This is a genomic window from Pseudomonas sp. lyk4-R2A-10 (assembly GCF_030209075.1).
Classification (GTDB): domain Bacteria; phylum Pseudomonadota; class Gammaproteobacteria; order Pseudomonadales; family Pseudomonadaceae; genus Aquipseudomonas; species Aquipseudomonas glycinae.
Map to the genome: position 1 here is coordinate 1 of NZ_JARVSR010000021.1, position 52585 is coordinate 52585.

Genomic DNA, 52585 nt, shown 5'->3' on the forward strand with positions numbered 1-52585 from the left:
GAGCGACGGCACCAGTCCCAACGCCCCGGCGCTGACCCAAAGCGGCACCTTCACCGTCACTGCCCTCGACGGTCTGCAAACCCTGACCGTGGGCGGCATCGCCGTGATCACCAACGGTGTCGCGGCAGGCTTCCCGCAATCGGCGGTCACGCCGCTGGGCAGCACGTTGACCATCACCGGATACGACCCGGCCACGGGCGTGGTCAGCTACAGCTATACCCTGGTCGATAACGAAACCCATCCGACCGCCAACGGTGCCAACAGCCTTACCGAGAACTTCAACGTGGTGGCGACCGACACCGACGGCAGCACCGCCACCGGGCAGATCAACGTCAACATCATCGACGACCTGCCGACCGCCAAACCCGACGCGACGTCGGTGCAGGAGGGCGGCACCGTCAGCGGCAACGTGCTGGACAACGACATCGGCGGCGCCGACGGCCCGGCAGCCAGTGGCGCAGTAGTGGGCGTGCGCGCCGGTTCCGACACCTCGACCTCGGCCATCGGCGGCCTCAACAGCAACATCAACGGCACCTACGGCTACCTGACCCTCGACGCCAACGGCAACGCGGTCTATCACAGCAACCCGAATGCCGTGAGCGGCCCGGGTGCGGTGGACGTGTTCACCTACACCGTGCGCGATTCCGACGGTGACGAAAGCACCACCACCATTACCATCGACGTCTACAACAGCAAACTGTGCGCGGTCAGCGACACCGACGTCACCGTCTACGAAAAAGCCCTCGATCTGACCAAGGACGGCCAGGATCTGGCTCCTGGCACGGTCACCGGCAGCGATCCGACCAGCACCGGGGAAACAGCGTCTGGCACGCTGGTCGGCTCGGTCACCGGCGCGGTCGGTGCGATCAGCTACGCGCTGGTCGGCAGCGCCACCGGCAACTACGGGCAGATCGTGCTCAACCCCGACGGTACGTACACCTACACCCTGACCTCACCGGCCAGCACCACCCCGCACGCTGATGACGGCGCCAACAGCCTGACCGAAACCTTCACCTATCAGGCCACCGATTCGCTGGGCAACGTCGTCACCAGCACCATCGTGGTCAACATCGTCGATGACGTGCCGAAGGCGATCAACGACAGCAACGCCGGCACCGCGTCGGAAACCCAGTTGACCCTCAACGGCAACGTGCTGACCAACGACGTGCAAGGCGCCGACGTGGTGGCGATCGGCCCGAATGCCGGCCCGATCACCCCCGGCACCTTCACCGGGACTTACGGTACGCTGGTGCTGAACGCCAACGGCACGTACACCTACACGCTCAACACCAACGACGCAGACTTCAAAAACCTGCACGGCGGTGGCAACGGCACCGAGACCTTCACCTACACCCTGACCGATGCCGACGGCGACACCAGCACCGCCAACCTGGTGCTGAACATCCACAACAACGACGATCCGGTGGTCCTCAACGGCCTCGACGTGTATGGCGGCGAGCTGACCGTTTACGAGAAAAACCTCAGCGACGGCACCAGTCCCGACACCCCGGCGCTGACCCAGAGCGGCACCTTCACCGTCACCGCCCTCGACGGTCTGCAAACCCTGACCGTGGGCGGCATCGCCGTGATGACCAACGGCGTTGCGGCCGGCTTCCCGCAATCGACCGTCACCCCGCTGGGCAGCACGCTGACCATCACCGGTTACAACCCGACTACCGGCGTGGTCAGTTACAGCTACACCCTGGTCGATAACGAATCCCATCCGAACGCCAACGGCGCCAACAGCATCACCGAGAACTTCAACGTGGTGGCGACCGACACCGACGGCAGCACTGCGACCGGGCAGATCAACGTCAACATCATCGACGACCTGCCGACCGCCAAGGCCGACACCGGCTCGGTGGCGGAGGGCGGCACGGTCAACATAAGCGTGCTGGGCAACGACATCAGCGGCGCAGATGGCGCGGCGATCGTGGTCGGCGTGCGCGCCGGCGGCAACACCGCGACTTCGGCCATCGGCGGCCTCAACAGCAACATCAACGGCAACTACGGTTACCTGACCCTCGATGCGGCCGGCAACGCGGTCTATCACAGCAACCCGAACTCGGTGAGCCCGCCGGGCGCCACCGACACTTTCACCTACACCATCCGCGACAGTGACGGCGACGAAAGCACCACCACCATCACCGTCAACGTCGCCGACAGCAAGCTTGTGGCCTCGACCGATCAGGACGTGACCGTCTACGAGAAAGCCCTCGACCTGACCCAGGACGGACAAGACCTGGCCCCCGGCACGGTCACCGGCAGCGACCCGGGCAACACCGGCGAAACCGCGACCGGCACGCTGGTCGGTTCGGTCAGCGGCGGCAGCGGGGCGATCACCTACACCCTGGTCGGCAGCGCCACCGGGACTTACGGGCAGATCCAGCTCAACGCCGACGGCACGTACACCTATACCCTGACCTCGGCGCCGAAAACCACGCCGAACGCCAACGACGGGCCGAACACCCTGAGCGAAAGCTTCACCTACAAAGCCACCGATGCGCTGGGCAACAGCACCACCAGCACCATCGTGGTCAACATCGTCGACGACGTGCCAAAAGCGGTAGCCTCGGAGCGTTCGGTGGCGGCGGTGGAGATCGACTCCAACATCCTTATCGTCCTCGACATCTCCGGCAGCATGGCTGACGCCTCCGGCGTACCGGGTCTGTCGCGGCTGGAACTGGCGAAGCAGGCGATCAGCGCCTTGCTCGACAAGTACGACGATCTGGGCGATGTGAAAGTGCAGCTCGTCACCTTCAGCAGCAACGCCACCGACCGCACTTCGGTGTGGGTCGATGTCGCGACGGCCAAGACCCTTCTGGCCGGCCTCAGCGCGGGCGGCGGCACCAACTACGACGCTGCCGTGGCAACCATGTACAACGCGTTCAACACCTCGGGCAAACTCACCGGGGCACAGAACGTCGGCTACTTCTTCTCCGACGGCAAACCCAACGAGGGTGACATCGGCACCGCCGACGAAGCGACGCTCAAGGCGTTCCTCGATGCCAACAACATCAAGAACTACGCGATCGGCCTGGGCAGCGGCGTGAGCAACGCCAATCTCGATCCGCTGGCGTACGACGGCATCACGCACACCAACACCAACGCAGTGGTGGTCACCGACCTTAATCAACTCAATTCGGTGCTGTCCGGCACTGTTGAGGGCGCGCCGGTCACCGGTTCGTTGATCGGCGAGGGCGGCACGTTCGGCGCCGATGGCGGGTTCATCAAGTCCATCGTGGTCGACGGCACCACCTACACCTATGACCCGAAAGCCAACGGCGGGCAGGGTTCACTGGTCGCCAGCGGCGGCGCCAACCACGGCACGTTCAACACGGTGAACAACACCCTGAGCATCGCCACCAACAACAGCGGCACCCTGGTGGTCAACCTCGATACCGGCGACTACAGCTACACCTCGCAGAAAACCACCGCCGTGGTGATCACCGAGAACATCGGCTTCACCCTCAGCGACAACGATGGCGACCTCGCCAGCTCGACGCTGACCGTGAAAGTGATCCCCAACGCGCCTCCGGTGGCGGCGGACGACCACGTCATCACCAACGTGCTGTCGGGCAACATCGTGGTGCCGGGCGAGCTGTTGCTGGCCAACGACACCGACCCGAACGGCGACACCCTCAACGCCACGCCAACCTCGTTCAACACCGGCTGGATCTCCAAATCCGCGGACTTCACCGGCAGCGGCGCGATCAGCTTCACCGGCACCAATGCCAACACCGCCGCCAACCAGAACCTGGCCAACGTGCGCAATGCGTTCAGCGCCAACGCCGCGACCATGACCGCCGTGCTGGTGGTCAGCGGCTACCTCGGCGCGGTCACCAACACCAACGCCAACGATGAAGACCGCATCACCGTCAACCTGCGCCAGGGTGAAACCCTCAACCTGGACCACAACCTGGCGGCCGGTCACATCACCATGGAGTACTCGATCAACGGTGGCGCCTACATCGCCCTCGCCGACGGCCAGACCCTGACCGCGACGTCCGATGGGGTCTACCAGATCCACATCACCAACATCACCAACACCACGGGCAGCAACGCCAACGCGGCGGAAAACTACCAGCTGACCATGACCCTCAACTACGCCGGGGCCCACGACATCACCCCGGACTACCACGGCACCTACACCGCCAACGACAACCACGGCGGCAGTGACACGGCGAACGTGACCATCAGCTATCAGGACGGCCACACCCTCACCGGTACCTCGGGCGATGACGTGCTGGTGGCTGGCACCGGCGACAACATCATCAACGCCGGCGACGGCAACGATGTACTGACCGCAGGTTCCGGCAACAACGAACTGCATGGCGGGGCCGGCAACGACTTGCTCTACAGCGGCCCGGGCAACGACCTGCTCGACGGTGGCAGCGGCATCGACACCGCCAGCTACGCCCATGCCACCGCCGGGGTGACGGTCAACCTCGGTCTGCTCGGTGCGCAAAACACCATTGGTGCCGGGACAGACACCCTGACCGGTATCGAAAACCTGGTCGGCTCGAACTTCAACGACACCCTCACCGGCGACAACAATAACAACGTGATCAACGGCGGTCTGGGCAACGACATCCTCAACGGCGGCGGGGGCGATGACCTGCTGATCGGCGGGATGGGCAACAACACCCTGACCGGCGGGCCGGGCGCCGACACCTTCCAGTGGCTCAAGGGCAACAGCGGTCATGACCTCGTCACCGACTTCACTCCAGGCACCGACAAGCTCGACCTGTCGCAACTGCTGCAAGGTGAAAACGGCACCTCGGCGTCACTGGATGACTACCTGCACTTCACCGTCACCGGCAGCGGCGCCTCGGTCATGACCAGCATCGATGTCAGCGCCATGGCCGGCGCCACGCCTAACCAGACCATCGACCTGGCCGGCGTCAACCTCGCCAGTCATTACGGCGTGACGCCGGGGGCCGGTGGGTTGATCGCCAGCGGGCACGATACGGCGACGATCATCAACGGCATGCTGAATGATCATTCGTTGAAGGTGGATACGGTGTAAGCCGGAGCTGAAACGACAAAACCCGCTATCCCGGTTGAACGGGAGAGCGGGTTTTCAGAGCCGGGACTGGAAAACAAATACGTCCCCATTTCCTTTGCACCAGGTAGCACGAGAACAGAATGCTCGCCCAAATCAGCCTGATCGCGTAGCCCTTGCTTTTGAGCAGAATGCCGTTGCCATCAAGATAATCACGGATCCATGGCCCGAGCCGGGGATGCTCGACCAGCCATTGGTAGAAAAGGGCCGGTGAATAAATGCGTCCCCTTTTCACCCGCCGTTTCTCCCAACCGGTCAACGCAACGTACACTTTCTCTATTTCAGGACTGGATAATCTCTTATTTGTTAACTCTTTTCGCCTAGGTCGGGTTAGTGCTAACTCCATTTAATTATTTTGATTTCGAAGGTGCCGCGAATTTCGAAGCTAGATATTTCCTTGTTGTCCGTCGCTGTGTACTGGTATCTATCTTTGCCAAAAGAGTAATCAGAATATATAAAATTGTTCGAGTGATAAATAAGTATGTCGAGTGAGTGGCCCGCGTGATTGAATTCTATTGTTTTTGCAGTCGATGGTAGTGTGAATCTTGAATTGATCCCGCCTGCCACTAACAGTTTGATGTTATTTGCCGAGATAATACGTGCTGGGTAGAATCCCTGATTTTGGGGGGTAAAGGTTAATTCGCTCGGGAATATAAAAGATGCATTAGTTGGAAGGATCTGGTCAGGTGTACTCCTAAAGTCTTCTATTGTTTCATTCGTGCCCACGGTCAATGCCCATTGGTCAGTGGGCACCGAACTTGAGTTTGCTCGCAAGCCAAAGGTGTGCACCCCGTCCAGCATATTCAGCACTCGATGGAGGTATCGACCGCTCTGGTTGTACACGCTGCCGGCTGGGGTCAAAACCTTAAGTGTGCCGTTATGGGTATCGGTTATTTCCAGCGGATTTCCGGGCGGCCCGTCAGCACCCATTTCGATGCCTTTGGATTGCGTGGTGTCGGGGTTATTCAGCGGAGTTCCACCGGGATACGTGGTGAAGAAAGAGAAAAACGGATTCTGGGTGCTCATGAGAAACGCTCCTTCGTGGACTCAGCCGTTTCTGCCGGATCAGATGCGGGCCTGTAACATGAAGCACCATCAGAGGAATGTTGCGCACCTGTCAACTCCGACAGTCACGACAAGCGGTCAAGGCTTGCGCAAGGTCTTCTGCCGCAGGATATAAACCGTCACCAGCACCGCACTGGTGAGCATGAACCCCCGCGCCCACGGCAGCGGTACCAGATAGCACGATAACAGAATGCTCGCCCACATCAGCCCGATCGCGTAGACCTTGCCCTTGAGCGGAATGCCGTTGCCATCGAGGTAATCGCGTATCCATGGCCCGAGCCGGGGATGCTCGACCAGCCATTGGTAGAAACGCGGAGAGCTGCGGGCGAAGCAGGCGGCTGCCAGCAGCAGGAAGGGGGTAGTGGGGAGAACAGGCAGGAAAATCCCGATCACCCCCAATGCCACGCTGAGCCAGCCGATGGCCAGCAGGATGTAGCGCAACATCAGGGGGCGGTTGCCTATGGGGTTGTCCATAGGCCGGATCTTAGTGGTGACGTGGCTTGAGGATCGCCGGTTTTTCGTCGGGCGCCTGGCACAACAGGTACAGCGCGGTCAGGGCTTCCGGGATCTGGACGATCATGTCATCCATCAGGTTGGCGTCCTTGGCGATGTCTTCGAACTCAGGCTGCTCGTCGAACAGGCCCGAACCGACCATGATCGGCAGGAGCATTTCGCTGACTTCTTCTTCGGCGGTTTCGAACCAGGCCGCTTCGCGCAGGAACACGCCTTCCATGAAGCCGATGCACCAGCCGCGCAGTTCGGAGTCGTCCGGGTCGTCGCCCAGGTCCAGTTCGCAGGGCAGCTCGAATTCTTCATCCGACGCCAGTTGGCGGGCGATGTGGGCCTTGAGGCCGATCAGCGTGGCTTCGATTTCTTCACGCTGGGCTTCGCTGCTGTAATGCGGCTCTTCGGCGAACAGGGCGTCGATCCACTCACGATCCGGCACCACATCGGCGCAGATCGACAGCGCGGTCAGGTAACCGTGAGCGGCCACGTAGTCCAGCGCCTCTTCATGCAGCTCGTCGGCGTCGAGGAAGACTTGCAGGCGGGTTAGTTGCTCGGCGAAGGACATTAAAGGGCTACCTTGGGGGAATAAACAATGCGGGAATTCTAGGCCTTCTTGAGCCCTCAAGCCAGCCGCACGGCAGATTTGCCCGTACAAGCTTCTTATCGGCGGTGCCCTTTGCCGGGAAGGGCTCGGGTATACTGCCGCGCTTTGCGATCCCTGCCGGTGTCGCGGCTGATTGTGTAGGGCGCGATGCAATGCGCGCTTACGTTTTGTTTAAAGCAGCCTCGGCTGTCTTGAACCAGCCTGTGCAGGGATGTTTCGGTGGATTTTTGGAGTTTTTATGCTCGAGCAGGCTCAACGCGTCCTCAAGGACATCTTCGGCTACGACAGTTTCCGTGGCCGTCAGGGTGCAATCATTGAGCGCGTGGCCAGTGGCGGTGATGCCCTTGTCCTGATGCCGACCGGCGGCGGTAAATCCCTGTGTTTCCAGGTGCCGGCGCTGCTGCGCGACGGCCTGGCGGTGGTGGTGTCGCCGCTGATCGCGCTGATGGACGATCAGGTCGCCACCCTCGAAGAGCTGGGCGTGGCCGCCGCCGCGTTGAACTCCACACTGAGCGCCGAACAGCAGCGCGACCTCGCCAACCGGATCAAGCGCGGCGAAGTGAAAATGTTGTATCTGGCGCCGGAGCGTCTGGTGCAGCCGCGCATGCTGTCGTTCCTGCAAGGCTTGAACATCGCGCTGTTCGCCATCGACGAAGCGCACTGCGTATCGCAATGGGGTCACGACTTCCGTCCGGAATACCTGCAACTGGGGCAACTGGCGGAAATGTTCCCCGACGTGCCGCGCATTGCCCTGACCGCCACCGCCGACAAGCGCACCCGCGAAGAAATCGTCACCCGCCTGCATTTGCAGAACGCCGAGCGTTTCCTGTCGAGCTTCGACCGGCCGAACATCTTCTACCGCATCGTGCCCAAGGAGCAGCCGCGCAAGCAGTTGCTGGCGTTCCTGGCCGAACGGCGCAGCGATGCCGGCATCGTCTACTGCCTGTCGCGCAAGAAGGTGGAGGAGGTGGCCGCGTTTCTCACCGAGCAGGGCTTCCCGGCGCTGCCGTACCACGCCGGTCTGCCCAACGATCTGCGTGCGTATCACCAGAAGCGTTTCCTCAACGAGGAAGGCCTGATCATGGTCGCCACCGTGGCGTTCGGCATGGGCATCGACAAACCCAACGTACGCTTCGTCGCTCACCTCGATCTGCCGAAATCCCTTGAGGCGTATTACCAGGAAACCGGGCGCGGCGGCCGTGACGGCCTACCGGCGGACGCGTGGATGGCCTATGGTCTGCAAGACGTGGTGATGCTCAAGCAGATGCTGCAGAACTCCGAGGGCGACGAACGCCACAAGCGTCTGGAGCAGCACAAGCTCGACGCCATGCTCTCGCTCTGCGAAGAAACCCGCTGCCGTCGTCAGGCGCTGCTGGCGTACTTCGACGAAGACATGCCGGAGCCATGCGGCCACTGCGACAACTGCACCGACGGCGTGCAGACCTGGGACGCCACCGAGCCTGCGCGTCAGGCGCTGTCGGCGATCTATCGCACCGGCCAGCGTTATGGCGTCGGCCATCTGGTGGACGTGCTGCTGGGCAAGGACAACGAAAAGGTCCGCAGCTTCGGCCATCAGCACCTGTCGGTGTACGGCGTCGGCAAGGCGTTGAGCGAGAGCGAATGGCGCTCGCTGTTCCGTCAGCTGGTTGCCCGCGGTCTGGCCGATGTCGATCACGAAGGTTATGGCGGGCTGCGCCTGAGCGACACCTGCCGGCCGCTGCTCAAGGGGGAAGTGAGCCTGGAGCTGCGCCGCGACCTCAAGCCGCAAGTCAGCGCCAAGAGCGGCAGCAAGAGCCCGGCCAGCCAACTCGTGCGCGGCGAAGAGCGCGAACAGTGGGAAGCGTTGCGTGCCCTGCGGCGCAAACTGGCGGAAGAACATGGCGTGCCGCCGTATGTCATCTTCCCCGACTCGACCCTGCTGGAAATGCTCCGCAGCCAGCCGACCTCGCTGGCGGACATGGCCCGGGTCAGCGGCGTCGGTGCGCGCAAGCTGGAGCGGTACGGCGAGGCCTTTCTCGAAGTGCTCGGCGGCGAGGCCGAGGCGCCGAAAGTGGTGGCCGACGTGCGCCACGAACTGATCACCCTGGCCCGTGCCGGCATGACGCCGTTGCAGATCTCCGGTCAGCTGCAGTGCTCGGAAAAGAACGTCTACACCATGCTCGCCGAAGCCATCGGCAAGCAGCAGCTGTCGCTGGAACAGGCGCTGGATCTGCCGGAAGACCTGATGGGCGAAGTCCAGGATGCGTTCCTCGACGGCGAAGGCGAGTTGCCGTCGGTCGCCGAAGTGGCCGAGCTGTTTGCCGGTCGTGTACCGGAAGGCGTGCTTTACTGCGTGCGGGCTGCGCTGCAATCCGAGTTTGAAATGTAAGAGGGTGTTTGTGCCAACCGTTATACGGTTGTAACGATTCAGTACAGGACGCCTCTTGCCTATAGGCAAATGTCATGCTTAGCTGACTAATAATTAGTTTTTCTCTATTTGTTCAGTCTACTCATGAGTGTTTTATGCCGTTAACCGATCAACACCGTTTTGGCATGCAATTGGCCCAGATGTCCCGTGGCTGGCGTGCCGAACTGGATCGCCGGCTGGCTGGCCTGGGCCTGTCCCAGGCACGCTGGCTGGTGCTGCTGCATCTGGCGCGTTTCGAAGAGGCGCCGACCCAGCGGGAGCTGGCGCAGAGCGTCGGCGTCGAAGGGCCGACCCTGGCTCGTCTGCTCGACAGTCTGGAAAGCCAGGGCCTGGTGCAACGCCAGTCCGTGATGGAAGACCGCCGGGCGAAAAAAATCGTGCTGTGCTCACCGGCGCTGCCGCTGATCGAACAGATCGAAACCATTGCCACGCAACTGCGCAAGGAATTGTTCGAAGGCGTCGACGAGGCGGATCTGAAGGTCTGTATGCGGGTTCACGGGCACATTCTGGCCAATCTGGAAAAGTCTTGAGGCACAACCGCGTGCCGTTTTTTTGAGAGATCGCGCTGGGCAGACTATAAGAACTACTGGGCAATATCGTGTTCGTACCGGATGTGCGAACGCATAGAAGTCGGTTTTGCTTATTTAAGGGATGCTCATGCTCGGAAGTCGGCACGTGGTACTGCGTTGCGCCAACTCGCTGCTGGTGGCCGGTGTTCTCACCTGGTCCACCGCGTCAATGGCGCTGGGGCTCGGTGACATCACCGTGCATTCAGCCCTCAATCAGCCGCTCAAGGCTGACATCGCCCTGGTGGATGTCGGGGGCGTCAGCGAAAGCGAACTGGCGGTCCGTCTGGCCTCGGCGGAGGAGTTTGGCCGCGCCGGCGTCGAGCGCGTGTTCTTTCTCAACAACCTCAAGTTCACCCCGATCCTGCGTGGCAATCGCAACATGATCCGGGTGACTTCCAGCAAACCGGTCAACGAACCCTTTCTGAATTTCCTGGTGCAGCTCGATCAGCCCAACGGCCACCTGCTGCGCGAATACACCGTACTGATCGACCCGCCGGGTTCGCCGGGAATTGTCCCGGCCACCGATGAGCCAACTGCGCGTGCGCAGTCGTCGGAATTCCCGACCCCCGAGGCTCCGTCCGCAACCACGCCGGCCAAACCTGCTGCGCCTGTTCAGCCACCGGCTCCGGTCGTTGACGCGCAGGCTGAGCAACTGGCAGCGAGCCTTGTGCAGAACCAGCAACTGCAAAAAACCATCGATGAATTGAACGTGAAGCTTCAGGCCCAGGAAGTGCTGATCGCTGACGGCAAGAAACAGCTCGGTGACGTACAGGCCCGCCTGATTGAGGTGCAACAGGCGCGGCCGGCACCGGTAGCCCCTGTGGTCCCTGCGCCTGCGCCGGTCATTGCCCCGGTCGAGTCTCAAGAGGATTCACTCAACTGGCCGTTGCTCGGCGGACTGCTGCTGGTACTGGGTTTGTTGGTGGCAGGGCTATACGTGCGCCGGCAACGACAGCAGGCGCAAGGGACTGCTGCGCCGTTGCCGTTCCTGCCGGCTCGAAACGAACCCCCGGACGCCGATGCCGAACCGATGCAGCCGAGCGCCGTTCACAGTGCTGTCGAACATCGCGAAGAACACGCCAACGGCGATGTGCTGGAAGCGGTCGGCATTTATCTGGCCTACGGTCGTTTGGGTGAGGCTGCCGGCCTGTTGCGCGATGCGTTGCAGCGAGAGCCGGAGCGCATCGACCTCGGCGTGCAGTTACTTGAAGTGCTGGGGCGGCAGGGCGACACGCCGGCCTATGACGAGCAGGAAAATCGTCTGCGCCAGCTCGGGGTCGAGGATCAACGCTTGCAGGAGATTCGCGCCCGCTATCCGAAACTGATCAGTGTTGCACCTTTGGTGGCGTCGGCCCCAGTGATTGCCGCGCTGCCGATCGAACCCAGCACGCCTGAGGAGCCGTTAGCCGAAGACAATTTTGAACTGAACCTGGATCAGCTCTCGATGGCCTCCAGTTGGGATCTTGAGGAAACGCGCCCGGCCACAGCTTCACCTGAACAGTCACCCTCAACGCTCGGCTCCGATCTGCAGGTATTGCCACAGGATTTCGAACTGCCGGAAAGCCTGCCCGACGAAGCGGAAACCGCCGAGCTCGAATGGATCGTCGAGCCGGAAGCGCAACCGCTGGACGAGGACTTTCTCAACGAGTTTGGCGATCCCGGCCCGACGCTGTCGCTGGAACCACTGGAGTTGCATGCTCCGGAACTGGACTCCGAACCCTCGGACGCCGCCAACGCCGGCAAGCTCGAACAGGCCCAGACCTGTATCGATGACGGCGATATCGACAGCGCCATTGCCTTGCTCAACGAACTGCTCAAGGAAGCCGACGAACCCCTCCGGCAAACGGCGCGCACGCTGTTGGCGGGGATTCGCTGAGCGCTGTCAGAAGGTCTGCCCGAGGTTCAGGTACACCGCCTGTTCATCTGCATCGTTCAGGCCATAGCTGAAATTCAGCGGCCCCAGCGGCGTATCGAAGCCGATGAACACGCTGGCGGCGTTGATGTAGCCGCTGTCGAACTCGTTGTCGTTGTTCCATGCCCGGCCACGTTCCAGCGAGGCGCCGGCGTACAACGGGAAGTCCAGCGGCAGGTAGGAGCGTGGAGTGAGGCGGCGGTAATACACCGCCCGCATCAGACTGACGTTCTGCCCGGAGATCGCGTCTTCGCGGAAACCGGACAATTGCCGGGCGCCGCCGAGCAGGAAACTGGAGGTCACCACGTTGGCATCGTCCAGCGTGCGGCCGTAACGACCACCCAGAATCAGCGTGTCAGGTCCACTGCTCATGGCCTTGTCCAGTTTGAACTCCCACTGCCGGTAGCGTGTGTCGGAACCCAGGCTCGGTTCGAACTGAACCAGGGTCAGGCCGATGTCTTCGCCCTCGTGGGGGAAGTAGACGTTGTCCAGCGAGTCGAAGGAATACTTCAACGCGTAGAACCCTTCGTTGAAACTTTCGCTCGGCAGATCCTGGTCGCCGATCCGCACATCCGCCTTGCCCCAGGCCTCGCCGACCCCGAAGCGCACTTCACCGCTGTTGCCGATCTGCCGACCAACATTGAGGCCGAAGCCGTAGCGCTCGACGCGATACTGGGCAATCGGATCGTTGTCCAGCACCGAGTCGACGTTCTGTGCGGCAAACGACGCATAAGGCGCCAAAAAGTAGCGAGAGCCCACGTCCAGCGGCTGATAGAACTCGCTGTACAACTCTTGTTTATCGCCGATCTGCGCCCGGGTCAGCCATTCCGCGCCGAGCCGGTTGATGCCGTTCACGCGGTAACTGGCACCGAGGTTGAAGGCGCTGTCGCCGCGCATGTCATCCGACAGGTTGAGGCCGACTCGCAGGTAATCCGTGCCAGTACGTTTACCCCGCGCGCTGATCACCAGCGTGTGATCCGATCCCTTGTGCACCACGCGGTATTGCACCTGCTCGAAGTAATCGAGGCCGTACAGGGTGCCCATGTCGGTTTGCAGGCGACCCAGGTCCAGCGGTTCACCGATGTGCTGGCGGATGTAATAGCGGATCACGTCATCGCCGACTTTCGAGTCGTTCTCGACCTTGATCGCGGTGATGATCGGTGTGCGCTGGCCTGGCGCGCGGGCAGCGTTGAGCTCGGCGTCCTGCGATTGCGCGGGTTTGAGGCGGGCGAGGCGCACGTCCAGAGCCTGGGTCGCGCGGTAGCCGGCGTCGATCATCTCCTGGCCGCGACCGAAGTCGGTGGCGCCGAAACTGGCCAGCGGCGGCTGGATCAGCACGTCATCGGGATGCAGGGTCGCCAGTTGCTCTTCGGAGTTGCGCCGGGTCATCAGGGTGATTGACTGGTTCAGCACATCGACCACGGTCACCAGTTGCTTGCGGTTGCGCAGCGGGGTGCCGATGTCGACCACGATGGCCACGTCGACGCCCATTTCACGGGCCACATCGAGAGGAATGTTGTCGGTCATGCCGCCATCCACCAGCAATCGGCCGTCGAGTTCGACCGGGGCGAACACCGCCGGGATCGACATGCTGGCGCGGATCACCTGCGGCAGGTGGCCCTTGCGGAACACCACTTTTTCGCCGTTGGCGATATCGGTGGTCACGGCGCGAAACGGGATCGGCAGCTTGTCGAAATCCCGGGTGTCGCTGGTGTGGGCCAGCAGGCTTTCCAGCAGCAGCGCGAGGTTCTGGCCTTGAATCACGCCCAATGGCAGGCCGAGGCTGCCATCGTCACGAAAGCTCAGTTTCTGTTTCACCAGAAAGTCGCGGTCGTCCTGCTTGCGCCGGAACGGTACGTCTTCACGGGGCGGGGCGTCGGACAGCGCCTGCTGCCAGTCGATGGTCAGGGCGAGTTTTTCCAGCTCGTCGATCTTGTAGCCCGAGGCATACAGCCCGCCGACCACCGCGCCCATGCTGGTGCCGGCAATCGCATCGATCTTGATGCCTTGCTCTTCCAAGGCCTTGAGCACACCGATGTGCGCCAGTCCACGGGCCGCGCCGCCGGACAGCACCAGGCCGACTTTCGGGCGTGTGGCCTCACTGGCATGGACGCTGACACCAGCGAACAGGGGAAGGAAACCAAGCAACAGGCAGATCAGCAGACGACGCATCGTGAGTCTCGGGGCGAGCGATAAAGCCGGCTATTATAGCGGCGCCCTCTGGCTCAGGAGTTTCAGCAATCATGACCGTCACAAAACCGGAAATCGTCATCACTTATTGCACGCAATGCCAGTGGCTGTTGCGTGCCGCGTGGCTGGCACAAGAGCTGCTCAGCACCTTCGGCGATGACCTCGGCAAAGTGTCACTGGTGCCGGGCACCGGCGGGATATTTCACATTACCTGCAACGACGTACAGATCTGGGAACGCAAGGCCGACGGCGGCTTCCCCGAAGCCAAGGTGCTCAAGCAGCGGGTGCGCGACCAGATCGACCCGGACCGCGACCTCGGCCACAACGACCGTACTCAGTGAGAAGCCGCTTCGGCCGCGACGGTTTTCTTGTCGTTGCTGCCTGACATCCGGCTCGACACCACGATCGCGACGATGATCAGCGCGCCGCCGATCAGCATGCGCAAGGTCGGATCTTCATCGAACAGCAGCCAGGCCACGGTAATCCCGTACACCGGCTCCATGGCGAACACTACCGCAGCGGTGCGCGCCTTGATTACCGCGAGGCTGGCAACGAACAAACTGTGGGCGACGCCGGTGCAGAACACCCCGAGCAGACCGATCCACAACCAGTCGATGGCGCGCACTTCGCTCAGTTGCGGCGCCGCCACCGGCAGCAGACACAACGCCACCACCACGTTCTGACACAGCGCCGCCTGCACCGCCGGGATGCGTCCGGAACTGGCGCGGTTGGTCAGGGACAACAGGGAAAACAGCAGGCCGGACAGAATCGCCCAGAGCAGGCCGGTGGTCGCGCCGCTGGCCAGATCGAACGCCGGGGTCACCAGCACCAGCCCGACACTCACCAGCACCACCAGCACGATTTCATTGATGCGGATGCGTTCGCGGAAAATCAGCCCTTCGAGGATCACCGTGAAGGCCGGGAAACTGGCGAAACCCAGGGTCGCGATGGCAACGCCCGCGACCTTGACCGCAATGAAGAAACTCACCCAGTGGCCGGCCAGCAGCACACCGCTCAGGGCCAGTCGCCGCCAGTCGACGGCCTGTAGTTTCTGCCAGCCGCCCTGTTGGGCGAAGCGGGCGAAAAACGCCAGGGCCAGCACGGCAAACGCGGCGCGCCCGAACACGATGACGGCGGGCGTTGCGGCCGCGAGTTTGCCGAAGACGCCGGTCAGGCCGAACATCAGTGCGCCGATATGCAGGGCGCCGAGGGCGGTACGGGGAGTCATTGCAGTCCTTTTTCCAAACACCATTACAGACACACATTGAAGCGTGTCACGACGCAAAAGTCTGTCGGCAGGCTATCGACTTTTGTCGTCAGCCTCGCGTCGCAATTGTGTAGGAGAGGTGCCGAACTCACGCAGGACGGCGGCCGAAAATGCGCTTTGCGAGTTGTAGCCGACACGGCTGGCCACTTCACCGATGGGCAGCGTGGTGTTGCGCAACAGCGCCACGGCTTTATGCAGCCGGCGACTGCGAATGTAGTCCATCGGTGTCTGCCCGCATTCGGCGACGAACCGCGCATGCAGCCGGGCGCTGGACAATCCGGCGACACGCGCCAGATCCGCCACTTGCAGCGGATAGGCCGCGTACTGCTCGATGTGCGCGTCGAGTGCCGCGTAGGGCAGGCGGCGCGCGACGATCTCGGCGGGTGGCACGTGGTTCAGGCTCGCCAGCAGCAACACCGCGCCCTGTTGCGCAATCAACGGATCGTCCACCGGACTGTTCGCCAGCCAGTTGACCAATTGACCTTGCCCTGCATCCAGCGACAACCGCGCGGCGTTATCCAGCAGACGACTGCTGGCATCGGCGTGATCGCCCAGCGAGCGCGTCAGCCATTGCTCGTCGGGCACATCCAGCACCAGACAGCGGCTGCCCTTGGGACTGCCGCACGCATGATGCGCGCCGGCGGGGATCACCACGAAGCTCTGCTGCAATACCTGGCTGCCACGCCCTTCGACTTCGAAATCCAGCGCGCCGGACAGGCCGAACACCAGTTGCGCGTGGTCGTGGCTGTGGGCGATCAGGTCGTGGCTGTAATGGCGCAGGGTCAGGATCGGTTGCATGGCGGTCTCCGGGCGAGCCACCAGTCTACACCGGCGCAGGGGCGAGGCGTTTGTCACACGACTGACGCATACCTGTCATGGTCGATTAACCGGGCGCGCGCAGAGTGGCGAAAACATCGCAGAGGGTTGCCCATGACCAGCGCCGAGCTCGCCAGACCCAGCCGTAAACAACGGGTTCGCACCCTGTGGATCTCCGACGTGCACCTGGGCACGCGGGATTGCCAGGCCGAGCATCTGTCGCAATTTCTCAAGGGCTATCACGCCGACAAGATCTACCTGGTCGGCGACATCATCGACGGCTGGAAACTGCGCGGCGGCATGTACTGGCCCCAGGCGCACACCAACGTGATCCGCCGCTTGCTGACCATGAGCAAGCGCGGCACCGAGGTGATCTACGTCACCGGCAACCACGACGAATTCCTGCGCCGCTATTCAAAACTGATTCTGGGCAACATCCAGCTGGTCGACGAAGCGGTGCACGTCACCGCCGATGGCCGGCATCTGCTGGTGATTCACGGCGATCAGTTCGACGTGATCACCCGCTATCACCGCTGGCTCGCGTTCCTTGGCGATTCGGCCTACGAATTCACCCTGACCCTCAACCGCTGGCTCAATCACTGGCGGGCGAAATACGGTTACGGCTACTGGTCGTTGTCGGCCTATCTCAAGCACAAGGTGAAGACCGCGGTCAGCTTTATCAGCGACTTCGAGGAAGCCATCGCCCACGAATGCGTGAAGCGCGAGTTGCACGGGGTGGTCTGCGGACACATTCACCACGCCGAGATCCGCAAGGTCGGCGAGGTGGATTACCTCAATTGTGGCGACTGGGTGGAGTCGTGCACGGCGCTGATCGAGCACTGGGATGGCACGATCGAGCTGTATCGCCTGGCCGATGCGCAGGCGCGGGAAGCCGAACTGAAAGCGGCGAAGGTTGCCGAACTGGCCTGAGTTTTCAAATCAACTCAGGCCGGGCTGTGCTCTTCCATCGCCGCTTTGTAGATCGAGTTTTTCGGTTGGGCGAACAGCCTTTCCATCATCGGCTCGAAGAAGCTCAGCGGCAGGGTGTCGTACTCGGGGTCGAACGCCGCTGCGTCGTATTTGGCGCAGAACTCCGCGGTCGCCAGAAACTGCGGGTGGTCGCTGAATTGTTCGCGCAGGTGCCGATCCATGCCCAAGTGATGGAAGAAGTAGTAGCCCTGGAAGATCCCGTGCTTTTCCACCATCCACAGGTTTTCGACGCTGACGAATGGCTTGAGGATGGCGGCGGCAATGTCCGGGTGATTGTAGGAACCGAGGGTGTCGCCGATGTCGTGGAGCAAGGCGCAGACCACGTATTCCTCGTCGCGTCCGTCGCGAAAGGCGCGGGTGGCGGTTTGCAACGAGTGGGTCAGACGATCCACCGGGAAACCGCCGAAATCGCCTTCGAGCAGTTTCAGGTGGGCGATGATCCGGCCCGGCAACTGACGGGCGTAGGCGCTGAAATCCGCCGCAATGATCGCCCAGTCGTCCTGTGTGCCGTCCTTCATGTGGGTGAAACGGGCAGTGGCATTCATCGGCAGTCCTCTTGGTCAGAATTTCTAGAACGGCACGCGGCCCAGGATCATGTCGCGGTACATGACGAAGTCGCCAAGCAGGCTGTAGAAAGGGTGCTGGAAGGTGGCCGGGCGGTTTTTCTCGAAAAAGAAATGGCCGACCCAGGCAAAGCTGTAGCCGGCCAGCGGCAAGGCAAGCAACAGGAGCCAGGCGCCCTTGGCGATGGTCAGGGCGAGAATGAAGATCACCAGCGTCGTGCCGATGAAATGCAGGCGACGGCAGGTGCTGTTGCTGTGCTCGCTGAGGTAATACGGATAGAACTCGGCGAAGCTGTTGAAAGGCTTGAGGGTTTCCACGACTGCGATCTCTGTGGTTATTGTTCTGATTGCAAGTTGTTCGGCGGGTAGCTTATTTGAGTCTAGAGTGATCATTGGCATCGGCCAGTGACAATCGGCGCCACTTTACTATCCTTGGGAAATCGGCCGTAGTATGCGGCTCACCATGTCATCCAAGAAAAAACGCCATGAGCGAACGAACGACTTCTGCAAGCTGGGCGATGGGGATTGTCAAAGCACTGGAAATGGACGGCCTGGATTGCCGGGTTTTGTTCAGACAGCTGGGGCTCGACTACGCGGCGCTGGAGGATCCGGACGCACGCTTCCCACAGGATTCCATGACCCGACTGTGGCAACGGGCGGTCGAGCTGTCCGGTAATCCCGCCATCGGCCTGAACATGGGCAAGGTGGTGCGGCCGGCTTCGTTCCATGTCGCGGGCTACGCGCTGATGTCCAGCAATACGCTGGCGGAAGGTTTTCAGCGATTGGTGCGTTATCAGCGGATCATCGCCGAAAGTGCCGACCTGAGCTTTCGCCTGCTCGACGAAGGTTATGCGCTGATCCTGACGGTGCATGGCGATCACCTGCCGCCGACCCGGCAAAGTGCCGAAGCGTCGCTGGCCTGCGCTCTCGCGCTGTGCGGCTGGCTGACCGGGCGCACGCTGCACCCGCGCAAAGTGCTGGTGCAGGGCGATGAGCCGGATGACCTTGAACCCTACAAACAAGCCTTCCATGCACCGCTGGTGTTCAACGCGCCGTATGACGCGCTGATCTTCGAACGCGCAGACATGGAAGCGCCACTGCCCACCGCCAACGAGGCGATGGCGCTGCTGCACGACCGGTTTGCCGGGGAATACCTGGCGCGGTTTTCCGAAAGCCGCGTGACCCACAAGGCACGTCAGGTGCTGTGCCGCCTGCTGCCGCAGGGTGAACCCAAGCGCGACACGGTGGCGCAGACCTTGCATCTGTCGCAGCGCACCTTGCAACGTCGTTTGCAGGAGGAGGGCACCAGTTTTCAGCAGTTGCTCGACGACACGCGCCGCGAACTCGCCGAGCAATACCTGGCGCAGCCGAGCATGACCTTGCTGGAGATTGCCTATCTGCTGGGCTTTGCCGACCCGAGCAATTTCTTCCGCGCCTTCCGCCGCTGGTTCGACACCACGCCCGGCGATTATCGGGCGCGGTTGCTGGAAGCGCCGAAGGCGATCAGTGACGCCAGAACGCCGGAATACACAGTACAAACACCGTAATGATCTCCAGTCGGCCGAGCAGCATGCCGAACGACAGAATCCATTTGGCCGCATCCGGCAGGCTGGCGAAGTTGCCGGCCGGGCCGATGGTCTCGCCCAGGCCCGGACCTACGCCGGAGACGGTGCTGGCGGCGCCGGTCAACGCCGTCATCCAGTCCACGCCCAACAGCGACAGCAACAGGGCGATCACGCAGATGGTGATGGCGAAGAAGAACGAAAAGGTCAGAATCGAACGGACGATCTCTTCGTCGAGGCGGTGACCGTTGTACTTCTGTTTGATCACCGCACGCGGGTGAATCAACTGGTTAAGGTTGGCCTTGAGCAGGATGTAGGCGACCTGGAAACGGAAGATCTTGATCCCGCCCGCCGTCGACCCGGAGCAGCCGCCGACGAAGCCCAGATAGAAGAACAGCATCAGCGAGAAGTTGCCCCACAGGCTGTAGTCCCCCAGCGCAAATCCGGTGGTAGTGACCACCGACGTCACGTTCAGCGCCACATGCCGCAGCGCGTCCAGCCAATGCAGATTGGTAGTCCACCAGTACCAGGTGCCGAGCACCAGCCAGGTCGCCAGCAACATCCCGAGCAAACCCTGCACCTGTTGATCCTTGATCAGCGCCCGACGGTTGCCGCGCAGCGTCGCCACGTACAGGGTGAACGGCAGACTGCCGAGAATCATCACCACCACGGCCACCCAGTGCACCGCCGGTTGCGTCCACTTGGCCAGGGACTGGTCGGAGGTCGAGAACCCGCCTGTGGAAATCGCTGACATCGCGTGGTTGATCGCATCGAACGGGCTCATCCCGGCCCACCAGAACGCCAGGCTGCCGAGAATCGTGATGCCGACGTAGGCCGCCACGATCAGCCGCGCCACCATGTGCGAGCGGGGCATGACCTTTTCCGAGCGGTCCGAGGATTCGGTCTGGAACAGGCGCATGCCACCGATGCGCAGCAGCGGCAGGATCGCCACCGCCATGCCGATGAAGCCGATGCCGCCGATCCAGTGCAGCAGCGAGCGCCACATCAGGATGCCGGGGGACATGTCGTCCAGGTGGTTGAGCACGGTCGACCCGGTGGCCGTGATGCCGGACATGCTTTCGAAGAACGAGTCGGTGTAGCTGATGTGCTGGGTCAGCAAAAACGGCAGCGCGGCAAAGATGCACACTACCAGCCAGCTGCTGACGGTCAGCAGGTACATGTCCCGGGGGCGCAGGTGGATGTGTTCCGGACGCCCCGGAATCACCAGCGCGAGGCCGGCGACGAAGGTGATCATGCTCGCCCAGAGGAACGACGGCAGATCGCCGGTGCGCTCGAAAATCACCAGGGTGGCCATGGGCACGACCATGGCGATGGCCAGGGTGATCAGGAAGATGCCGATGATGAAACCAATGATCCGTAAGGTCGGCAACGCCATGAAGTCCGCTCGGGCTGATGTGGGAAGGGCGCCATTCTACCTGCGGTGCAAGGCATGTAAACCGACGCGTCTGGATCACTTGCAGCTAGAATAGCCGGACATTTTTTTCAGGAGGTGGCCGATGCAGGCTCTCGACGCTTTGCTCAACCGTGTTTCCGTTCCACGACTGATCGATCCGGCCCCCACCGCCGAACAGCGCGAAGTGCTGTTCGCCGCCGCGACCCGCGCACCGGATCACGGCCATTTGCAGCCGTATCGCTTCCTGACCGTCGAAGGCGCGGCGCGTGAGCAGATGGGCGAGTTGCTGGCCGAAGCTGCAAAAATGCAGGAAGGCGAAGTCACCGAAGCGATGATCGACAAGGCCCGCAACGGCCCGCTGCGGGCGCCGCTGGTGGTCGTGGTCATCGCCAAGTTGCAGGATCACGTCAAATACCCGAAGGCCGAGCAGTTGCTGGCCGCAGGCTGTGCGGCTCACGGGATTCTGCTGGCGGCTTACGCGCAGGGGATTGGTGCGGTGTGGCGTACGGGTGATCTGGCGTACTCGAAACATGTCGCCAAGGGTTTGGGCCTGACGGATGACGAAGAGGTGATTGCCTTCCTGTACCTCGGCACACCGCAGAAAGAACCGCGGGTGGCCGAGAAGGTTGATCTGGCGGAGTTTGTCAGCGCGTGGCCAGCAAAGGCCTGACACATTGGTTTTATGGTTGGACAACTGCCCCCGGTACGAGAGGCAATTCAAGACTCGCCACAAACCCGCCCTGCGGATGATTGGCCAGCACCAGCGTCCCGCCATGCCGTTCCGCCGCCCGCCGGGCAATCGCCAGTCCCAGGCCATGGCCGGCAGCGGTCTGCCCCGGCGCCCGATAAAACGGTTCGCCCAACTGGCTCAGATGTTCGGCCTGCACCCCTGGCCCATGGTCACGCACGCTGACCACGATCCGCTCGCCCTGACGTGACGCCTGCATTTCAATCGACTGCCCCACCGGGTTGAAGCGCTGGGCATTGCGCAGCAGGTTGTCCACGGCGCGTTCGATCATGGTCGGCCAGCCTGTCAGATTGAGTGCCGGTTCGGCCTCCAGACGCACGGTCTGCTCCGGCGAGCCCAGCTGCGCATCCTTTTGCAGGGTGGCGAGCAAGGCATTCAGATCCACGTCTTCGGCGCTGGCGTTGTCGGCATCGACCCGTGCCAGCACCAGAATTTCACTGATCAACGCTTCCAGCCGATCACACTCGCGGGTCAGGCGCGGCCAGAGTTTTTCCCGTTCTTCCGGGCTTGCACGCTCGGCCAGAGCTAGGGCAATGCGCAGCCGTGCCAGCGGTGAACGCAGTTCGTGGGACACATCGCGCAGCAACTGGCGCTGACTGCCGATCAGGCTTTGCAGACGGGCGCCCATTCGGTTGAAGTCGTTGGCCAGCACGCCGAATTCATCGCGGCGGTTGGCCAGTTGCGCCAGGCTGTTCTGCTGATACGTGGTCTGGCCGAGGTCATGCACCGCGCCGCGCAGGCGACTGAGGGGCCGGGTGATGGAAAACGTCACCAGCAGGCTGAACAGAGTCAGCACCACCAGCGCGATGCCCAGTGCACTCAACGGCCAGAGCAGGCTTTCGCGGTGCCAGGCGTCGAGTTCCGGGTGCGGGATGCGATAGATGAAGAGGTAGGTGTCGCCGCTTTTGTCGCTGGTGAATTCGTCGGTCAGACGGCGCCATGGCAGGCGTCGGTCATCGTTGTTCTGCCGCGCCTCGAAGGCGGCCGCGCGCCGGGGGAAGGTGCCGCGCACCACCGGGTCGCCGCTTTCGTTCAGCACTTGCACGTCGATGTGGTACTGGCGCTTGCGCTGTTCGAGGATGTCCTGGGCGGCGTTTTCGCCCTGGGCTTCGTAAGTCTGCGTCCATTCCGCGGCCAGAGTGTTGAGGCCCGGATGGCGGCTGAGGATCCACGCGTCCTGGTTGAGCATGTGCCCTAGCAGAATGGAAAGCCCTGCAACCAGAGCGATGGCCAGCCAGAAGCTGGCGAGGATACGCCAGAACAATGAACGCACAGAAAATCCTCAAACAAAGAAAACCCAACGGCGGTGAGCCGTTGGGTCGGGGCGTGACGCTAGAACATTATTGCGCCTTTTGCGGCTGCTGCGCTTTCCAGGCTTTGAACTCGGCCCATTCGGCGCGACGCTCGGCCTGTTTCTTCTGGATCTCGTCGAATTTCTTCTGTTGATCCGGTTTCAACACGGCGCGGACATCGGACTCGGCTTTCTTGTGGTTGGCCGCCATCTCGTCCTTCATGGCTTTCTGGTCGGCTGGCGAGAGTTTTTCCAGGTATTTTTCGACCGTCTGCTTACGCTCGTGCATCTGCTCGCCCATGATCTTGCGGATCTGCTCGCGCTGTTCGCGGGACAGGTCCAGCTGGCTGTACGGGCCTTTGCCGTGCATGCCGTGCATCTGACCGCCATGGCGCGGGCCGTCCAGCGGGCCACCCATCGGGCCGCCATCCTGTGGCATGGCCATGGCAACGGTCGGCAGGGCAGCGGCAAACATCAGAGCGATAAGAGTCTTGCGCATGGTGAATCTCCTTTGTCTCGTTCCCGGTACGTTCCGGATGAGTACAGATTACGGAGATCAAGGTCAGCGGCGGTCAGCGCTGTGTAAAGCTTGGGTAAACACGTTTTCGCGCCGACCTGACAAAACTGACAGACGATCAGAGGCTGTAGTAGTAGCCACGGCTGCGCAGGGCGACGATGCGCGGGCGGCCGTCGGGGTGCGGGCCGATCTTTTTGCGCAGGTTGCTGACGTGCATGTCCAGGCTGCGGTCGTACAGGGTCAGCTTGCGGCCGAGGGCGATCTGCGCCAGTTCCTGTTTGTCCAGCGGCTCGCCCGGTTGCTTGAGCAGGGCTTCGAGCAGGCGGCTTTCGGAGACGGTGAGGGTGAATTCCTTTTCGTCGATGCTGACCACGCCGCGCACGGGGCTGAAGCTCAGGTCGCCCAGTTCGAGCTGGGTCGACACGGCGGCCGGATGACTGCGGCGCAGCACGGCGCGCAGCCGGGCAGTCAGTTCGCGCGGATCACAGGGTTTGGCCAGGTAATCGTCGGCGCCCAGTTCCAGGCCGAGGATCCGGTCCAGCGGCTCGCCCCGGGCCGAGAGCATCAGCACCGGCAGGTCGGCGTGATCGCTGCGCAGTTGCTTGAGCAGTTCCAGGCCGCTGCCGTCGGGCAGCATCACGTCCAGCACCACGGCCGCCGGCGCGGTTTCGGCCAGCGCCTTGCGGGCACTCTGACCATCGTGGCAGGCCCGGACCTGAAAGCCTTCCTGGCTCAGCCAGCTACTCAGGAGTTCACACAACTCCTGGTCATCATCAATCAGTAACAGCTCGCTCATGACTCACTCAATTTAGCCATTGCCGACGTTTTCGGCTTGCTCCACTGGCAAAGATACCGCAGAGCAGCGCCAATAGCGCTACCCCGGCCCCGGTGACGAACCATTGCTGCTGTTCGGTCAGCAGGCGCGGGAGCGGGCTGGCCTGGGCCTCCTTGAGTTGCAGCTTCAGACGCTGGTTCTCCTGGCGCAGCCGGGCGAGCTGGGCGCTTTCGCGGGTGTTATCGGCATTTTGCAGTTGTTTGCTCAGTTCTTCCCGTTGCTGCTCACTGGCCTTCAGGCGCTGCTGCAACTCGGTGATCTGACTGCCGGCGCTCAATGAAAGCGGCGTGGAGCTGCCGCCCTCGGTGCTTTCGTCACCATGGGCGGGCGCCATGATCGACAACGTGACCAACATCAGACACAACGGACCCTTGCGCATCGCGACTCCTGTTTCCAAATGGATATTGGGCAGGTTGTCGGCCGGCAAACGAGAATAATGAGCGATTGAGAACGCGATGAACCGACAAGGTTCATCGCGCTGAGGGCTTTTACGGGGGGGAAGGTTACGGCAGGACTTGCTTGAACGGCTTGACGATCACGTTGGCATAGACGCCGGCGGCGATGTAAGGATCGGCATCGGCCCAGGCTTGCGCCGCGCTCAGGGAGTCGAATTCGGCAACGATCAGGCTGCCGCTGAAACCCGCTGCGCCCGGATCATTGCTGTCGACCGCCGGGTGCGGGCCGGCCAGCACGATGCGGCCTTCGCCCTTGAGCACTTGCAGGCGTTCAAGGTGTGCCGGGCGCGCAGCGAGGCGGGCTTCCAGGGAGTTGGCGACGTCGGTGGCAATGATGGCGTAGAGCATGTCAGTCCTCGGTTTTTGGCGTTGTGGTATCGGCGTCGTGCAGGTGACGGGACAGGTAAATGCCCTGACCGACCAGGAACAGCACGGTCATGCCCAGGCTGCCGAACACCTTGAAGTCCACCCAGATGCTCTGGAAGGTGAAGGCGACGAACAGGTTGGCGGCCCCGCAGAACAGGAAAAAGGCGATCCAGGCGATGTTCAGTCGGGTCCAGACCGGATCCGGCAGGGTCAGTGCGTGGCCCATGATGCGCTTGATCAGCAGGCGGTCACCGATGAAATGGCTGCCGATGAAGGCCAGGGCGAACAGCCAGTTGACCACCGGGGCTTTCCATTTCAGGAAGGTTTCGCTGTGAAAGGCCAGTGTCAGGCTGCCGAACACCAGGCAGGCAATCAGGGTCAGCCACTGGCTCTTCTCCAGCTTGCGCTGCTTGATGAAGAGCGCGCCGTACACCACCAGGGAGCTGATGATCAGCATGGCGGTGGCACTGTAAATGCCGCCTACCGTCAGTTCATGGCCGGCAACGTCGACGGTGCGTGGATCGAGTTTGTAGACGATGAAGAACAGCAGAAGCGGGATGAAATCGATGAATTGTTTCACAGTGAGAGCCAGAAGCTGGATGTGGCGGCATAATAACAAACATATGGGCGCGCGATAGCGCCAGCTGATTTGAGGTTACACATCCCCGTGAATGTCGATTTGCACTGCCACAGCACGGCCTCCGATGGCGCCCTGGCGCCTGCGGCACTGGTTGCGCGTGCGTTCGAGAACGGCGTGCGAGTCCTGTCCCTGACCGATCATGACACCCTCGAAGGCCTTGCCGAAGCGCGCACGGCCGCCGAGGCGCTGGGCATGCAACTGGTCAACGGCGTCGAATTGTCCTGCACTTGGGGCGGGGCGACCATTCACGTGCTCGGTTACGGTTTCGACGTCAACGCCGCGCCGTTGGTCGAGGCGATCGCCAATCTGCACGATGGTCGCTGGCTGCGGTCTGAGGAAATAAGCCGCAAGCTCGCCCTCAAGGGTATGCCGAATGCCCTCGACGGCGCGCGGCAGATCCAGCAGGAGCTGGGCGACAGCGGCAACGCGCCGGCCCGCCCGCATTTCGCCGACTGGATGGTGCGTGAAGGTTTTGTAAAGGATCGCGCCGAAGCGTTTCGCAAATGGCTCGGCGCCGGCAAGCTGGGAGACGTCAAGCAGCACTGGCCGACCCTGGAAGACACCGTCGGCACGCTGCGCGCCGCCGGCGCATGGGTCAGCCTGGCGCATCCATGGCACTACGATTTCACCCGCAGCAAGCGCCGAAAGCTGATTGCCGACTATATTCAAGCGGGCGGGCAGGCGATCGAAGTGGTCAATGGTCATCAACCTGCGGAACAGGTGGGCAGCCTGGCAATCCTTGCCCGAGAGTTCGGTCTGCTGGTCAGCGCCGGCAGTGATTTCCATGGCCCTGGTGGCTGGTCCGAGATCGGCCAGTACCGGCCGGTGCCGGAGGACCTTCCACCCCTGTGGTGTCGGTTCAAACATGACCCAGTTATTGCCGCCGTCTGAACAGGTAGAGAATGTGAGTCAATTTTTCCAGATTCATCCGGAAAACCCGCAAGCGCGCCTGATCAAACAGGCCGTCGAGATCATCCGCAAGGGTGGAGTTGTGGTCTATCCCACCGACTCTTCCTACGCAATCGGTTGCCAGATCGGTGACAAGAACGCCATCGAGCGCGTTCGTCGCCTGCGTCAACTCGACGAAAAGCACAACTTCGCGCTGATCTGCAGCGACCTGTCGCAACTGGGCAATTACGCCAAGATCGACACCGGGACCTTTCGAATCCTCAAAGCCCACTTGCCGGGCCCGTACACCTTCATTCTCAACGCCACCCGCGAAGTACCGCGGCTGCTGCTGCATCCGAAGAAGCGCACCATCGGTCTTCGGGTGCCGAGCCATCCCATCGCGCTGGCGCTGCTGGCCGAACTGGGCGAGCCGCTGATGAGCGTGACCCTGATCATGCCGGGCGATGAAGACCCGTTGAGCGATCCGTACGAAATGCGCCAGGTGCTCGAGCATCAGGTGGACCTGATCATCGACGGCGGATCCGGCGGCATCAAGGCCTCCACCGTGATCGACCTGACCGGAGATGATCCGGAAGTGATCCGCGTCGGTTGCGGCGACCCGGCTCCATTCATGGTCGAGGCCTGAATGTCCGCAGTGGAAACCGTTGATCCCCAGGCCGGTGCCCAGCAAGAACTGCCGTTTGCCATGGTCTATGGCCAGGCCGTCACGGAAATGCCGCTGGACCTGTACATCCCGCCGGACGCCCTGGAAGTCTTCCTCGAAGCCTTCGAAGGCCCCCTCGACCTGCTGCTGTACCTGATCCGCAAACAGAACATCAACATCCTCGACATCCCGGTGGCGGAAATCACCCGCCAGTACATGGGTTATGTCGAGCTGATGCAGTCGGTGCGCCTGGAACTGGCCGCCGAGTATCTGGTGATGGCCGCGATGCTGGCCGAGATCAAGTCGCGGATGCTGCTGCCCCGGGCCGAAACCGTCGAGGACGAAGAGGACGACCCGCGCGCCGAACTGATCCGCCGTCTGCAGGAGTACGAACGGTTCAAGGCCGCTGCCGAGGGCATCGATGGCCTGAGTCGGGTCGGCCGCGATGTGATCGTGCCCAAGCTCGACGCCCCGGAAGCCCGCGCGCGCAAGCTGTTGCCGGACGTGGCGCTGGAAGAAATCCTGATGTCCATGGCCGAAGTGCTACGCCGCGGCGACATGTTCGAAAGCCATCAGGTCAGCCGCGAGGCGCTGTCCACCCGCGAGCGCATGAGCGACGTGCTGGAGCGGCTCAAGGGCGGCGGGTTTGTGCCGTTCATCGAGCTGTTCACCGCCGAAGAGGGCAAGCTCGGCGTGGTGGTGACCTTCATGGCCATCCTTGAACTGGTCAAGGAATCCCTGATCGAGCTGGTGCAGAATGAGCCGTTCGCCGCGATCCACGTGCGAGCCCGAGCCGAATAACGAGTCCCGATATGAACCTGACTGAACCCCGCGAGCTGGCGTCCCTGCTTGAAGCCTTTCTGTTGGCCTCGGGAAAGCCGCAATCCCTCGAGCGCCTGTATGAACTGTTCGAAGAAGGCGAACGCCCGGAGCCACCGGTCTTCAAGAAAGCCCTGACCCTGCTTGGCAAATCCTGCGAGGGCCGGGCGTTCGAGCTCAAGGAAGTCGCTTCCGGCTATCGTCTGCAAATCCGCGAAAAGTTCGCGCCGTGGGTCGGTCGTTTGTGGGAAGAGCGCCCGCAGCGCTATTCCCGGGCGCTGCTGGAAACCATGGCGCTGATCGCCTATCGCCAGCCGATCACCCGGGGCGAGATCGAGGATGTGCGGGGCGTGGCGGTCAACACCAACATCGTCAAGACGCTGATGGAACGTGAGTGGATCCGCATCGTCGGTTACCGCGACGTGCCGGGCAAACCCGCGATGTTCGCCACCACCAAGGCGTTTCTCGACCACTTCAACCTGAAGAACCTTGACGACCTGCCGCCGCTGGCCGAGTTGCGCGAAATCGAGGCAGATCCGGTGCTCGACTTCGACGACGCTCCGGTGCCGCCGGGCTTGCAGGAGCTGGCCGACGCCAGCGCCGAGCCGGAGGAGGCGAAGGAGGAAACCAGTTTCCACACCTTGCTGCTGGAACTGGACAGCATGGAGGAGGGGATCAAGACCGACTTCGACGACTTGCTGCGTGACGGGGCGGGCGGTGAATCGATGCCGACCGGGGTTGAGTCCGATCCGCTCGAGCCGCCGGTTGAGGGTGAGTTCGAAACTGAATTCGAGCCTGAACCTGAGTTTGAGCCTGAATTTGAGCCCGAGCAGGAAGACGATGTGCTCGGCGTGGCCGAAGCCCGGGAAAAACTGCTCGCTGCCGTCGCCCGGCTGGAACAGCCCGCGCCGGAACCCGCCGCTGAGGAAGAACTGAGCGAAGAAGAAGCCGAAGCCCGCGCCCTGGCCGAAGCCATCGAAGCCGAACGCCGCGAGTTCGAGGATTGAGCATGAGCTCGACCAAAGACCCGTGCATCAGCGTCTGCAAGTTCAGCGACGACATCTGTCTGGGCTGCGGCCGCAGCAAGCGCGAGATACGGGCCTGGAAGAAACTCGACAAGGACGACAAGCGCACTGTGCTGGCCGAAGCCGCGCTGCGTCTGATCAAGCTCGGGGCCACCGGTCGGCGGAAAAAGAAATAACCTTGCCCTGATCGACTAGTCTCTGATGCGCGCGCGGCCACATCCGCGTATGATTCGCGACCCTTCGGCGATCCCTTCGCCCGAAAACCCAGATTTCAACGTTTCAGCGGCTCAATTCAGCGCCGCTGAACAGACCACACCGGGAGGTGCCCAGATGAGTGACATCAATCAGAAAGACGACCAGGAAATCGGCCCAGCAGGCGAAAAGCTGCAGAAAGTCCTCGCCCGTATCGGCGTCGGCTCGCGCCGTGACGTCGAATCCTGGATCGCTGCCGGCCGGATCAAGGTCAATGGCAAAGACGCCACTTTGGGCCTGCGTGTCGACATGCACGATGCAATCACCATTGATGGCAAGGTCATCAAGCGCGAAGAAGCCGCCGAGTCGGTTCGCCGCGTGATCATGTACAACAAGCCCGATGGCGAGATCTGCACCCGTGACGACCCGGAAGGCCGTCCGACCGTGTTCGACAAGCTGCCGCGTCCGAAAGAAGGCCGCTGGATCAACATCGGTCGTCTCGACATCAACACCACCGGTCTGCTGATGTTCACTACCGACGGTGAACTGGCCAACCGCCTAATGCACCCGTCCTACGAGATGGACCGTGAATACGCGGTGCGTGTCCGCGGTGAAGTCGATGACGAAATGATCGAGCGCCTGAAGGCCGGCGTCGTGCTGGAAGACGGCCCGGCGCGTTTCACCGACATCCAACAGGCACCGGGTGGCGAAGGCTTCAACCACTGGTATCACTGCGTGGTGATGGAAGGCCGTAACCGTGAAGTACGTCGCCTTTGGGAATCCCAGGGCCTGGTGGTCAGCCGCCTGAAGCGCGTGCGTTTCGGTCCGGTGTTCCTCAACTCCGACCTGCCGATGGGCCGCTGGCGCGAAATGAGCCAGTACGAAGTTGACGTGCTGAGCGCCGAAGTCGGCCTGACTCCGGTGGCCATGCCGCAACTGAATGCCAAGAGCAAAGACAAGCTCGACCGCATGCAGCGCAAGTCGTCGCGTCCGATGGCCCGTACCGAGCGTGTGCGCACCCTGCGTCCGGCCAACGGTGCACCGATTGGTGCCGGTCCGCGTCCGGTTCGCGAGCCGCAGATCGAAGGCGAGCGTCCAGGTCGCAAGCCGGCAACGCGTCCGGATGGCGAGCGTGGGCCACGCAGTCCGCGTCCGGCCAATGGCCGTACCGAGCGTGGCGAAGGTCGTGGTACGCCGGTGGCGGATCGTCCAGTCGACACCAAGCGCCCGGCCAAACCGGCGCCGAAGCGCCCGGGCATCAAGCTGGCCGACGATGACAAGCCGTCGGGCAAGCGCCGTGGCGCACCAGCCGGTTCCGGCCAGCGTCCGGGGTTTGGTCGCAAGAAGCCGGAATAAGACGGTTGTAAGCTTCAAGCTTCAAGCTTCAAGCTGAAAACAGAAACGCCAACCTCAGGGTTGGCGTTTTTTTTTGGACTTTTTATTTCTTTTTTCGGGTGTGTTTTTCTTGTTTTAAAACAAAAAAACTTAACGCCTTTCAAATAGTTAGCCAGCTAACGTCAATTGCCGGACCCTTCTTCGATGGGTCTGGAGTGGAAATTTTACGTTACGCGCTGTCAGCGAATATTTACGAAAAAGCCCTCGCCGTCCCATGAATCGAGTGGCTTTGCCCGGCTGTAAGGAAAATCTGCCGGAGCCAGGCCCGACGGGCCTTGCGCAGCGCTCTGGCGCGCTTGTTTCAGCGTCGTTTGAAAGGTGAGATGCGTCCCATGCCTGTCGTGCAGGTGCATAACAAGAAGGAGGCGCAATGAACGCCGATATCCATTTTCACTTCTCCACGTGGGACGGATTTTCCATCGTCCACGCCGATGGCCTGCAAAGGCCTGACTCAATTTTTGCAGCCGCCCGGGCCTCCCGGGGTGGACACATGCAATCCCGGCAACCGACACGCTGATCCGGCGAGGTCTGGCAGCAGGGGGTTAGCGGTGTACAATGCGCCGCGTTTTAACTGTGACCCTCTGCGTAATCGCGCAAACCTCAAGGTTTATCCGCCTTGTTCACTCCGCCGCGTCACAAGCGTGTCGGGTTCGATTTCGTCACAGATAAAAACAAACAGGTGACGCATGACCGTTGTAAAAAAGCTGAATTCCTGGTGCCTGCGCTGGGGTTTGATCAGGGTTGGCTGAAATCGCAACCTTGCAGCAACGTCTACTGAACATCATCAAACCTTGCGTGAGACCTTTTTCATGAGTGGACAAAACTCGCAATCAGGCGAGCTGAAACGCGGCCTGAAAAATCGCCACATTCAACTGATCGCCCTCGGTGGCGCGATCGGTACCGGATTGTTCCTCGGTTCGGCCGGGGTGCTGAAATCCGCCGGCCCGTCGATGATCCTCGGCTATGCCATCTGCGGCTTCATCGCCTTCATGATCATGCGCCAGCTGGGCGAAATGATCGTCGAAGAGCCGGTGGCCGGATCCTTCAGCCACTTTGCGCACAAATACTGGGGCGGTTTCGCCGGCTTCCTGTCGGGCTGGAACTGCTGGATCCTGTACATCCTGGTGGGCATGTCGGAGCTGACCGCGGTCGGCAAATACATCCACTACTGGGCGCCGGAGATCCCGAGTTGGGTCACTGCCGCGGCGTTCTTCGTGCTGATCAATGCGATCAACCTGGCCAACGTCAAAGTCTTCGGTGAAGCCGAATTCTGGTTCGCGATCATCAAGGTCGTGGCGATCGTCGGCATGATCGCCCTGGGCAGCTACCTGCTGGTCAGCGGCCATGGCGGCCCGCAGGCTTCGGTCAGCAACCTGTGGTCCCACGGTGGTTTCTTCCCGAACGGCGTCAGCGGTCTGGTGATGGCCATGGCGATCATAATGTTCTCCTTTGGCGGTCTGGAAATGCTCGGTTTCACCGCAGCCGAAGCCGACAAACCGAAAACCGTGATCCCGAAAGCGATCAACCAGGTGATCTACCGGATCCTGATTTTCTACATCGGCGCACTGGTGATCCTGTTGTCGCTGACTCCGTGGGACAGTCTGCTGGAAACCCTCAACGCTTCCGGCGATTCCTACAGCGGCAGCCCGTTCGTGCAGGTGTTCTCGATGCTCGGCAGTAACACCGCTGCGCACATCCTCAACTTCGTGGTCCTGACCGCGGCATTGTCGGTGTACAACAGCGGCACCTACTGCAACAGCCGCATGCTGCTGGGCATGGCCGAGCAGGGCGATGCGCCGAAAGCGCTGGCGAAGATCGACAAGCGCGGCGTGCCGGTGCGTTCGATCCTGGCCTCGGCGGCCGTGACTCTGGTGGCCGTGCTGCTCAACTACCTGATCCCGCAACATGCGCTGGAACTGCTGATGTCGCTGGTGGTTGCAACGCTGGTGATCAACTGGGCGATGATCAGCTTCTCGCACTTCAAGTTCCGCCAACACATGAACAAGACCCACCAGAAGCCGCTGTTCAAGGCGCTGTGGTACCCGTACGGCAATTACATCTGCCTGGCGTTCGTCCTGTTCATCCTCGGCGTGATGCTGCTGATCCCGGGCATCCAGATCTCGGTGTACGCGATTCCGGTGTGGGTGGTGTTCATGTGGGTCTGCTACGTGATCAAGAACAAGCGTGGTGCGCAGCAGGCACTGCACGCAGCGAGCGCAGCCAAATAAGCGTCGTTGCAAAAACAACAAACCCGGCCAAGTGCCGGGTTTTTTGTGCTTTCGCGGTATCCTGCGGGTTCTGAATACGGACGCTTTTCCATGCTGGTGATTTCAAACAACGTGCATCTGCCGGATGCCGAGATCGAACTGACGTACATCCGCGCCCAGGGCGCCGGTGGGCAGAACGTCAACAAGGTCTCCAGCGCCGTGCACCTGCGCTTCGACATTCCGGCCTCGTCCTTGCCCGAGTTCTACAAGGAGCGGCTGCTGGCGCTGCGCGACAGTCGCATCACCGGCGACGGCGTGCTGATCATCAAGGCCCAGCAGTACCGCACGCAGGAACAGAACCGCGCCGATGCACTGGAGCGTCTGACCGAGTTGATCCTCAGCGCCACCAAGGTCGAGAAGAAGCGGCGGCCGACCAAGCCGACGCTGGGCTCAAAGAAGCGTCGACTCGAATCGAAGACCAAGCGCGGCAGCATCAAGGCCGGGCGGGGCAAGGTGGATTTCTAGTCTTCGCGGTACTTCGCCGTGTGGCGGTACAGATAGACGCTCAATGCCAGACCGCTCAGCGCGGCGAGGGCGGCGAACAGGAAGATCGAGGCAAATCCGAAGCCCGCTGCAATCGCCCCTGCCAGCGGCCCGGTGATACCCAGCGACAAGTCGATGAACAACGAATACGCCCCGACCGCCGCACCACGGCTCGAGGCCGGCACCAGGTTCACGGCTTCCACGCCGAGCGCCGGGAACACCAGCGAGAAACCGAAACCGCTCAATGCCGCGCCGGCCAGTGCCCAGTGCGCGTCCGGCGCCAGCCACAGCAACAGCAGGCCCAACGTTTCCACCGACAGGCAGGCAATCGCCACACGAAAGCCGCCGAGGCGGTTGATCAGGTTGCCGAACAGCAGTCGCGCACCGATGAAGCTGGCGCCGAACAGGCTCAGGCACAGCACCGCCTTATCCCAATGCTGCGTGGCGTAATACAGGGTGATGAAGGTGGCGATGGTGCCGAAACCGATCGAGCCCAGCGCCAGTCCGCAGCCATGCGGGAAGACGCGCCCGAGAACGTGCATGAACGGCAGACGCTCACCAGCCACAATCGGCGCGGCGGTTTTCGGCCAGGCCAGCAGCAATCCCAGGCTGGCGAGCAGCAGAATGCTTACGCCCATGCTCCACAGACCGAAACGGCTGACCAGCCATACCCCGAGCGGCGCACCGACCGCCAGCGCACCGTAACTGGCGATGCCGTTCCACGAGATGACTTTGGCGGTGTTGGCGGCGCCGACGCGGCCGATGCCCCAGCCGATCGAGCCTGAGCCGACCAGACTTTCCGCGCTGCCCAGCACCAGACGGCCGACGAACAGGCTGATCAGGCTCAGTAGCGGCAGGTTGGGGGTCCACGCCGAAATCAGCATGAACACCCCGCTCAAACCACAGCCGACCAGACCGATCATCACCGCACGCTTGCTGCCCTGGTTGTCGATGATCTTGCCGGCATACGGACGGCTGAGCAGGGTGGCCAGGTATTGCACGCTGATCACCAGCCCGGCGATGACCGCGCCGAAGCCCAGGTCGCTGTGCACATAACCTGGCAGCACCGCCAATGGAATGCCGATGTTCAGGTAGCCGATGAAGGTGAACAGGACGATGGAAACGACTTGCAGCGTGACCGCCAGGGGGCGCTGGGGTTCTGGCATAGAGGACGACATGAATTACGATCCACGGGAAGAGCAGAATAGATAGGCTGCTCATGATACCGATGCGGACGCGTCCGGGGCGGGGAAAAGTAAAACTATTTGGCCGGGGCGACCAATTGCGTGGTGACCAGGGCGGCCAGCGCGTTTTCTTCGCTGCCGAAACGGGCGAGCAGGGCGGCCTGTTTCTCGGGCGAGAGACGGCTCCAGATCTCGATCATCTTCTCGGTGGTACCGATCAGGATCTCGGCCTGTTGTTCATCGAATTCTTTGGACATGGCAGCTCAGGTTTCAGGCAGTGTGGAAAGCGCATGTTAGCGCTTTCCACACGGTCTGTACGGCGGGTGTTGCTTACTCTTCGCTGTCGGCCGGACGGCTCTCGGCGGCTTCTTTCGGCTCGGGCTGTTGGGCACCGGCTTGTTGCGTGGTCGTCTGCTCAGTTTCGTGCAGGCTTGGGAAGGGGAGATTCGGAATCTCGTGCATGGTTGCGCTCCTCGCTAAGTCTGTTGATAGATCTGGTAGATCCGCGCTTTCAGAAAGCTTGCGCAGGATACAGCAAGAAAAATGACAATCAGACTTTTAAATCCATTTGGTTCGACGGGCGGGATTGTCTAGACAAGTGCGACAGGGTGACGCAGGGCAAATGTGGGAGCGGCGGTGTGCCCGCCACCCCTGACATTTGTTTATTTGCAGACGTTGGCGATCGCTTCGGCCAGCAGGTCGAGACGCGTTGCATCAATCCCCGCAATGTTGGCACGGCCCGAGCTGACCATGTACACGCTGTGATGCTCGCGCAGGTTTTTCACCTGTTCCGGCGACAGGCCGGTGTAGGAGAACATCCCGCGCTGCACGCCAATGTGCGCAAAACGCTCACGCAGACCGTGCGGTTCCAGCGCTTCCACCAAGCCGCTGCGCAACTGGGCGATGCGCAGACGCATGGCTTCCACTTCGTCGGCCCAGCGGCGTTTCAGCTCCGGGTCGGCAAGGATTGTGGCGACCACTGCCGCGCCGTGATCCGGTGGCGTCGACCACAGGTTGCGAGCGATGTGCGCCAACTGGCTGCGGATGTCGATCAGCTTGTCAGCAGTTTTCGCGCTGACAATCAACGCACCGGTGCGATCGCGGTACAGGCCGAAATTCTTCGAGCAGGAACTGGTGATCAGCAGCTCGGGCAACTCGGCGGCGAACAGCCGGGTCGACCATGCATCCTGCTCCAGACCGTCGCCAAAGCCCTGGTAGGCAAAGTCGATCAGCGGCAGCAAGTCACGGCGGCGTACCACCTCCAGCACTCGCTGCCAGTCGTCGTGGCTCAGGTCGAAACCGGTCGGGTTGTGGCAGCACGCGTGCAGCAGTACCACATCACCTTTCGGCACTTCGTTGAGCACGGCAAGCATGGCATCGACGTCGAGGCGGTTGTCGCTGCCAACATACGGGTAATGGCTGATCTTGACCCCGGCGGCCGCGAAAATCGTTTCGTGGATCGGCCAGGTCGGGTTGCTCAGCCAGACGCCCTTGCCCGGCAGGCATTGGGCGATGAAATCCGCTGCCAGACGCAGCGCGCCGGTGCCGCCCGGTGTCTGGGTGGCGCCGGCGCGTTGCTCGGCGATCAGCTTCGAGTCGGCACCAAGCACCAGCTCATTGATGACCTTGCCGAACAGCGGATTGCCGTGGCCACCGATGTAGGTCTTGGTGTCCTGGCTCTCAACCAGCCGAGCCTCGGCGATTTTCACCGCTTCGGGGATCGGCGTCAGGCTCTGGGCATCCTTGTAGACGCCCACGCCGAGGTCGAACTTGCGCGGGTTGGGGTCCTGCGCATAGGCCTCCATCAAGCCGAGGATCGGGTCGCCGGGCACCCGGCCGATGGCGTCGAAGTGCATTACTTGCGTCCTTCTGCGGTCTTGGCCACTTCGTCAGTGCGCGCGGCCATGATGAAGTCGTTGCGGTGCAGGCCCTTGATCGAGTGGCTCCACCAGGTCACGGTGACCTTGCCCCACTCGGTCAGCAGGCCCGGGTGGTGACCTTCGGCCTCGGAGATCTCGCCGACGGCGTTGGTGAAGGCCAGCGCGTGCTTGAAATTCTTGAACAGGAAGACTTTTTCCAGCTGCATGATGCTGTCGCGGACTTCGATGTTCCAGTCAGGAATCTGCTTGATCAGGATCGGCAGTTCTTCATCGCTGACTTGTGGGGCATCGGCACGGCACGCTTCGCAATGGGCTTGGTTCAAAGTGGACATGGTTTGATTCCTGAGATCGGATGTCTTTTTTATAAGAGCTGTTACGGTCGTCAATGTCGTCACGCTAAACCAAAGCCGCGACGACTTACAGAGTCACTTGTAAGTAAAAGCCACGGTTCACGCAGCTTTTGGTTTCGGCGGAAATTTCGGTGCGTGCAGACCCAGCTGCATGCCTTGCTTGACCATGGTCATGATGTCTTCGTGGGCCAGGTCGAACAGGCGCTTGAGGTTCGGCAGGACAAAATACAGCGGTTGCAGGATGTCGATGCGGTATGGCGTGCGCATCGCCTCCAGCGGATCGAAGGCCTGATGCTCGGGCTCATCCGACAGCGAGTAAACAGTTTCTTTCGGCGAAGACAGGATGCCGCCGCCGTAGATACGTTTGCCTTGCGGGGTGTCGACCAGGCCGAACTCGATGGTCATCCAGTACAGCCGCGCCAGATAAACGCGTTCTTCCTTGGTCGCTTGCAGGCCGAGTTTGCCGTAGGTGTGGGTGAATTCGGCAAACCACGGGTTGGTCAGCAGCGGACAGTGGCCAAAGATCTCGTGGAAAATGTCCGGCTCTTGCAGGTAGTCCAGTTCTTCACGGGTGCGAATGAACGTGGCCACCGGAAACTGCTTGCTGGCGAGCAATTCGAAAAAGGTCTGGAACGGGATCAGCGCGGGAACGCGGGCAACCTGCCAACCGGTGGTCTCGCCGAGCACCTTGTTGATCTCGCCCAGTTGCGGAATGCGGTCGTGGGGCAGACCGAGTTTTTCGATACCGTCCAGGTATTCCTGGCACGCACGCCCTTCAATCACTTTCATCTGGCGGGTGATCAGCGTGTTCCACACCGCGTGTTCTTCGGCGGGGTAGTCGATAAAACCTTGCGCATCGGGCTCGCGGGCCACGTATTGCGTCTGCTTCATACTGCTCTCCTGCGAGGGGAATTTCGTTCTTGTTATGTCCTGCGATGGACTGAGAAATACCCCGGAATGTTCGTTGTTGCAGCAGGTTGAAGACCGGTCGAGTAGGAAAAGTCTCTTTAATTCGTAAAATTTTCGTTACGCTTCGTGCGATAAGTCGTGTTTGCGGTGACTGTCGGGTTTGAAAAGGCCGATGGCTGTCACATAATCTTGACGACTATCTTGCACGACGCGCAGAAAATTCCGGCGTCAGACCACCTCTTCACCTGTTTCGGGCCTTTATATGCGTATCAAAGTCCACTGCCAGAATCGCATCGGCATCCTGCGCGACATTCTCAATCTGCTGGTGGAGTACGGGATCAACGTCGCCCGTGGCGAGGTGGGCGGTGAGCATGGCAACGCGATCTACCTGCATTGCCCGAACCTGATCAACATTCAGTTCCAGGCGCTGCGACCCAAGTTCGAGGCGATTGCCGGGGTGTTCGGCGTCAAGCGGGTAGGGCTGATGCCCAGCGAGCGGCGGCACATGGAGTTGAATGCGTTGCTCGGCGCGCTGGAATTTCCGGTGCTGTCGATCGACATGGGTGGCTCCATCGTGGCGGCCAACCGTGCGGCGGCGCAGTTGCTCGGGGTGCGGGTGGACGAGGTGCCGGGGATTCCGTTGTCGCGTTACGCCGAAGATTTCGACCTGCCGGAACTGGTGCGCGCCAACAAATCGCGAATCAACGGCATGCGGGTCAAGGTCAAGGGCGACATCTTTCTGGCCGACATCGCGCCGTTGCAATCGGAGCACGACGACAGCGAGGCCATGGCCGGCGCCGTGCTGACCCTGCACCGGGCGGACCGCGTCGGCGAACGCATCTATAACGTGCGCAAGCAGGAACTGCGTGGCTTCGACAGCATCTTCCAGAGCTCGAAAGTGATGGCGGCGGTGGTGCGCGAAGCGCGACGCATGGCACCGCTGGATGCGCCGTTGTTGATTGAAGGCGAAACCGGCACCGGCAAGGAATTGCTGGCGCGGGCCTGTCACCTGGCGAGCCCGCGCGGCCAGTCGCCGTTGATGGCGCTCAACTGCGCCGGGCTGCCGGAGTCGATGGCCGAGACCGAACTGTTCGGCTACGGCCCCGGTGCCTTTGAAGGCGCGCGGGCCGAAGGCAAACTCGGGTTGCTGGAGCTGACGGCAGGCGGTACGTTGTTTCTCGACGGCGTCGGCGAAATGAGCCCGCGCTTGCAGGTGAAATTGCTGCGTTTCCTGCAGGACGGTTGCTTCCGGCGGGTGGGCAGTGATGAAGAGGTTTACCTCGACGTGCGGGTGATCTGCGCAACCCAGGTCGACCTGTCGGAGCTGTGCGCGCGCGGCGAGTTTCGCCAGGATCTGTATCACCGCTTGAACGTGCTGTCGCTGCACATCCCGCCACTGCGCGAATGCCTCGACGGTTTGACGCCGCTGGTGGAGCACTTCCTCGATCAGGCCAGTCGGCAGATCGGCTGCCCGCTGCCGAAACTGGCGCCGGCGGCGATGGACCGGCTCAGTCACTACCATTGGCCGGGCAACGTGCGGCAGTTGGAGAACGTGCTGTTCCAGGCGGTTTCGCTGTGCGACGGCGGCACGGTCAAGGCCGAGCACATTCGCCTGCCGGATTACGGCGTGCGTCAGCCGCTTGGCGATTTCTCCCTCGAAGGCGGGCTGGACGAGATTGTCGGGCGCTTCGAGAAAGCGGTGCTGGAGCGCTTGTATTCCGAGCATCCGAGCAGTCGGCAGCTGGGCAAGCGGCTGGGGGTTTCGCACACTACGATTGCCAACAAGCTGCGTGAGTATGAAGTCGGCAAGGACGCGTCCGAATGATCACGGCCGGATCGGGTGTTTGCCGCCAAGCGGCATGACACCGCCGGTTTTTCGTCTTCGATACATTTCCCTCCTCTCGGCAAAATCCCTCAAGTCCTTTGTTTATCGGGTCCTCGGCCGCCAGAAAAAAGTTGGTCTGCAAATTGCTTATGGCTCAGCAGTACAGCGGTGGGCGGCAAACGTCCGGCATGCAGAGGAAAGAGTGTGGACAAGTACCTTTATGTGGCAATGACCGGCGCCAGCCAGAACGCACTGGCGCAAAAGGCTCATGCCAACAACCTGGCGAACATCTCCACCAACGGTTTTCAGCGCGACCTGGAACAGGCGCGTTCGATGCCGGTGTTCGGTGACAGCTTTCCGGCGCGTGCGTTTGCCATGAGCGAACGGCCCGCCACCGACTTCACGCCGGGGTCGCTGGTGCAGACCGGCCGTGACCTCGACGTGGCCGTCAGCGGCAACGGTTTCATTGCCGTGCAGAACCCCAACGGCGGCGAAAGCTACGTGCGCACCGGCAGCCTGAATATCGACGCCCTTGGCGTCTTGCGTGCCGGCAATGGCATGCCGGTCATGGGCAATGGCGGGCCGATCGCGGTGCCGCCGGAGCAACAGGTGGAAGTTGGCGAAGACGGCACCATCAGCATTCGTGCGATGGGCGAAGGCCCGCGGGTCATGGCCGAAGTCGATCGCATCAAGCTGGTCAACCCGGACATCAAGAACATGAACAAGGGCCTGGACGGTTCGATCTACACCAAGGACGGCCAGCCTGCGCCGGCCGATGCCAACGTCAAACTGGTGTCGGGGTTCCTGGAGTCGAGCAACGTCAATGCCGTGGAAGAGATGACGTCGGTGCTGGCCCTGGCCAAGCAGTTCGAACTGCACGTCAAGATGATGAACACCGCCAAAGACGACGACCAGGCCATGGCTCGGGTCTTGCAGATCAGCTAATTATCAGAACGTCGCGCCGTAAAACAGGCGCACGAGGAGAATCGAATGCTTCCGGCTCTATGGGTTGCCAAAACCGGTCTGTCCGCCCAGGACACCAACCTGACCACCATTTCCAACAACCTGGCGAACGTGTCGACCACGGGTTTCAAACGTGACCGCGCCGAGTTCCAGGACCTGCTCTATCAGATCAAGCGTCAGCCAGGCGCCCAGTCGACCCAGGACAGCGAACTGCCGTCGGGTCTGCAAGTGGGTACCGGTGTGCGCATCGTCGGCACCCAGAAAAACTTCACCGCCGGCAGCCTGCAAACCACCGAGCAGCCGCTGGACATGGCCATCGACGGTCGCGGTTTCTTCCAGATCCTGCAACCGGACGGCACCACGTCCTACACCCGTGACGGTACTTTCCACCTCGACTCCAACGGCCAGATCGTCAACGCCAGCGGTTTCGCCCTGGAACCGGCCATCGTCATCCCGAACAACGCCCAGACCTTCACCGTAGGTCGTGACGGCACCGTGTCGATCACCGTCGCCGGCAACCCTGCCGCTCAGGTGATCGGCAACCTGCAAACCGCTGACTTCATCAACCCGGCCGGTCTGCAAGCCGTGGGCAACAACCTGTTCCTGGAAACCGCCGCTTCCGGTGCGCCGCAAGTCGGTACTCCGGGCCTGAACGGTTTCGGCACCACGCTGCAGAACACCCTGGAAACCTCCAACGTCAGCACCGTGGAAGAGATGGTCAACATGATCACCACCCAGCGCGCGTACGAGATGAACTCCAAGGTGATCTCCACCGCCGACCAGATGCTCTCGTTCGTAACGCAGAATCTGTAATCAAGTCTATGAGGCGGCCATGAGGTCGCCTGCAACACCGTGAGGTAAGGGTCATGAAGCGCTTTGTATCTGTTGTGGCATTGAGCGGGGTCGTCTCGCTCGCGGGCTGCGTCGCTCCGACGCCCAAGCCCAATGATCCTTACTACGCCCCGGTGTTGCCGCGCACACCGTTGCCGTCGGCCGCCAACAACGGCTCGATCTATCAGGCCGGTTTCGAGCAGAACCTGTACAGCGACCGCAAGGCGTTCCGGGTCGGTGACATCATCACCATCACCCTGAACGAGAGGACCCAGGCCAGCAAGAACGCCAACTCGCAGGTGGCCAAGAACAGCAAGACCGGCATCGGCCTGACGTCGCTGTTCGGCGGCAGCGCCACCACCAACAATCCGTTGGGCGGTAACGACCTGAGCCTGGATGTCGGTTACAGCGGCGACCGCGCGACCAAGGGTGACAGCAAGGCCGCGCAGGGCAACACCCTGACCGGCTCGATCACCGTGACCGTCGCCGACGTGCTGCCCAACGGCATCATCGCCGTGCGTGGCGAAAAGTGGATGACCCTCAACACCGGCGACGAGCTGGTGCGGATCGCCGGTCTCGTGCGGGCCGATGACATCGCCACCGACAACACCGTGTCTTCGACCCGGGTCGCCGATGCACGCATCACCTACTCGGGCACCGGTTCGTTCGCCGATGCGAGTCAGCCAGGCTGGTTCGACCGTTTCTTCCTCAGCCCGCTGTTCCCTTTCTAGGTGGCTACGTTGAATTTCAAGAGCCTCATGCTCGCTGCGGCGTTGATGTCCGCAGCCTTTGGTGCCCACGCCGAGCGGCTGAAAGATATCGCCAGCATTTCCGGCGTGCGTTCCAACCAGTTGATCGGCTATGGCCTGGTGGTCGGTCTTAACGGTACCGGCGACCAGACCACGCAGACCCCGTTCACCCTGCAGACCTTCAACAACATGCTCTCGCAGTTCGGCATCAAGGTGCCGCCGGGATCGGGCAACGTGCAGCTGAAAAACGTCGCGGCAGTGTCGGTGAGTGCCGATCTGCCGGCGTTCGCCAAGCCGGGTCAGCAGGTCGACATCACCGTGTCGTCCATCGGTAACTCCAAGAGCCTGCGCGGCGGCACCCTGTTGCTGACCCCGCTCAAGGGTATCGACGGCAACGTTTACGCCATCGCTCAGGGCAACCTGGTGGTGGGTGGTTTCGACGCCGAAGGTCGTGACGGTTCGAAGATCACCGTCAACGTTCCGTCGGCCGGTCGCATCCCGGGCGGTGCGTCGGTCGAGCGTTCGGTGCCGAGTGGTTTCAACCAGGGCAACAGCCTGACGCTGAACCTCAACCGTTCCGACTTCACTACCGCCAAGCGGATCGTCGACAAGATCAACGACATGCTCGGCCCTGGCGTGGCTCAGGCCATCGACGGCGGTTCGATCCGTGTGACCGCGCCGCTCGATCCGAGCCAGCGCGTCGACTATCTGTCGATCCTGGAAAACCTCGAAGTCGATCCGGGTCAGGCCGTGGCGAAAGTCATTATCAACTCGCGTACCGGCACCATCGTCATCGGCCAGAACGTGAAGGTATCGCCGGCCGCCGTGACCCACGGCAGCCTGACCGTGACCATCACCGAAGACCCGATCGTCAGCCAGCCGGGCCCGCTGTCCAATGGCCAGACCGCCGTGGTGCCGCGCTCGCGGGTGAATGCCGAGCAGGAAGCCAAGCCGATGTTCAAGTTTGGCCCGGGCACTACCCTCGACGAGATCGTCCGGGCGGTGAACCAGGTCGGCGCCGCGCCGGGTGACCTGATGGCCATCCTCGAAGCACTTAAGCAGGCCGGCGCGTTGCAAGCCGACCTGATCGTGATCTGAGGACGGCGACCATGGATATGCGCAAAAGCGGTCTGGTCAGCAGCAGCGATTCGGGTTCGTACTCCGACCTCAATCGCTTGAATCAGCTGAAGGTCGGCGACAAGAACAGCGATGCGAACATGCGCAAGGTCGCGCAGGAATTCGAATCGCTGTTCCTCGGTGAAATGCTCAAGTCGATGCGTTCGGCCACTGAAGCGCTGGGGCAGGACAACCCGCTCAATACGCCGGCCGCCAAGCAGTATCAGGAAATGTATGACCAGCAACTGGCGGTTTCCCTGTCCCGCGAGGGCGGTGGTATTGGCCTGGCCGACGTGCTGATCAAGCAGATGTCGAAGAACAAACCGATGGCGCCGGGCGAGGCGGCGGCCGCGTCCGCCGCCAAGCAGGAAGAAGCCAGGGCCAAGGCCGCTGCCGTGGCCACGCCGATTGCCGCTGGCACCGTGGCTGCCAATGGTCCGTTGTCGCGACTCAATGGCGAGCGGCCGCTGTGGGCGTCGCGTTCGGTGCATGCGCCGAACACTGAACTGACCCATCGCAATGACATGGAAATGATCAACCAGCGTCGTCTGGCGTTGCCGCCGAAACTGGCGGATCGCTTGCTCGCCGGTCTGGTGCCGTCGGCTACGCCGGCAGCGGCCACTCAACTGCCGCAACGCGCCGCGACCGCCGCTGTTATCGGTTCCGGCCCGCTGTATAACGGCGACTGGCTGGCCCGCGCCGAGGCGGACAAGGCTTCCGGCGGACAGATGCAGATTTACGGTCGTGCGATGGCACAGATCCCGTTGGCGCCAGCCAAGCGCGCGTTCAGCAACGCCGACCAGTTCGTCAACACCATGTTGCCGATGGCGCAGGAAGCCGCCGCGCGCATTGGCGTCGATCCGCGTTATCTGGTGGCTCAGGCTGCACTGGAAACCGGTTGGGGCAAATCGGTCATGCGCGCCCAGGACGGCAGCAGCAGTCACAACCTGTTCGGCATCAAGGCCAGCAGCAACTGGAAGGGCGATTCGGCCCGCGCGATCACCAGCGAATTCCGCAACGGGCAGATGGTCAAGGAGACGGCCGAGTTCCGTTCCTATGCCTCGTACAAGGACAGCTTCCACGATCTGGTGACTTTGCTGCAGAGCAATAATCGCTATCAAGATGTGCTGAAGTCGGCCGATAACCCAGAACAGTTTGTACGCGAATTGCAGAAGGCCGGTTACGCGACCGACCCGAACTACGCGACGAAGATTTCGCAGATTGCCAGGCAGATGACGGTCAATCAGAACTACGCTGCGGCCGGCGTTTCAACAACGCCCTTATAAACACAAGGTAAGGTTTGAATCATGAGTTTGCTCAATATCGGGATGTCGGGGTTGGCCGCGAGTTCATCCTCTCTGGCTGTGACGGGCAACAACATTGCCAACGTCGACACCGCCGGTTATTCACGCCAGCAAACCGTGCAGGGCACCAAGTCCTCGATTCAGTACGGTAACGTTTTCATCGGTACCGGTACGACTCTGGCCGACGTGCGCCGGGTGTACAACTCCTACCTCGAATCCCAGCTGCGTACCGCCACGTCGCTCAATAGCGAAGCCGCCGCTTTCGGTGCGCAGGCGACCGCACTGGACGGCTCGCTGTCCGACACCAACACCGGCCTGACCGGTGTGCTGCAGAAATTCTTCACCTCGATGCAAGGCGTGTCGACCTCGGCCACCGACGACACTTCCCGCCAGTCGGTGCTGACCGGCGCCCAGGCCCTGACCAGTCGCTTCAATGCGCTGGCCAAGCAGATGAACGATCAGAACGCCACGCTCAATGGCAACCTGTCCGACATGGCGTCCCAGGTGAACAAGCTGGCAACCTCGATTGCCACGCTGAACCAGAAGATCGGCGAGATCTCCACCAGCGGCGGCCAGCCGAACGATCTGCTCGACAGCCGTAACGAAGCCGTGCGTCAACTCTCCGAGCTGACCGGCGCGCAAGTCGTTGAGCGTGGCACCAGCTTCGACATCTACATCGGCAGCGGCCAGCCGTTGGTCATCGGCAATACCACCAATACCCTGAGCACCGTGCCGCTCAAGGGTGACCCATCGCGCATGGGCATCCAGATGGATCGTGGTTCGAGCACCATCGACATCACCTCGGCGATGACCGGTGGTGAAATCGGCGGTCTGCTGACTTATCGCAAGGAAGTGCTCGATCCTGCACTCAACGAGCTGGGCCGAGTGGCACTGGTCGTTGCCGACCAGATCAACCGCCAGCAAGCCCAGGGCATCGACAAGAACGGTGACTTTGGCGCGGCCATTTTCAACAACATCAACAGTGCCGCCCTGATCAGTCAGCGCAGCATCGCCCAGTCCGGCAACAGTGCAGGTTCGGGCAATCTTGATGTCACCATCAAGGACACCGGCAAGCTGACCACCAGCGACTATCAGGTCACCTTCACCAGCGCGACCAACTACACGGTCAAGCGCTCCGACGGCACCGACATGGGTTCGTTCAGCACCACGACCACGCCGCCTCCGGTAATCGACGGCTTTACTCTGGCCCTTAACGGTGGTGCGCTGAGCGCCGGCGATACGTTCAAGGTCACCCCGACCCGCAACGCGGCGTCCAGCATTCAGACCGTGCTTACCGACCCGAAGAAAATCGCCGCCGCCGGACCATTGACCGGCGTGGCCAGTGCCAACAACTCAGGCACCTACACTCAGCCGACGCTGACTGACGTCGTCGATATCTACAACCCGGCGTCCCAGGCAGAGTTGCAGAACGCGCTCAAGTATTCGACCCCGGTCAAACTGGTATTCGGTGCCACCACCAGCGGCAGCCAGACTTACAACATGGTTGATGCCAAGGGGGCCACGATCGGTTCCGGCGTCATCGTTCCCGGTCAGGCGAACACCCTGAACCTGAAGATCGGCATGGTCGACTCCACCGGTGCTCCGGTGATGGACACCACCGTCATCCCGAACGTGCAAAAGACCTTCACCGTGCAGACCACCGTGGGCGCGACGCCGAAGTCCGGCGAAACCTTCACCATCAGCCTGACCGGCGCGGCCTCTTCGGACAACCGCAACGCCCAGGCACTGGTCGGTTTGCAGACCAAACAGACCGTTGACACCGGCACGGCGAGCAAGGGCATCAGCCTGACCGACGCTTACAACAAACTGGTAACCAACGTCGGTACCCAGGCTGCCCAGAGCAAATCCGACAGCGCAGCCACCACGGTGATCCTGGATCAGGCCCAGGGTGCACGGGACTCGCTGTCCCAGGTCAACCTGGATGAAGAGACCGGCAACCTGGTCAAGTATCAGCAGTACTACACAGCGTCTTCGCAGATCATCAAAGCTGCGCAGGAAACCTTCGCCACGCTGATCAACAGCCTTTAAGGAGCCGTAATTCATGCGCATTTCCACCGCCCAGTATTACGCGACACAAGCTGCCCAATATCAGCGCAACTACAGCAAGACGGTCGCGACCGCCAACGAAGCCAGCAGCCTGCAGCGCATCAACACGGCAGCCGACGATCCGATCGGTGCCGGTCGCTTGCTGAAGCTGGGCCAGCAGGCCGCGATGCTCGAGCAGTACAAAGGCAACATCGACACCACCAAGAGTTCACTGACCGTTCAGGAATCCACCCTGACATCCATCACCACCGCCCTGGCACGTGCCAAGGAAATCGGCCTGGCCGCCAACAACGGCATCGCCACCGATACGGATCGCAAGGCTTACGCGGCGGAACTGACCCAGATCCAGCAGCAGGTGCTGGGCCTGATGAATTCCAAGGACGCCAACGGCAACTACCTGTTCTCCGGCTCGAAGACCGATACCGCGCCGTACTCGCAGAACGCCGACGGCACCTACACCTACAACGGTGACCAGACCCAGATCAACCTGGGCATTGGCGACGGCCTGTCGGTGGCGACCAACACCACCGGTTGGGATGCTTTCCAGCAGACCATCAATACCGCCCGGACCCAGACCAGCATGACGGCTCCGGCTGTCGATGACGGTCGTGTGGTGCTGACCAACGGTATCGTGGGTACCGCTGCGACTTACAACGCCAAATTCACGGCCGGCCAGCCGTACACCGTGGATTTCATCAGCAGCACTCAGATCAAGATCACCGATGCCCTGGGCAATGACGTCACCACCGAAGCCAGTCAGAACGGTGCGATCACCAACAGCAACGGTGCCAACCAGACGGTCAGTTTCCGTGGTGTCGATCTGAAACTGAACATCAACCTCAAGCCAGGTGATACCAATCCGGACGCGGTCATCGCCGGTCACAGCTTCCAGCTGTCGGCCACACCGGACTCGTTCACCTCCGTGCGCAGCCCGGGCAACCCGTCGACCGCGGTCATCACCGGTTCGAACGTGACCAACCAGGCGGCCTACAACGGCGCCTTCCCGTCGGGCGGCGGCGCCGTTCTGAAGTTCACGAGTGCCACGGCATTCGACCTGTACGCGGCGCCTGTCACTGCCGACAGCAAACCGGTGTCTTCGGGCACCGTGGTCGGTGGCAACGCTACGGCTGCGGGCGTGACTTTCGCCATCGGTGGCACGCCAGCCGCCGGTGACCAGTTTTCGATTCAGTCCAACAACCACCAGACCCAGAACGTGCTCGACACCCTGGGCCAGATGGTCACTGCACTGAACACACCGATCGATGGTGATCCGGTCGCCAAGCAGAAATTCCAGGGTGCGATGGAGTCGGCGCTCGGCAACATCGAAAGTGCCGCCAACCAGATCGGCAGCGCCGTCACCTCGATCGGTGCCCGTGGCCAGTCGCTGGATGAACAGACCACCACCAACGAGACCCTGATCCAGGCGAACACCACCACTCAGGGCTCAATCCGCGATTCCGATCCGGCCGAGGTGATGACCCGCCTGACCCTGCAGCAGACCATGCTGCAGGCCTCGCAACTGGCGTTCAGCAAAATCAGCCAGCTGGGTCTGTTCAACAAGATCTGACGGCAGGCAGGCGGGCGCGCAAGCGCCCGCGTTGCCCTGTTCCTTCAATAGTTAATGTCTTAGCGGTTTCAAGAGCTCGCTTTTCTGGGCGGGTTCACACCGCCTGTGAGCCCGCCGTGAATTCACTTCCCCTCGTCAGCCTCGTCATTCCAGCCTTCAATCCGCGTTTTTTCGAACGGGCATTGCAAAGTGCCGTGAGTCAGGGCTATGGCAATCTCGAAATCATTGTCTGCGATGACAGTCGTGGTCACGAGATCAAAACCATCGTCGACTCGGTGAGCGATAGCAGCGGCGTGGCGGTGCGTTATGTACGCAATCCCCGGACGCTGGGGCTGGTGGGCAACCTGCACGTCTGTCTCGAACAGGCTCAGGGCGAGTTCATAAAATTCCTGTGCGATGACGACCAGTTGTTCAGCATCTGTGTCGAGCGTCAGGCGCAGACACTCATCGATCATCAGGATGTCAATCTGGCCCTGGCCCAGCGCCTGTTCTGGGATGCCGACGACCGGCCGTTGCCGTCACGCCTGCAAAACACGCCGCTGTCTCCGACCTGCGGGCTGTTCAAGGGTGAAGACCTGCTGGCGATCTTCGAGAACTTCCCGGTCAACATTCTGGGCGGTTTCAGCAATGCCCTGTTTCGCCGGGCCGATGTAGTGGAGTTGCTGCCGGCGTTGACCCAGCCGGGACACTGCTTTGTCGCCAGTCTGGACTTCGCCTTGTATGTCTGCCTGCTGCGCCGGGGCAACATGGTGGTTTCGAACCATGTCCTGAGTGTCGAGCGTCTGTACCCTGAACGATTGAGTGGTCAGCAGGCCATGCGCGATGCGATCGAGGCCGAGCGTCAATGGCTGACGCAGATGCTCAAGGCACGCAGCGGCGAATCGGCGCCTGCACCGGGCTGGGTGCGCTACGTGCCGATGACCAAGGCGGCCGAGTTGCCACGTGTCTGGGAAGAACTGCCGCTGAGCCGGACGCTGGGTACCAAGCAGACGACCCAGGATTGGCACGTGGGCATCTCCAGCGTCAGTTTCGCCGAGCTGTACGCGCAGTGGCTCGAATGCCGCCACCTGACCGAAGGCCAGCGTGAATTGCTGCCGGATACACTGGCCGCGTGGCCGCGTACACCGAAAATCGTTGCACTGATTATTGACGAGCAGGGCAGTCGCTCGGCGCTGGATCTTACGTTGCAATCACTGGCCGCCCAGGAGTATTTGCCCGAGCTGACCATCGTATTGTCTGCGGCCTGTACCGAGGCGCAGCTGGACGAGCGCGTGGTGCGCATGCCGCTGCAGGATGACTGGCAGCAACAAATCAATGATCTGTTGCCGCAACTCGATGGTGCCGACTGGTTCTACCTGCTGCGTGCCGGCGATCGGTTGGTGGTGCCAGCGCTGTTGGTGATGGCCGAGCGCATTGCGTTGTCGCGTACCTTGACGTGTCTGTACAGCGATGAAGGTGGGTTGACCCAGGGCGAATCGACCGAGCCGGTATTCAAGCCGGACTTCAACCTTGATCTGATGCGCAGCTACCCCTACGTCGGCAGGGCGCTGGCGTTCGAGCGTGAGCGCTTCCTGGCCCTGGGTGGTTTCGATTCGTCGTTTGGCGAACTGGCACCCCACGATGTGCTGTGGCGCATGGTCGAGGAGGGCGGCACGCCGGTGGTCGGTCATATCGCGGAGGTGTTGCTGGAGTCTGTATTTGACCTGGCCAAGTGGCTGTCCGGACCGGAAATGGCAGACAGCAATGCACAACTGGTCGGCGCACACCTGGATCGGCTGGGCATCGCTCATGACATCCGTCGCGGTGCATCGAACCTGTTGAACCGGGTCGACTATCACCACGCCCGCCGGCCGCTGGTGTCGATCGTCATCGTCAGCAAGGATCAGACGGCGGCGGTGCAACGCTGCATCGAGAGCCTGCTGGAGAAAACCGCATACGCCGAGTACGAACTGCTGCTGGTGGACAACGGCAGCGAGAGCGCCGAAGCCCAGGCCTGGTTCGATGGCATGGCGCAATTGGGCAGCGAGCGGATTCGCGTGCTGGACTGCCCGCAGCAGGAAAACCTGGCGGCGGTGCGCAATCTCGCCGTGAGTCAGGCCCGTGGCGATTACGTCCTGCTGCTCAACCCGTACGCCGTGATCACCAACGGCGAATGGCTGGCGGAAATGCTCAATCATGCGCAAAGGCCGGAAGTCGGTGTAGTGGGCGCGAAACTATTCAACCCGGATGGCCGGATCGTGCATTCCGGGCTGATTCTGGGTCTGCAAGGGCCGGCCGGCGTACCGTTTTTCGGTGAATCGCTGCAGGCGACGGGTTACATGTATCGTCTGCTGGCGGCGCATGACCTGAGCGCCGTCGGCAGCGATTGCCTGCTGGTGCGCAAGTCGGTGTTCGAGGCCGTCGGTGGCCTCGACGAACAGGACCTGGCGCAGTCGCTGAACGAAGTGGACTTGTGCCTGCGTGTCGGTCAGCAGGGTTATCTGGTGGTCTGGACGCCTTATGCGCAGTTGGCATTGGGTGCGCAGCCGGCCGGTACGCCGAAAGAGGGTGAAGAGGCGCGGCTCGGCAAAGAGCAGGAAACGTTCTACAAGCGCTGGTTGCCAATCGTTGCGCGGGACCCGGCCTACAACAAGAACCTGTCGCTGAGCGGCCTTGGCGGGTCGAGCTTCAGTCTCGATCCGGGCTTGCGTACTGGCTGGACTCCGTTCTCCCAGCCACAACTGCCGAAGATCCTTGCGCTGCCGGTCAACGCCTCCGCCATCGGTCACTACCGCGTGACGCAGCCTTTGATCGAGCTGGAAGCGGCGGGGCGTGCGCTGGGGCGGATTCACTACAACCTGCCGACGATCATTGAGGTCGAACGCCAGTCTCCGGACGTGATCATTTTGCAGGGGCGCTATGCCGAAGCACCGATCAACGAAATCCCGGGTCTGCAAAAGTACTCCAGTGCGCGGCGGATCTATGAGCTCGATGACTACGTTATCGATGTGCCTCACCGCAACGCGCATATCCGCAACATGCCGAACAAGGACGAAATGGAAAAACTGGTCCGCCGGGCGATTGCCATGTGCGACCGGGTCGTGGTGTCCACGGCGCCGCTGGGCAATGCGCTGTCGAGCATGCACAACGACATCCGGGTCGTTCCGAACATGCTGTCCCAACATATGTGGTGCGACTTGCGCAGCCAGCGCCGCACCTCGAAAAAACCGCGGGTCGGCTGGGGCGGCGGCACCAGCCACCACGGCGACCTGGCGGTGATTGCCGACGTTGTTCGTGAACTGGCCAATGAAGTCGACTGGGTGTTCTTCGGCATGTGCCCGGATGAGTTGCGTCCGTACATGCACGAATTCCACGGCGTGATCGGTCTGGACGTGTACCCGGCAAAACTGGCGAGCCTCAACCTCGACCTGGCCCTGGCACCGCTGGAGTTCCACATTTTCAACGACTGCAAGAGCAACCTGCGTCTGCTGGAGTACGGCGCCTGCGGATACCCGGTGATCTGCACCGACACCGAGGCCTATCGCGGTTACCTGCCATGCACCCGGATCAAGACCAACACCACGGACGAGTGGCTGCAAGCGATCCGCATGCACCTGGCCGATCCGGATGCGAGCTATCGCATGGGCGACGAATTGCGTGAAGTCGTGCTGCGCGATTACGTGCTGCGTGGGGATAACCTGCGGTACTGGGAAAACGGCTGGCTGGCGGATTGATCGGTTCATCCGCGCTCCAAAAAAAACAGGCGACTATTGCAATCGCCTGTTTTTTTTTACCTGCCTGTTCGTCTTTGTTTCATTGGCGATACATTTCTTTGCAACGGACTCAAGCGCAGGGAGTTTCCTGTCGATATCAACACATTGCAGTTCAAGAAAATCATGCCGCGATGACGAGTGATCGCCACGCTGGCCGGTACCGGTTCACAAACAAGGCAAGGAAGATGTAATGGCGGTAATCAACGGGACAAACGGCGCGGATACGCTGAACGGTACGAGTGGGGATGATGAGATCAATGGCCTGGGTGGCAATGATGTGATTATCGGGAGTGCCGGGGCTGACAAAATTGACGGTGGCGCGGGTTTCGACACGGTCGATTACTCGGCTTCGTTCGCCGGGGTCAATGTCGATATTCGTCCGGGCACCGGGTTGCCTGGCACCGGTGGTGATGCGCAAGGCGACACGCTGATCGGCATTGAAAAGGTCATCGGTTCGGCGTTCAACGATACCTTCACCACTGATGCTTATCTGTACGCCACTTACGAAGGCGGTGCAGGCGATGACATCTACTTCGTCAACGGCGGTGGCGTGACCGTCATCGAGCAGGCCG

General features: G+C 61.6%; 47 protein-coding genes and 1 pseudogene. 26 read left to right on the forward strand and 22 right to left on the reverse strand.

The window, feature by feature from the left end; all coding sequences use genetic code 11:
• Window positions 1-5029: beta strand repeat-containing protein (locus QRN46_RS27940; protein WP_285358649.1), on the forward strand; the 5029-nt coding region annotated here is incomplete at its 5' end.
• A 25-nt stretch (window positions 5030-5054) separates the two neighbouring features.
• On the opposite strand, the pseudogene QRN46_RS27945 reads toward QRN46_RS27940, so the two are convergent.
• The 4 genes and pseudogenes from QRN46_RS27945 to QRN46_RS27960 all read right to left on the reverse strand — a co-directional run.
• A pseudogene (locus QRN46_RS27945) lies at window positions 5055-5267 on the reverse strand (DUF454 family protein); the annotation flags it as partial.
• A gap of 134 nt (window positions 5268-5401) precedes the next feature.
• Complete coding sequence (locus QRN46_RS27950) at window positions 5402-6091, reverse strand: hypothetical protein (RefSeq protein WP_041475172.1); 690 nt, start codon at window positions 6089-6091, stop codon at window positions 5402-5404.
• A gap of 117 nt (window positions 6092-6208) precedes the next feature.
• A complete protein-coding gene (locus QRN46_RS27955; protein WP_011332990.1) occupies window positions 6209-6604 on the reverse strand; it encodes a YbaN family protein in 396 nt (131 codons plus the stop codon).
• Window positions 6605-6614: 10 nt separating this feature from the next.
• Window positions 6615-7202: a UPF0149 family protein gene (locus QRN46_RS27960; RefSeq protein ID WP_007958400.1), complete on the reverse strand. Its 588-nt coding sequence runs from the start codon at window positions 7200-7202 to the stop codon at window positions 6615-6617.
• Window positions 7203-7479: 277 nt separating this feature from the next.
• On the opposite strand from QRN46_RS27960, the gene recQ reads away from it, so the two are divergent.
• The 3 genes from recQ (at window position 7480) to QRN46_RS27975 (ending at window position 12093) form a co-directional block, all read left to right on the forward strand.
• Entirely contained in the window at window positions 7480-9609 is a 2130-nt protein-coding gene (gene recQ / locus QRN46_RS27965; protein ID WP_007958398.1) for a DNA helicase RecQ, read from the forward strand.
• A 134-nt stretch (window positions 9610-9743) separates the two neighbouring features.
• On the forward strand, window positions 9744-10178 hold the full coding sequence (locus tag QRN46_RS27970; protein WP_007958397.1) for a MarR family transcriptional regulator: 435 nt from the start codon (window positions 9744-9746) through the stop codon (window positions 10176-10178).
• 127 nt (window positions 10179-10305) lie between these two features.
• Window positions 10306-12093, forward strand: coding sequence for a motility hub landmark protein FimV (locus tag QRN46_RS27975; RefSeq protein WP_285358656.1), 1788 nt, complete (start codon window positions 10306-10308; stop codon window positions 12091-12093).
• A gap of 6 nt (window positions 12094-12099) precedes the next feature.
• Here the strand turns inward: QRN46_RS27975 and QRN46_RS27980 are convergent, their stop codons facing one another.
• Window positions 12100-14301: a patatin-like phospholipase family protein gene (locus QRN46_RS27980; protein WP_285358658.1), complete on the reverse strand. Its 2202-nt coding sequence runs from the start codon at window positions 14299-14301 to the stop codon at window positions 12100-12102.
• A gap of 71 nt (window positions 14302-14372) precedes the next feature.
• On the opposite strand from QRN46_RS27980, the gene QRN46_RS27985 reads away from it, so the two are divergent.
• A complete protein-coding gene (locus QRN46_RS27985) occupies window positions 14373-14660 on the forward strand; it encodes an Rdx family protein (RefSeq protein ID WP_011332993.1) in 288 nt (95 codons plus the stop codon).
• Here the strand turns inward: QRN46_RS27985 and QRN46_RS27990 are convergent.
• Both QRN46_RS27990 and QRN46_RS27995 read right to left on the reverse strand, forming a co-directional pair.
• Window positions 14654-15547, reverse strand: coding sequence for a DMT family transporter (locus tag QRN46_RS27990; protein ID WP_085605699.1), 894 nt, complete (start codon window positions 15545-15547; stop codon window positions 14654-14656). The genes QRN46_RS27985 and QRN46_RS27990 overlap by 7 nt on opposite strands.
• Window positions 15548-15619: 72 nt before the next feature.
• Window positions 15620-16384: a helix-turn-helix transcriptional regulator gene (locus QRN46_RS27995; protein WP_285358662.1), complete on the reverse strand. Its 765-nt coding sequence runs from the start codon at window positions 16382-16384 to the stop codon at window positions 15620-15622.
• Window positions 16385-16516: 132 nt separating this feature from the next.
• On the opposite strand from QRN46_RS27995, the gene QRN46_RS28000 reads away from it, so the two are divergent.
• Window positions 16517-17332 (forward strand): UDP-2,3-diacylglucosamine diphosphatase, encoded by an 816-nt coding sequence (locus tag QRN46_RS28000; RefSeq protein WP_007958385.1) that lies wholly within the window; start codon window positions 16517-16519, stop codon window positions 17330-17332.
• 14 nt (window positions 17333-17346) lie between these two features.
• Here QRN46_RS28000 and QRN46_RS28005 read toward each other — a convergent pair whose 3' ends face one another.
• Entirely contained in the window at window positions 17347-17937 is a 591-nt protein-coding gene (locus QRN46_RS28005) for an HD domain-containing protein (protein WP_285358665.1), read from the reverse strand.
• Window positions 17938-17961: 24 nt separating this feature from the next.
• The gene (locus QRN46_RS28010; RefSeq protein WP_041475173.1) at window positions 17962-18273 is read right to left on the reverse strand and encodes an Mpo1-like protein; all 312 of its coding nucleotides are present in this window, start codon (window positions 18271-18273) and stop codon (window positions 17962-17964) included.
• A 167-nt stretch (window positions 18274-18440) separates the two neighbouring features.
• Here QRN46_RS28010 and QRN46_RS28015 point away from each other — a divergent pair, with 167 nt between their 5' ends.
• Window positions 18441-19502: an AraC family transcriptional regulator gene (locus QRN46_RS28015; RefSeq protein WP_011332998.1), complete on the forward strand. Its 1062-nt coding sequence runs from the start codon at window positions 18441-18443 to the stop codon at window positions 19500-19502.
• Here the strand turns inward: QRN46_RS28015 and QRN46_RS28020 are convergent.
• Window positions 19459-20913 carry a TrkH family potassium uptake protein gene (locus tag QRN46_RS28020; RefSeq protein ID WP_007958377.1) on the reverse strand — a complete coding sequence of 485 codons (1455 nt, stop codon included), beginning with the start codon at window positions 20911-20913 and terminating at the stop codon, window positions 19459-19461. The two genes, QRN46_RS28015 and QRN46_RS28020, sit on opposite strands and share 44 nt — an antisense overlap.
• Window positions 20914-21034: 121 nt before the next feature.
• Between QRN46_RS28020 and QRN46_RS28025 the strand changes: the two genes are divergently transcribed.
• On the forward strand, window positions 21035-21601 hold the full coding sequence (locus QRN46_RS28025; RefSeq protein WP_011332999.1) for a nitroreductase family protein: 567 nt from the start codon (window positions 21035-21037) through the stop codon (window positions 21599-21601).
• 10 nt (window positions 21602-21611) lie between these two features.
• Here the strand turns inward: QRN46_RS28025 and QRN46_RS28030 are convergent, their stop codons facing one another.
• The 6 genes from QRN46_RS28030 to QRN46_RS28055 form a co-directional block, all read right to left on the reverse strand.
• On the reverse strand, window positions 21612-22952 hold the full coding sequence (locus QRN46_RS28030; protein WP_011333000.1) for a sensor histidine kinase: 1341 nt from the start codon (window positions 22950-22952) through the stop codon (window positions 21612-21614).
• Between the two features lie 67 nt (window positions 22953-23019).
• Window positions 23020-23469, reverse strand: a complete 450-nt coding sequence (locus tag QRN46_RS28035) for a Spy/CpxP family protein refolding chaperone (protein WP_007958371.1) — start codon at window positions 23467-23469, stop codon at window positions 23020-23022.
• 136 nt (window positions 23470-23605) lie between these two features.
• Entirely contained in the window at window positions 23606-24283 is a 678-nt protein-coding gene (locus tag QRN46_RS28040; RefSeq protein WP_007958370.1) for a response regulator transcription factor, read from the reverse strand.
• 7 nt (window positions 24284-24290) lie between these two features.
• Complete coding sequence (locus QRN46_RS28045; RefSeq protein WP_011333001.1) at window positions 24291-24701, reverse strand: SH3 domain-containing protein; 411 nt, start codon at window positions 24699-24701, stop codon at window positions 24291-24293.
• Between the two features lie 124 nt (window positions 24702-24825).
• Window positions 24826-25125, reverse strand: a complete 300-nt coding sequence (locus tag QRN46_RS28050) for a YciI family protein (RefSeq protein WP_011333002.1) — start codon at window positions 25123-25125, stop codon at window positions 24826-24828.
• Window position 25126: 1 nt separating this feature from the next.
• Complete coding sequence (locus QRN46_RS28055) at window positions 25127-25723, reverse strand: septation protein A (RefSeq protein WP_011333003.1); 597 nt, start codon at window positions 25721-25723, stop codon at window positions 25127-25129.
• An 87-nt stretch (window positions 25724-25810) separates the two neighbouring features.
• On the opposite strand from QRN46_RS28055, the gene QRN46_RS28060 reads away from it, so the two are divergent.
• From QRN46_RS28060 to arfB, 8 genes are all read left to right on the forward strand, one after another.
• A complete protein-coding gene (locus tag QRN46_RS28060) occupies window positions 25811-26674 on the forward strand; it encodes a PHP domain-containing protein (protein ID WP_011333004.1) in 864 nt (287 codons plus the stop codon).
• 13 nt (window positions 26675-26687) lie between these two features.
• Window positions 26688-27317 (forward strand): L-threonylcarbamoyladenylate synthase, encoded by a 630-nt coding sequence (locus QRN46_RS28065; protein WP_201819419.1) that lies wholly within the window; start codon window positions 26688-26690, stop codon window positions 27315-27317.
• Window positions 27318-28136, forward strand: coding sequence for a segregation and condensation protein A (locus QRN46_RS28070; RefSeq protein WP_011333006.1), 819 nt, complete (start codon window positions 27318-27320; stop codon window positions 28134-28136).
• Between the two features lie 11 nt (window positions 28137-28147).
• On the forward strand, window positions 28148-29161 hold the full coding sequence (gene scpB, locus QRN46_RS28075) for an SMC-Scp complex subunit ScpB (protein WP_011333007.1): 1014 nt from the start codon (window positions 28148-28150) through the stop codon (window positions 29159-29161).
• Between the two features lie 2 nt (window positions 29162-29163).
• Complete coding sequence (locus QRN46_RS28080) at window positions 29164-29355, forward strand: DUF1289 domain-containing protein (RefSeq protein WP_007958358.1); 192 nt, start codon at window positions 29164-29166, stop codon at window positions 29353-29355.
• A 154-nt stretch (window positions 29356-29509) separates the two neighbouring features.
• Window positions 29510-30727, forward strand: a complete 1218-nt coding sequence (gene rluB / locus QRN46_RS28085; RefSeq protein ID WP_201819417.1) for a 23S rRNA pseudouridine(2605) synthase RluB — start codon at window positions 29510-29512, stop codon at window positions 30725-30727.
• A gap of 848 nt (window positions 30728-31575) precedes the next feature.
• Window positions 31576-32994 carry an amino acid permease gene (locus QRN46_RS28090; RefSeq protein ID WP_064378594.1) on the forward strand — a complete coding sequence of 473 codons (1419 nt, stop codon included), beginning with the start codon at window positions 31576-31578 and terminating at the stop codon, window positions 32992-32994.
• 90 nt (window positions 32995-33084) lie between these two features.
• Entirely contained in the window at window positions 33085-33498 is a 414-nt protein-coding gene (gene arfB / locus QRN46_RS28095; protein WP_011333010.1) for an alternative ribosome rescue aminoacyl-tRNA hydrolase ArfB, read from the forward strand.
• Here the strand turns inward: arfB and QRN46_RS28100 are convergent.
• The 6 genes from QRN46_RS28100 to phhA all read right to left on the reverse strand — a co-directional run bounded on the left by QRN46_RS28100 (window position 33495) and on the right by phhA (window position 37821).
• Entirely contained in the window at window positions 33495-34682 is a 1188-nt protein-coding gene (locus QRN46_RS28100; RefSeq protein WP_285358693.1) for an MFS transporter, read from the reverse strand. The genes arfB and QRN46_RS28100 overlap by 4 nt on opposite strands.
• 95 nt (window positions 34683-34777) lie before the next feature.
• Window positions 34778-34957 carry a hypothetical protein gene (locus QRN46_RS28105; RefSeq protein ID WP_085747137.1) on the reverse strand — a complete coding sequence of 60 codons (180 nt, stop codon included), beginning with the start codon at window positions 34955-34957 and terminating at the stop codon, window positions 34778-34780.
• 73 nt (window positions 34958-35030) lie between these two features.
• Complete coding sequence (locus QRN46_RS28110) at window positions 35031-35162, reverse strand: hypothetical protein (RefSeq protein ID WP_007958347.1); 132 nt, start codon at window positions 35160-35162, stop codon at window positions 35031-35033.
• A gap of 200 nt (window positions 35163-35362) precedes the next feature.
• On the reverse strand, window positions 35363-36556 hold the full coding sequence (locus QRN46_RS28115; RefSeq protein ID WP_221615208.1) for an amino acid aminotransferase: 1194 nt from the start codon (window positions 36554-36556) through the stop codon (window positions 35363-35365).
• Window positions 36556-36912, reverse strand: a complete 357-nt coding sequence (locus QRN46_RS28120) for a 4a-hydroxytetrahydrobiopterin dehydratase (protein ID WP_003222798.1) — start codon at window positions 36910-36912, stop codon at window positions 36556-36558. The genes QRN46_RS28115 and QRN46_RS28120 overlap by 1 nt, the downstream gene beginning before the upstream one ends.
• A 117-nt stretch (window positions 36913-37029) precedes the next feature.
• Complete coding sequence (gene phhA / locus QRN46_RS28125; RefSeq protein ID WP_221615209.1) at window positions 37030-37821, reverse strand: phenylalanine 4-monooxygenase; 792 nt, start codon at window positions 37819-37821, stop codon at window positions 37030-37032.
• Window positions 37822-38101: 280 nt separating this feature from the next.
• On the opposite strand from phhA, the gene QRN46_RS28130 reads away from it, so the two are divergent.
• From QRN46_RS28130 to QRN46_RS28175, 10 genes are all read left to right on the forward strand, one after another.
• On the forward strand, window positions 38102-39664 hold the full coding sequence (locus tag QRN46_RS28130; protein WP_011333015.1) for a sigma-54-dependent phenylalanine hydroxylase transcriptional regulator PhhR: 1563 nt from the start codon (window positions 38102-38104) through the stop codon (window positions 39662-39664).
• A 204-nt stretch (window positions 39665-39868) separates the two neighbouring features.
• Complete coding sequence (locus QRN46_RS28135) at window positions 39869-40609, forward strand: flagellar basal body rod protein FlgF (protein ID WP_011333016.1); 741 nt, start codon at window positions 39869-39871, stop codon at window positions 40607-40609.
• Window positions 40610-40654: 45 nt separating this feature from the next.
• Window positions 40655-41440, forward strand: a complete 786-nt coding sequence (gene flgG / locus QRN46_RS28140) for a flagellar basal-body rod protein FlgG (protein ID WP_011333017.1) — start codon at window positions 40655-40657, stop codon at window positions 41438-41440.
• A 53-nt stretch (window positions 41441-41493) separates the two neighbouring features.
• Complete coding sequence (gene flgH, locus QRN46_RS28145; RefSeq protein ID WP_011333018.1) at window positions 41494-42189, forward strand: flagellar basal body L-ring protein FlgH; 696 nt, start codon at window positions 41494-41496, stop codon at window positions 42187-42189.
• 27 nt (window positions 42190-42216) lie between these two features.
• A complete protein-coding gene (locus tag QRN46_RS28150) occupies window positions 42217-43305 on the forward strand; it encodes a flagellar basal body P-ring protein FlgI (protein ID WP_011333019.1) in 1089 nt (362 codons plus the stop codon).
• An 11-nt stretch (window positions 43306-43316) separates the two neighbouring features.
• Complete coding sequence (gene flgJ, locus QRN46_RS28155) at window positions 43317-44609, forward strand: flagellar assembly peptidoglycan hydrolase FlgJ (protein WP_285358684.1); 1293 nt, start codon at window positions 43317-43319, stop codon at window positions 44607-44609.
• Window positions 44610-44630: 21 nt separating this feature from the next.
• On the forward strand, window positions 44631-46676 hold the full coding sequence (gene flgK, locus QRN46_RS28160) for a flagellar hook-associated protein FlgK (protein ID WP_285358687.1): 2046 nt from the start codon (window positions 44631-44633) through the stop codon (window positions 46674-46676).
• A 13-nt stretch (window positions 46677-46689) separates the two neighbouring features.
• On the forward strand, window positions 46690-48261 hold the full coding sequence (locus QRN46_RS28165; protein WP_011333022.1) for a flagellar hook-associated protein 3: 1572 nt from the start codon (window positions 46690-46692) through the stop codon (window positions 48259-48261).
• 116 nt (window positions 48262-48377) lie between these two features.
• Complete coding sequence (locus QRN46_RS28170) at window positions 48378-51974, forward strand: glycosyltransferase (protein WP_285358690.1); 3597 nt, start codon at window positions 48378-48380, stop codon at window positions 51972-51974.
• Between the two features lie 229 nt (window positions 51975-52203).
• Window positions 52204-52585: calcium-binding protein (locus tag QRN46_RS28175; protein ID WP_489105029.1), on the forward strand; the 382-nt coding region annotated here is incomplete at its 3' end.

Excerpts from the sequence above, each read along its gene's own strand:
- QRN46_RS28000 (WP_007958385.1), top strand. The coding sequence starts at position 16,517 with ATGACCAGCGCCGAGCTCGCCAGACCCAGCCGTAAACAACGGGTTCGC.
- QRN46_RS27960 (WP_007958400.1), bottom strand. The coding sequence starts at position 7,202 with ATGTCCTTCGCCGAGCAACTAACCCGCCTGCAAGTCTTCCTCGACGCC.
- recQ (WP_007958398.1), top strand. The coding sequence starts at position 7,480 with ATGCTCGAGCAGGCTCAACGCGTCCTCAAGGACATCTTCGGCTACGAC.
- QRN46_RS28025 (WP_011332999.1), top strand. The coding sequence starts at position 21,035 with ATGCAGGCTCTCGACGCTTTGCTCAACCGTGTTTCCGTTCCACGACTG.
- QRN46_RS27980 (WP_285358658.1), bottom strand. The coding sequence starts at position 14,301 with ATGCGTCGTCTGCTGATCTGCCTGTTGCTTGGTTTCCTTCCCCTGTTC.
- QRN46_RS28090 (WP_064378594.1), top strand. The coding sequence starts at position 31,576 with ATGAGTGGACAAAACTCGCAATCAGGCGAGCTGAAACGCGGCCTGAAA.
- QRN46_RS28130 (WP_011333015.1), top strand. The coding sequence starts at position 38,102 with ATGCGTATCAAAGTCCACTGCCAGAATCGCATCGGCATCCTGCGCGAC.
- QRN46_RS28115 (WP_221615208.1), bottom strand. The coding sequence starts at position 36,556 with ATGCACTTCGACGCCATCGGCCGGGTGCCCGGCGACCCGATCCTCGGC.
- scpB (WP_011333007.1), top strand. The coding sequence starts at position 28,148 with ATGAACCTGACTGAACCCCGCGAGCTGGCGTCCCTGCTTGAAGCCTTT.
- QRN46_RS28050 (WP_011333002.1), bottom strand. The coding sequence starts at position 25,125 with ATGCTCTACGCCATCATTGCCACCGACGTCGCCAACTCCCTGGAAGCC.
- QRN46_RS28150 (WP_011333019.1), top strand. The coding sequence starts at position 42,217 with ATGCTCGCTGCGGCGTTGATGTCCGCAGCCTTTGGTGCCCACGCCGAG.
- QRN46_RS27950 (WP_041475172.1), bottom strand. The coding sequence starts at position 6,091 with ATGAGCACCCAGAATCCGTTTTTCTCTTTCTTCACCACGTATCCCGGT.
- QRN46_RS27955 (WP_011332990.1), bottom strand. The coding sequence starts at position 6,604 with ATGGACAACCCCATAGGCAACCGCCCCCTGATGTTGCGCTACATCCTG.
- QRN46_RS28035 (WP_007958371.1), bottom strand. The coding sequence starts at position 23,469 with ATGCGCAAGACTCTTATCGCTCTGATGTTTGCCGCTGCCCTGCCGACC.
- QRN46_RS27990 (WP_085605699.1), bottom strand. The coding sequence starts at position 15,547 with ATGACTCCCCGTACCGCCCTCGGCGCCCTGCATATCGGCGCACTGATG.
- flgH (WP_011333018.1), top strand. The coding sequence starts at position 41,494 with ATGAAGCGCTTTGTATCTGTTGTGGCATTGAGCGGGGTCGTCTCGCTC.
- QRN46_RS28120 (WP_003222798.1), bottom strand. The coding sequence starts at position 36,912 with ATGTCCACTTTGAACCAAGCCCATTGCGAAGCGTGCCGTGCCGATGCC.
- QRN46_RS28045 (WP_011333001.1), bottom strand. The coding sequence starts at position 24,701 with ATGCGCAAGGGTCCGTTGTGTCTGATGTTGGTCACGTTGTCGATCATG.
- flgG (WP_011333017.1), top strand. The coding sequence starts at position 40,655 with ATGCTTCCGGCTCTATGGGTTGCCAAAACCGGTCTGTCCGCCCAGGAC.
- QRN46_RS27985 (WP_011332993.1), top strand. The coding sequence starts at position 14,373 with ATGACCGTCACAAAACCGGAAATCGTCATCACTTATTGCACGCAATGC.
- QRN46_RS27970 (WP_007958397.1), top strand. The coding sequence starts at position 9,744 with ATGCCGTTAACCGATCAACACCGTTTTGGCATGCAATTGGCCCAGATG.
- flgK (WP_285358687.1), top strand. The coding sequence starts at position 44,631 with ATGAGTTTGCTCAATATCGGGATGTCGGGGTTGGCCGCGAGTTCATCC.
- QRN46_RS28020 (WP_007958377.1), bottom strand. The coding sequence starts at position 20,913 with ATGGCGTTGCCGACCTTACGGATCATTGGTTTCATCATCGGCATCTTC.
- arfB (WP_011333010.1), top strand. The coding sequence starts at position 33,085 with ATGCTGGTGATTTCAAACAACGTGCATCTGCCGGATGCCGAGATCGAA.
- QRN46_RS28015 (WP_011332998.1), top strand. The coding sequence starts at position 18,441 with ATGAGCGAACGAACGACTTCTGCAAGCTGGGCGATGGGGATTGTCAAA.
- phhA (WP_221615209.1), bottom strand. The coding sequence starts at position 37,821 with ATGAAGCAGACGCAATACGTGGCCCGCGAGCCCGATGCGCAAGGTTTT.
- QRN46_RS28165 (WP_011333022.1), top strand. The coding sequence starts at position 46,690 with ATGCGCATTTCCACCGCCCAGTATTACGCGACACAAGCTGCCCAATAT.
- QRN46_RS28105 (WP_085747137.1), bottom strand. The coding sequence starts at position 34,957 with ATGTCCAAAGAATTCGATGAACAACAGGCCGAGATCCTGATCGGTACC.
- QRN46_RS28080 (WP_007958358.1), top strand. The coding sequence starts at position 29,164 with ATGAGCTCGACCAAAGACCCGTGCATCAGCGTCTGCAAGTTCAGCGAC.
- QRN46_RS28040 (WP_007958370.1), bottom strand. The coding sequence starts at position 24,283 with ATGAGCGAGCTGTTACTGATTGATGATGACCAGGAGTTGTGTGAACTC.
- rluB (WP_201819417.1), top strand. The coding sequence starts at position 29,510 with ATGAGTGACATCAATCAGAAAGACGACCAGGAAATCGGCCCAGCAGGC.
- QRN46_RS27975 (WP_285358656.1), top strand. The coding sequence starts at position 10,306 with ATGCTCGGAAGTCGGCACGTGGTACTGCGTTGCGCCAACTCGCTGCTG.
- QRN46_RS28070 (WP_011333006.1), top strand. The coding sequence starts at position 27,318 with ATGTCCGCAGTGGAAACCGTTGATCCCCAGGCCGGTGCCCAGCAAGAA.
- flgJ (WP_285358684.1), top strand. The coding sequence starts at position 43,317 with ATGGATATGCGCAAAAGCGGTCTGGTCAGCAGCAGCGATTCGGGTTCG.
- QRN46_RS28005 (WP_285358665.1), bottom strand. The coding sequence starts at position 17,937 with ATGAATGCCACTGCCCGTTTCACCCACATGAAGGACGGCACACAGGAC.
- QRN46_RS28110 (WP_007958347.1), bottom strand. The coding sequence starts at position 35,162 with ATGCACGAGATTCCGAATCTCCCCTTCCCAAGCCTGCACGAAACTGAG.
- QRN46_RS28100 (WP_285358693.1), bottom strand. The coding sequence starts at position 34,682 with ATGCCAGAACCCCAGCGCCCCCTGGCGGTCACGCTGCAAGTCGTTTCC.
- QRN46_RS27995 (WP_285358662.1), bottom strand. The coding sequence starts at position 16,384 with ATGCAACCGATCCTGACCCTGCGCCATTACAGCCACGACCTGATCGCC.